59 protein-coding genes (1 of these 59 only partly in view) are annotated in these 53622 nt (G+C 65.6%); 33 read left to right on the top strand and 26 right to left on the bottom strand.

Going from position 1 to position 53622, the window contains the following annotated elements:
- Positions 1-1105 carry the 5' portion of a tRNA epoxyqueuosine(34) reductase QueG gene (gene queG, locus AC1DS6_RS25015; protein ID WP_477103371.1) on the bottom strand. It extends 119 nt beyond the left edge of the window, so 1105 of the gene's 1224 nt are visible here — the first part of the coding sequence; the start codon lies at positions 1103-1105; its stop codon lies beyond the left edge, outside the window.
- 16 nt (positions 1106-1121) lie between these two features.
- On the opposite strand from queG, the gene tsaE reads away from it, so the two are divergent.
- Both tsaE and AC1DS6_RS25005 read left to right on the top strand, forming a co-directional pair.
- A complete protein-coding gene (tsaE, locus tag AC1DS6_RS25010) occupies positions 1122-1634 on the top strand; it encodes a tRNA (adenosine(37)-N6)-threonylcarbamoyltransferase complex ATPase subunit type 1 TsaE (RefSeq protein ID WP_441637405.1) in 513 nt (170 codons plus the stop codon).
- On the top strand, positions 1628-3127 hold the full coding sequence (locus AC1DS6_RS25005) for an N-acetylmuramoyl-L-alanine amidase (RefSeq protein ID WP_441637403.1): 1500 nt from the start codon (positions 1628-1630) through the stop codon (positions 3125-3127). Before tsaE ends, AC1DS6_RS25005 begins: the two co-directional genes overlap by 7 nt.
- 73 nt (positions 3128-3200) lie before the next feature.
- Here the strand turns inward: AC1DS6_RS25005 and AC1DS6_RS25000 are convergent, their stop codons facing one another.
- Positions 3201-4223 (bottom strand): bile acid:sodium symporter family protein, encoded by a 1023-nt coding sequence (locus AC1DS6_RS25000; protein WP_035860807.1) that lies wholly within the window; start codon positions 4221-4223, stop codon positions 3201-3203.
- A 95-nt stretch (positions 4224-4318) separates the two neighbouring features.
- On the opposite strand from AC1DS6_RS25000, the gene AC1DS6_RS24995 reads away from it, so the two are divergent.
- Complete coding sequence (locus AC1DS6_RS24995) at positions 4319-5224, top strand: LysR family transcriptional regulator (protein WP_035860810.1); 906 nt, start codon at positions 4319-4321, stop codon at positions 5222-5224.
- A gap of 19 nt (positions 5225-5243) precedes the next feature.
- Here AC1DS6_RS24995 and AC1DS6_RS24990 read toward each other — a convergent pair whose 3' ends face one another.
- Positions 5244-6002, bottom strand: coding sequence for a class I SAM-dependent methyltransferase (locus AC1DS6_RS24990; protein ID WP_441637400.1), 759 nt, complete (start codon positions 6000-6002; stop codon positions 5244-5246).
- Positions 6003-6205: 203 nt separating this feature from the next.
- Between AC1DS6_RS24990 and AC1DS6_RS24985 the strand changes: the two genes are divergently transcribed.
- Complete coding sequence (locus tag AC1DS6_RS24985) at positions 6206-7069, top strand: MmyB family transcriptional regulator (protein ID WP_477103370.1); 864 nt, start codon at positions 6206-6208, stop codon at positions 7067-7069.
- Positions 7070-7075: 6 nt separating this feature from the next.
- On the opposite strand, the gene AC1DS6_RS24980 is transcribed toward AC1DS6_RS24985, so the two are convergent.
- The 7 genes from AC1DS6_RS24980 to AC1DS6_RS24950 all read right to left on the bottom strand — a co-directional run bounded on the left by AC1DS6_RS24980 (position 7076) and on the right by AC1DS6_RS24950 (position 12381).
- Complete coding sequence (locus tag AC1DS6_RS24980; protein WP_441635092.1) at positions 7076-7834, bottom strand: 3-hydroxyacyl-CoA dehydrogenase; 759 nt, start codon at positions 7832-7834, stop codon at positions 7076-7078.
- A gap of 188 nt (positions 7835-8022) precedes the next feature.
- Positions 8023-8688 carry an adenylate kinase gene (gene adk / locus AC1DS6_RS24975; protein ID WP_035860819.1) on the bottom strand — a complete coding sequence of 222 codons (666 nt, stop codon included), beginning with the start codon at positions 8686-8688 and terminating at the stop codon, positions 8023-8025.
- 358 nt (positions 8689-9046) lie between these two features.
- Positions 9047-9856 (bottom strand): 3-deoxy-manno-octulosonate cytidylyltransferase, encoded by an 810-nt coding sequence (gene kdsB / locus AC1DS6_RS24970; protein ID WP_035860822.1) that lies wholly within the window; start codon positions 9854-9856, stop codon positions 9047-9049.
- 12 nt (positions 9857-9868) lie between these two features.
- Entirely contained in the window at positions 9869-10057 is a 189-nt protein-coding gene (locus AC1DS6_RS24965; protein WP_043344047.1) for a Trm112 family protein, read from the bottom strand.
- The gene (gene lpxK / locus AC1DS6_RS24960; protein ID WP_477103369.1) at positions 10038-11147 is read right to left on the bottom strand and encodes a tetraacyldisaccharide 4'-kinase; all 1110 of its coding nucleotides are present in this window, start codon (positions 11145-11147) and stop codon (positions 10038-10040) included. Before lpxK ends, AC1DS6_RS24965 begins: the two co-directional genes overlap by 20 nt.
- A 178-nt stretch (positions 11148-11325) precedes the next feature.
- Complete coding sequence (locus tag AC1DS6_RS24955; protein ID WP_035860827.1) at positions 11326-11754, bottom strand: ExbD/TolR family protein; 429 nt, start codon at positions 11752-11754, stop codon at positions 11326-11328.
- 6 nt (positions 11755-11760) lie between these two features.
- Positions 11761-12381, bottom strand: a complete 621-nt coding sequence (locus tag AC1DS6_RS24950; RefSeq protein WP_035860831.1) for a MotA/TolQ/ExbB proton channel family protein — start codon at positions 12379-12381, stop codon at positions 11761-11763.
- A 1053-nt stretch (positions 12382-13434) separates the two neighbouring features.
- Here AC1DS6_RS24950 and xseA point away from each other — a divergent pair.
- Both xseA and sodB read left to right on the top strand, forming a co-directional pair.
- Positions 13435-14820, top strand: coding sequence for an exodeoxyribonuclease VII large subunit (gene xseA / locus AC1DS6_RS24945; RefSeq protein ID WP_477103368.1), 1386 nt, complete (start codon positions 13435-13437; stop codon positions 14818-14820).
- Between the two features lie 154 nt (positions 14821-14974).
- The gene (gene sodB / locus AC1DS6_RS24940; protein ID WP_006157940.1) at positions 14975-15556 is read left to right on the top strand and encodes a superoxide dismutase [Fe]; all 582 of its coding nucleotides are present in this window, start codon (positions 14975-14977) and stop codon (positions 15554-15556) included.
- Positions 15557-15710: 154 nt separating this feature from the next.
- Here sodB and AC1DS6_RS24935 read toward each other — a convergent pair whose 3' ends face one another.
- The gene (locus AC1DS6_RS24935; protein WP_441635083.1) at positions 15711-16628 is read right to left on the bottom strand and encodes a LysR family transcriptional regulator; all 918 of its coding nucleotides are present in this window, start codon (positions 16626-16628) and stop codon (positions 15711-15713) included.
- 165 nt (positions 16629-16793) lie between these two features.
- Here AC1DS6_RS24935 and AC1DS6_RS24930 point away from each other — a divergent pair, with 165 nt between their 5' ends.
- The 3 genes from AC1DS6_RS24930 (at position 16794) to AC1DS6_RS24920 (ending at position 19952) form a co-directional block, all read left to right on the top strand.
- A complete protein-coding gene (locus AC1DS6_RS24930; protein WP_477103367.1) occupies positions 16794-17783 on the top strand; it encodes an alpha/beta fold hydrolase in 990 nt (329 codons plus the stop codon).
- A gap of 38 nt (positions 17784-17821) precedes the next feature.
- Positions 17822-18805 (top strand): glutathione S-transferase family protein, encoded by a 984-nt coding sequence (locus tag AC1DS6_RS24925; RefSeq protein ID WP_477103366.1) that lies wholly within the window; start codon positions 17822-17824, stop codon positions 18803-18805.
- 109 nt (positions 18806-18914) lie between these two features.
- Positions 18915-19952, top strand: a complete 1038-nt coding sequence (locus tag AC1DS6_RS24920) for an alpha/beta fold hydrolase (RefSeq protein ID WP_477103365.1) — start codon at positions 18915-18917, stop codon at positions 19950-19952.
- Positions 19953-20089: 137 nt separating this feature from the next.
- Here AC1DS6_RS24920 and ligD read toward each other — a convergent pair whose 3' ends face one another.
- Complete coding sequence (gene ligD, locus AC1DS6_RS24915; RefSeq protein WP_477103364.1) at positions 20090-22690, bottom strand: DNA ligase D; 2601 nt, start codon at positions 22688-22690, stop codon at positions 20090-20092.
- Between the two features lie 317 nt (positions 22691-23007).
- Between ligD and AC1DS6_RS24910 the strand changes: the two genes are divergently transcribed.
- Together AC1DS6_RS24910 and AC1DS6_RS24905 are read left to right on the top strand one after the other, a co-directional pair.
- Entirely contained in the window at positions 23008-23361 is a 354-nt protein-coding gene (locus tag AC1DS6_RS24910) for a hypothetical protein (protein WP_441635073.1), read from the top strand.
- Between the two features lie 168 nt (positions 23362-23529).
- On the top strand, positions 23530-23724 hold the full coding sequence (locus AC1DS6_RS24905; protein ID WP_477103363.1) for a hypothetical protein: 195 nt from the start codon (positions 23530-23532) through the stop codon (positions 23722-23724).
- A 35-nt stretch (positions 23725-23759) separates the two neighbouring features.
- Here AC1DS6_RS24905 and AC1DS6_RS24900 read toward each other — a convergent pair whose 3' ends face one another.
- Entirely contained in the window at positions 23760-24638 is an 879-nt protein-coding gene (locus AC1DS6_RS24900) for a lipid A biosynthesis lauroyl acyltransferase (protein ID WP_441635069.1), read from the bottom strand.
- 158 nt (positions 24639-24796) lie between these two features.
- Positions 24797-25036, bottom strand: coding sequence for a hypothetical protein (locus AC1DS6_RS24895; protein WP_441635067.1), 240 nt, complete (start codon positions 25034-25036; stop codon positions 24797-24799).
- 309 nt (positions 25037-25345) lie between these two features.
- Between AC1DS6_RS24895 and AC1DS6_RS24890 the strand changes: the two genes are divergently transcribed.
- The 6 genes from AC1DS6_RS24890 (at position 25346) to AC1DS6_RS24865 (ending at position 28179) form a co-directional block, all read left to right on the top strand.
- Complete coding sequence (locus tag AC1DS6_RS24890) at positions 25346-25549, top strand: cold-shock protein (RefSeq protein ID WP_006157950.1); 204 nt, start codon at positions 25346-25348, stop codon at positions 25547-25549.
- A 99-nt stretch (positions 25550-25648) separates the two neighbouring features.
- Positions 25649-26500 carry a trypsin-like peptidase domain-containing protein gene (locus AC1DS6_RS24885; protein ID WP_441635096.1) on the top strand — a complete coding sequence of 284 codons (852 nt, stop codon included), beginning with the start codon at positions 25649-25651 and terminating at the stop codon, positions 26498-26500.
- A 60-nt stretch (positions 26501-26560) separates the two neighbouring features.
- The gene (locus AC1DS6_RS24880) at positions 26561-26845 is read left to right on the top strand and encodes a hypothetical protein (RefSeq protein WP_035860860.1); all 285 of its coding nucleotides are present in this window, start codon (positions 26561-26563) and stop codon (positions 26843-26845) included.
- Positions 26846-26944: 99 nt separating this feature from the next.
- Complete coding sequence (locus tag AC1DS6_RS24875; RefSeq protein WP_441635065.1) at positions 26945-27286, top strand: hypothetical protein; 342 nt, start codon at positions 26945-26947, stop codon at positions 27284-27286.
- A gap of 99 nt (positions 27287-27385) precedes the next feature.
- Positions 27386-27670: a hypothetical protein gene (locus AC1DS6_RS24870; RefSeq protein ID WP_035860866.1), complete on the top strand. Its 285-nt coding sequence runs from the start codon at positions 27386-27388 to the stop codon at positions 27668-27670.
- A gap of 134 nt (positions 27671-27804) precedes the next feature.
- Positions 27805-28179: a hypothetical protein gene (locus AC1DS6_RS24865; RefSeq protein WP_441635063.1), complete on the top strand. Its 375-nt coding sequence runs from the start codon at positions 27805-27807 to the stop codon at positions 28177-28179.
- A gap of 63 nt (positions 28180-28242) precedes the next feature.
- Here AC1DS6_RS24865 and AC1DS6_RS24860 read toward each other — a convergent pair whose 3' ends face one another.
- The 3 genes from AC1DS6_RS24860 to AC1DS6_RS24850 form a co-directional block, all read right to left on the bottom strand.
- Entirely contained in the window at positions 28243-28497 is a 255-nt protein-coding gene (locus AC1DS6_RS24860) for a hypothetical protein (protein ID WP_035860870.1), read from the bottom strand.
- Positions 28498-28577: 80 nt separating this feature from the next.
- Entirely contained in the window at positions 28578-28799 is a 222-nt protein-coding gene (gene infA / locus AC1DS6_RS24855) for a translation initiation factor IF-1 (RefSeq protein WP_006157957.1), read from the bottom strand.
- 73 nt (positions 28800-28872) lie between these two features.
- Positions 28873-29160, bottom strand: coding sequence for an isochorismatase (locus tag AC1DS6_RS24850; RefSeq protein WP_441635061.1), 288 nt, complete (start codon positions 29158-29160; stop codon positions 28873-28875).
- 497 nt (positions 29161-29657) lie between these two features.
- On the opposite strand from AC1DS6_RS24850, the gene AC1DS6_RS24845 reads away from it, so the two are divergent.
- The gene (locus AC1DS6_RS24845; protein ID WP_035860872.1) at positions 29658-29858 is read left to right on the top strand and encodes a hypothetical protein; all 201 of its coding nucleotides are present in this window, start codon (positions 29658-29660) and stop codon (positions 29856-29858) included.
- Between the two features lie 58 nt (positions 29859-29916).
- Here the strand turns inward: AC1DS6_RS24845 and AC1DS6_RS24840 are convergent, their stop codons facing one another.
- Both AC1DS6_RS24840 and AC1DS6_RS24835 read right to left on the bottom strand, forming a co-directional pair.
- Positions 29917-30159 carry a hypothetical protein gene (locus tag AC1DS6_RS24840; RefSeq protein ID WP_276288522.1) on the bottom strand — a complete coding sequence of 81 codons (243 nt, stop codon included), beginning with the start codon at positions 30157-30159 and terminating at the stop codon, positions 29917-29919.
- Positions 30160-30366: 207 nt separating this feature from the next.
- A complete protein-coding gene (locus AC1DS6_RS24835) occupies positions 30367-30636 on the bottom strand; it encodes a hypothetical protein (RefSeq protein WP_035860875.1) in 270 nt (89 codons plus the stop codon).
- Between the two features lie 177 nt (positions 30637-30813).
- Between AC1DS6_RS24835 and AC1DS6_RS24830 the strand changes: the two genes are divergently transcribed.
- A complete protein-coding gene (locus AC1DS6_RS24830) occupies positions 30814-31005 on the top strand; it encodes a hypothetical protein (protein ID WP_441635058.1) in 192 nt (63 codons plus the stop codon).
- Positions 31006-31182: 177 nt separating this feature from the next.
- Positions 31183-31404, top strand: coding sequence for a hypothetical protein (locus AC1DS6_RS24825; RefSeq protein ID WP_035860877.1), 222 nt, complete (start codon positions 31183-31185; stop codon positions 31402-31404).
- Between the two features lie 362 nt (positions 31405-31766).
- Here the strand turns inward: AC1DS6_RS24825 and AC1DS6_RS24820 are convergent, their stop codons facing one another.
- The 4 genes from AC1DS6_RS24820 to AC1DS6_RS24805 all read right to left on the bottom strand — a co-directional run bounded on the left by AC1DS6_RS24820 (position 31767) and on the right by AC1DS6_RS24805 (position 35453).
- Entirely contained in the window at positions 31767-33269 is a 1503-nt protein-coding gene (locus tag AC1DS6_RS24820; protein WP_477103362.1) for a tripartite tricarboxylate transporter permease, read from the bottom strand.
- Between the two features lie 395 nt (positions 33270-33664).
- Complete coding sequence (locus tag AC1DS6_RS24815) at positions 33665-33931, bottom strand: pentapeptide MXKDX repeat protein (RefSeq protein ID WP_441626568.1); 267 nt, start codon at positions 33929-33931, stop codon at positions 33665-33667.
- A gap of 64 nt (positions 33932-33995) precedes the next feature.
- On the bottom strand, positions 33996-34769 hold the full coding sequence (locus AC1DS6_RS24810) for a molybdopterin-dependent oxidoreductase (protein ID WP_477103361.1): 774 nt from the start codon (positions 34767-34769) through the stop codon (positions 33996-33998).
- Between the two features lie 45 nt (positions 34770-34814).
- A complete protein-coding gene (locus AC1DS6_RS24805; protein ID WP_477103360.1) occupies positions 34815-35453 on the bottom strand; it encodes a cytochrome b/b6 domain-containing protein in 639 nt (212 codons plus the stop codon).
- Positions 35454-35854: 401 nt separating this feature from the next.
- Here AC1DS6_RS24805 and hisN point away from each other — a divergent pair, with 401 nt between their 5' ends.
- The 4 genes from hisN to ppk2 all read left to right on the top strand — a co-directional run bounded on the left by hisN (position 35855) and on the right by ppk2 (position 40158).
- Entirely contained in the window at positions 35855-36646 is a 792-nt protein-coding gene (gene hisN, locus AC1DS6_RS24800; RefSeq protein ID WP_441626562.1) for a histidinol-phosphatase, read from the top strand.
- Positions 36647-36765: 119 nt separating this feature from the next.
- Positions 36766-38019 (top strand): Hsp70 family protein, encoded by a 1254-nt coding sequence (locus AC1DS6_RS24795; RefSeq protein ID WP_441626560.1) that lies wholly within the window; start codon positions 36766-36768, stop codon positions 38017-38019.
- 118 nt (positions 38020-38137) lie between these two features.
- Complete coding sequence (locus AC1DS6_RS24790) at positions 38138-39157, top strand: transporter (protein WP_441626558.1); 1020 nt, start codon at positions 38138-38140, stop codon at positions 39155-39157.
- 83 nt (positions 39158-39240) lie between these two features.
- Entirely contained in the window at positions 39241-40158 is a 918-nt protein-coding gene (gene ppk2 / locus AC1DS6_RS24785; protein WP_428180675.1) for a polyphosphate kinase 2, read from the top strand.
- A 76-nt stretch (positions 40159-40234) separates the two neighbouring features.
- On the opposite strand, the gene AC1DS6_RS24780 is transcribed toward ppk2, so the two are convergent.
- Positions 40235-40423 carry a DUF1289 domain-containing protein gene (locus tag AC1DS6_RS24780; protein ID WP_441626556.1) on the bottom strand — a complete coding sequence of 63 codons (189 nt, stop codon included), beginning with the start codon at positions 40421-40423 and terminating at the stop codon, positions 40235-40237.
- Positions 40420-41304, bottom strand: coding sequence for an alpha/beta hydrolase (locus tag AC1DS6_RS24775; protein ID WP_441626554.1), 885 nt, complete (start codon positions 41302-41304; stop codon positions 40420-40422). The genes AC1DS6_RS24780 and AC1DS6_RS24775 overlap by 4 nt, the downstream gene beginning before the upstream one ends.
- 193 nt (positions 41305-41497) lie before the next feature.
- Here AC1DS6_RS24775 and AC1DS6_RS24770 point away from each other — a divergent pair, with 193 nt between their 5' ends.
- The 4 genes from AC1DS6_RS24770 to fdxA all read left to right on the top strand — a co-directional run bounded on the left by AC1DS6_RS24770 (position 41498) and on the right by fdxA (position 45573).
- Entirely contained in the window at positions 41498-42796 is a 1299-nt protein-coding gene (locus AC1DS6_RS24770; protein ID WP_441626552.1) for a cation:proton antiporter, read from the top strand.
- Positions 42797-42984: 188 nt separating this feature from the next.
- Positions 42985-44682: a M30 family zinc metallopeptidase gene (locus AC1DS6_RS24765; RefSeq protein WP_441626550.1), complete on the top strand. Its 1698-nt coding sequence runs from the start codon at positions 42985-42987 to the stop codon at positions 44680-44682.
- A gap of 93 nt (positions 44683-44775) precedes the next feature.
- Positions 44776-45096 (top strand): hypothetical protein, encoded by a 321-nt coding sequence (locus tag AC1DS6_RS24760; protein WP_441626548.1) that lies wholly within the window; start codon positions 44776-44778, stop codon positions 45094-45096.
- Positions 45097-45228: 132 nt separating this feature from the next.
- Entirely contained in the window at positions 45229-45573 is a 345-nt protein-coding gene (gene fdxA, locus AC1DS6_RS24755; protein ID WP_477103359.1) for a ferredoxin FdxA, read from the top strand.
- Here the strand turns inward: fdxA and AC1DS6_RS24750 are convergent.
- Complete coding sequence (locus tag AC1DS6_RS24750) at positions 45570-46673, bottom strand: substrate-binding domain-containing protein (RefSeq protein ID WP_477103358.1); 1104 nt, start codon at positions 46671-46673, stop codon at positions 45570-45572. The two genes, fdxA and AC1DS6_RS24750, sit on opposite strands and share 4 nt — an antisense overlap.
- Before the next feature lie 293 nt (positions 46674-46966).
- Between AC1DS6_RS24750 and AC1DS6_RS24745 the strand changes: the two genes are divergently transcribed.
- The 5 genes from AC1DS6_RS24745 to AC1DS6_RS24725 all read left to right on the top strand — a co-directional run bounded on the left by AC1DS6_RS24745 (position 46967) and on the right by AC1DS6_RS24725 (position 53060).
- Positions 46967-47476, top strand: a complete 510-nt coding sequence (locus tag AC1DS6_RS24745) for a formate dehydrogenase subunit gamma (protein WP_045236679.1) — start codon at positions 46967-46969, stop codon at positions 47474-47476.
- The gene (locus AC1DS6_RS24740; protein ID WP_477103357.1) at positions 47473-49026 is read left to right on the top strand and encodes a formate dehydrogenase beta subunit; all 1554 of its coding nucleotides are present in this window, start codon (positions 47473-47475) and stop codon (positions 49024-49026) included. Before AC1DS6_RS24745 ends, AC1DS6_RS24740 begins: the two co-directional genes overlap by 4 nt.
- 88 nt (positions 49027-49114) lie before the next feature.
- On the top strand, positions 49115-51970 hold the full coding sequence (gene fdhF / locus AC1DS6_RS24735; RefSeq protein ID WP_477103356.1) for a formate dehydrogenase subunit alpha: 2856 nt from the start codon (positions 49115-49117) through the stop codon (positions 51968-51970).
- On the top strand, positions 51967-52839 hold the full coding sequence (gene fdhD / locus AC1DS6_RS24730; RefSeq protein ID WP_441626538.1) for a formate dehydrogenase accessory sulfurtransferase FdhD: 873 nt from the start codon (positions 51967-51969) through the stop codon (positions 52837-52839). The genes fdhF and fdhD overlap by 4 nt, the downstream gene beginning before the upstream one ends.
- The gene (locus AC1DS6_RS24725) at positions 52836-53060 is read left to right on the top strand and encodes a formate dehydrogenase subunit delta (RefSeq protein WP_441626536.1); all 225 of its coding nucleotides are present in this window, start codon (positions 52836-52838) and stop codon (positions 53058-53060) included. The genes fdhD and AC1DS6_RS24725 overlap by 4 nt, the downstream gene beginning before the upstream one ends.
- The last annotated feature ends 562 nt before the right edge of the window (positions 53061-53622 follow it).

The raw sequence follows: 53622 nt of genomic DNA, 5'->3' as shown, positions 1-53622 counted from the left end.
GCGCCGCGTCGCCGCTGGCACTTGCCGCGCGCAGGCTGTTGCCCAGCCCCACCGCCAGGTTGCGTAGCCAGCGTTCGTGGCCGATGCGGCGGATCGGGCTGCCTTCCAGCCGCTGGTTGAATTCCGCCTCGGTCCAGCCGAACAGCTCGGCCATGTCGGGCGCGTCGAAGCCATTGCGCACGTCAAAGTCGGGCAGCGTGGCGCGGTGGGCGAACTTGTTCCAGGGGCAGGCCAGCTGGCAGTCGTCGCAGCCATACACGCGGTTGCCCATCGGCGCGCGCAGCGTCTCGGGGATGGCGCCCTTGTGCTCGATGGTCAGGTAGGAGATGCAGCGGCGCGCGTCGATCCGGTAAGGCTCCAGGATGGCCTGGGTCGGGCAGATATCGATGCAGCGGCGGCAATTGCCGCAGTGGCCAGGCTCCGGCGCGTCGGCCGGGAAGGGCACATCGACCAGGATCTCGCCGAGGAAGAACATCGAGCCGCCGTCGCGGTCGAGCAGCAGCGTGTGCTTGCCGCGCCAGCCCAGCCCGCCCTGGGCGGCCAGCGCCACCTCCATGACCGGCGCCGAATCGGTGAACACGCGATAGCCGAACGGTCCGATGGCGGCCTCGATGCGGCTGGCGAGCTGCTGCAGGCGGTTGCGCAGCACCTTGTGATAGTCGCGGCCCCGCGCATAGAGCGAGATCACGGCGGTGGCGGGGTCATCGAGCCGGGCGAGTTCGTGTGCGCGCCAGTCGTCGGGGCCCGCGGCCGGCAGATAAGGCATGCGCGCCACGATGGCACGTACCGTGCCGGGCACCAGTTCGGCGGGCCGGGCGCGCCGCAGGCCATGGTTCGCCATATAATCCATGTCGCCGTGGTAGCCCTGCGCCAGCCACGCCATCAATCCTGCCTCAGCCCGGCTGAGATCCACTTCGGCGATGCTGACCGCGTCGAAGCCAAGCTCCGCGCCCCAGGTCCGGATCGAGCGCGCCAGGTCCGCCAGCCCCGCGGCGTCCGTGCCCGGACGTGCAAGGGACGGCCCGGTGCCAGGCTCGCCCCTAGGGTCGGAGTCGCTGGCAGGAGGGGGCGAGGCGGCTGGCGCCAGGGTTGCTCGGTCGATCATTCCCGAATTGTACGCAATGCCCCTGCTCCAACAACGCACACTCAACCTGCCCGACGAAGCGGCCACCGCCCGGCTGGGCGCGGCGCTGGCCGATGCCGTGCGCAAGCTGCCGCCGCAGACCGTGCACCTGCAGCTCTCGGGCGACCTCGGCGCCGGCAAGACCACGCTGTCGCGCGCCATCCTGCGCGCGCTCGGCCATGCCGGCAAGGTGCGCAGCCCTACCTACACGCTGTGCGAGCCCTACTCGGTCACGCGCGCGGATGGCTCGCCGCTGACCGCCTATCACTTCGACCTGTACCGTTTCGCCGATCCGGAGGAATGGGCCGATGCCGGTTTTCGCGATTGTTTTGCCGAACCGGCCGTTAACCTGGTGGAATGGCCGGAGAAGGCCGGCCGCCTGCTTGGGGAACCGGACCTGCACCTGTTGCTCCAATCGGACACAAGCGACGCCGACGACGCGGCCGAACGCCGTATCGTTACGCTTAGTGCCTATACTCAGACTGGACTTACCCTGCTTTGCGCATGCTGATCAAGCGAATCGCCACCGACCGCCCCGACGATATCCAGCTGGCCCGCCGTAAATGGCTGGCGCAGTGCCTCAAGGCGAGTGCCGGCACCGTGGTGCTGACACTGGCCGGACCGCAGATCGCCTTTGGCGCCGGCATTGTCGCGGTGCGGGTCTGGCCCGCCGAGGAATACACCCGCGTCACCATCGAATCCGATGCGCCGCTGGCCGCCGTCCACCAGATGGTCCACGGCCCCGACCGCCTGGTGGTGGACATCGATGGCCTGGATTTGTCGCCGACCCTGCGCGAGCTGGTGGCCAAGATCACCTCCAACGACCCCTATATCCAGACCGTGCGCGTGGGACAGAACCGCCCGCGCGTGGTGCGGCTGGTATTCGACCTGAAGGAAGACGTCTCGCCGCAGGTGTTTACGCTGGCGCCGATCGGCAGCTACCGCAACCGCCTCGTGTTCGACCTGTATCCGGTCAACCCGCCCGACCCCCTGTGGAAGCTGGTGCGCGATACCGAGGACAAGCAGCGCCGCTTTGCCGCCACGCAGCCGCCGGCCGGCGCGGACGGCGTGTCCGGCGCGCCCGCCACTAGCGAGGAGGACGTTATCGGCGCGCTGGTGCGCAAGTTCGACGACAAGGGCGGCAACCCGGTGCCCGCCTTGCCGCCGATGGCCGCCACCCGGCCCAAGCCGCCGGCACCGTCGGTTGCGCCATCCATCCCGCCGCTGGCGCAGAACAATCCGCCTCCGTCCCTGCCGGCCAACAACCCGCCGGCGGACCGCCCCTTCAAGATGCGCCGCCTGCTGACGGTGGCGATCGATCCCGGCCATGGCGGCGAGGATCCCGGCGCCACCGGCGCGTCCGGCTCGCGCGAGAAAGACGTGGTGCTGCAGATCGCGCACCGCCTGCGCGCCAAGATCGATGCGCAGCCCAATATGCGCGCCATGATGACGCGCGACGCGGACTTCTTCGTGCCGCTCAATGTGCGCGTGCAGAAGGCGCGCCGGGTGCAGGCCGACCTGTTCGTGTCGATCCATGCCGATGCGTTCCTGTCGCCGGAAGCCAAGGGCGCCTCGGTGTTCGCGCTGTCCGAGCGCGGCGCATCGAGCAGCGCCGCGCGCTGGATGGCCAACAAGGAAAACGCCTCCGACCTGATCGGCGGCGCCAACATGGGCAACAAGGATGCCCAGGTGGCGCGCGTGCTGCTGGACCTGTCCACCACCGCGCAGATCAACGACAGCCTGCAGGTGGGCAAGGCCGTGCTGGCGGAGATCGGCGGCATCAACCGGCTGCACAAGGGCAGCGTGGAGCAGGCGGGCTTTGCCGTGCTGAAGGCGCCGGATATTCCCTCGATCCTGGTCGAGACGGCGTTCATCAGCAATCCGGAGGAAGAGCGCAAGCTCAACGACGAGAGTCATCAGGAGCAACTGGCCAATGCCATCCTGCGCGGCATCCGCAATTATTTCGCGCGCAATCCGCCGCTGTCGAAGAATCCGTCGGTGTAATGGGTAAAGGGCGGGGCAAGAAACAAAACGGCCGGCAATCATGCCGGCCGTTTGCCATGCTACGCGGTGAAACTCAGGCGCGGGCGGCAGCGCCTTCGGGCAGCGCGTCGCGGCTGGCGTAGCGCGAGGCGATCACCGAGCATACGATCAGCTGCAACTGGTGATAGACCATCAGCGGCAGCACCAGCAGGCCCAGCGCCGGGTGGCCGGCGAACAGGATCTTGGCCATCGGGATGCCGTTGGCCAGGCTCTTCTTGGAGCCGCAGAACACCGCGGTGATCTCGTCTTCCACCGAGAATCCGAGGCGGCGTGCGGTGAAGGTGGTGGTGGCCAGGATCACCACCAGCAGCACGGCGGCGAGCGCCATCACGGCACCGATGGTTTCCCAGCTGTATTTGTGCCACAGGCCGGCGGCCGTGGCGTCGCAGAACGAGGAATAGACGATCAGCACGATCACGCCGCGGTCGATCTTGCTGGTGATCTGCTTCTTCTTGGCAAGCCAGCTGCCGATCAGCGGGCGGGCCAGCTGGCCCAGCGCGAACGGCAGCAGCAGTTGCAGCGCCACGCCGGTCAGCGCCTTGCCCAGCGGCATCGAGGCACCGCTGGCGCTGATCACCAGGCCCATCAGCAGTGGCGTGACGGCCATGCCGATCAGGCCGGAGATGGTGGCATTGAAGATTGCACCAGGCACGTTGCCGCGCGCCATCGAGGTCATCGCCACCGAGGAGGAAACAGTCGACGGCAGCGCGCACAGGTAGAACACGCCCAGCAGCAGTTCGGCGGGCAGTGCGTTGCGCAGGCCGAACATCAGCGCCAGCCCGACCACCGGGAAGACGATATAGGTGAAGCTCTGCACGAAGGCATGCAGGCGCCAGTGGCGCGCGCCCGCCACCAGCTTGTCGCGCGAGAGGGCGGCGCCGTGCAGGAAGAAGACCAGGGCCACGCCCAGGTTGGTCACCATGCCAAGGTGCAGCGGGCCGTCGCCGGTGCCGAGTTCCGGTGCCAGCAGCGCGATGCCGATGGCGGTGAGCATGATCAATACGAATCCGTCGATCAGGTCGTAGATTTTCTTGAAGGGTGAGAGGATGGCGGACATGACTGCAAGGTTGGATTAGGGTTTCGCCTAGTATTGGACGCTAGCGAAGCCTAGAATGCAAATTCATTTATCGTATCCATTCATCTCATAGACGCATGAATTACACCCTGCGCCAGTTGCGCGTCTTTCTTGCCGTGGTCGGGCATGGCAGTTTCAGCCGTGCCGCGGATGCCGTCGGCCTGACCCAGCCCGCGGTCAGCCGCGGCGTGGCGGAGCTTGAGGAAGCACTTGGGGTACGGTTGCTCGACCGCACCACGCGGGAGGTGGTGGTGACCGATGCGGGGCAGGCGCTGGCGCCCGCGATCGAACGCCTGCTTGGCCAGCTGGACGACACGCTGGAAGAAACGCGGCAACTTGGCGAGCGCTATCGCGGTCGCGTCGTGATTGCCAGTGCGCCCACGATTTCGGCCCGCCTGATGCCGCTCTATGTATCGGCCTGCGCGCGCCAGTATCCGGATATCCGCCTCAGCATTCGCGATAACGTGCAGGCCGACGGCCTGGAGCAGATCCGGGCGGGGGCGGTGGATTTCGGCGTGTTGATCGATCCGCAGGCGCCCGAAGGGCTGACCATCGCGCCGCTGGCCACCGATCCGTTCTGCTTTGTGTGCCGGCGCGATCACCCGTTGGCGGACGCCGATTCCGTGCCGTGGTCGGCGCTCGATGGCATGCCGCTGGTGCTGCTCGATTTCGCCTCGGGCAGCCGGCCCCTGATCGACCGGATCTTCGCCAGTCACGGCATATCGCCCAACGTGGTGCAGGAACTGGGGCATTCGGCCAGCGTGTTCGGCATGGTCGAGGCCGGCATCGGCGCCTCGGTGCTGCCCTCGTTCTCGCTCCCGCTGCCCGCCGCGTCGCCGCTGGTCTGGCGGCCGCTGACGCCGCGCGAGGAACGCCGCATCGTCATGGTGTGCCGGGAAGACCGCTCCCTGTCGCCATCGGCGGCGGCCGTCTGGCAGATGGTGCGGAGCCTGCCGCTGCCGGCCGAGCCAGCCATGCCGTAGCCATCGGCGGCCGGCAGGCTTAGCTGCGCGAGGCCGTCAGCATCACCGCTTCCAGCGCAAAGCTGCCATCCTGCTTGACCAGGTAGTGGTCGCGTACTTCCGCCGGCGCCAGTTGCCACAGATGCTGGATCGCGGCCACCGCCACGGACGGCGTGCGCATGCGCTGCACCCAGGTGGCGAACTCAAGCTCGATGCGCCAGACCGGGGACACGCTGGCGCTGAAGCCTGCGGCCTCCAGCATGGCTTGCCAGGCGGGCCCGGTGTAGTCGCGGATATGGGAAGGATCGCGCAGCAGTTCCACCGATTGCAGCCAGGTGTCGAGCAGCGGGTCTTCCGAGCCGGCAATGTCGATCAGCACGATCTTGCCGCCCGGCTTCAGCACGCGATGCATCTCCGCCAGCGCTGCCGGCACGTTGCGCCAGTGGTGGGCGCTCATGCGCGAGATCACCGCATCGAAGCTGGCATCGCCGAAGGGCAGCGATTCCGCCGTGCCCTGGCGGGTGCGGATATTGGCCAGGCCCTTGTCGCGGGCTGCCCCTTCCACCACCGCCAGCATTTCGGCTGACAGATCGTAAGCCGTCACTTCGGCTGCAACGCCCGCCGCCGTGAAGCTCGCATGGCCGGCCCCGCAACCCAGATCCAGCACCCGCGCCGCCGGCAGGCTTGCCAGCTCCTGCGCAAGCTGTTGCAGGTCGGCGCCCTGGGCGTGGACCGCGCTGGTGAGGTAGGCGCTGGCGGTGGCGCCGAACTGGGCGGCAACGAGTTCTTGTTGTTGCATGAGGCTCTCCTGGCGGCGATGGCCGCTGGTGAATTCTAGTGAAGGGATTTGCAGGGATTCGGTGCTTGCCCGCTTAACGGGTTCGACGTACTGTAGCAGGCTGTTCTCCCGGTACAAGTCAGGCTTTTATCCTGGTATAAAACGCACCAGTTTCCATCCTGGCGGGGTGCTACCTGCCCGTTCCGCCCAGTCCGCTCACGCTCATGATCGATCACGACACAACAGCCGAATCGTCCGGCCAGTCCGCCGCCGCACCCGATGCCGCCAGCGCACGCGAACTCACGCGCGAGGCCGTGCTGGGCAGCTTCCTGCGCGCGCACCGCGAGCGCGTGGCCCCGGAACAAGTCGGGCTGGCACCGGGCCGCCGGCGCCGCACGCCGGGTTTGCGGCGCGAGGAACTGGCGCAGCTGTCGGGCCTCAGCGCTACTTGGGTCACGTGGCTGGAGCAGGGCAGGCCCGTGGCGCTGTCGGCGCGCGCGCTCGCCAGCCTGGCCAGCGCCCTGCGGCTGACGCGCGCGGAGCGGGCCTATCTGTTCGAGCTGGCCGGACGGCGCGATCCGATGCAGGCGCAGGACGAACACGTCCCGGCCACGGTCCTGGCCAGCGTGGAAGCCATCGCCGGACCGGCCTATCTGCTGGACCGGCAGTGGAACGCGCTGGCGTGGAATGCCGCCGCGGCCGACCTGTTCGTCGGCTGGCTCGATCCCGCCAGCGCCGAGCGCAACCTGCTGCGCAGCATGTTCCTGTCACCGGGCTTGCAGGCACTGGTGGACGACTGGCCGCACCGGGCGGCGCGGCTGGTGGCGGAATTCCGCGCGCACAGCATCCGCCATGCCGAAGACCCGCCGACGCGGGCGCTGGTGGAAGGATTGATTGCCGAGAGCCAGGTGTTCCGCACGGACTGGCTGTCGCAGGACGTGGAAGAACGCCAGGGCGGCCGCCGCGGCTTTCGCCATCCGCGGCGCGGGCTGCTGCACTTCGAGCAGCTCACGCTGGTGCCGGCAGCCGCGCCGGGGTTGACGCTGGTGATGCTGATGCCGGCGCGGGCGCTGGCGGAAGAAAGCTGACGCGCCTTACTTCGGCTGCATGCGGATGGCACCGTCGAGCCGGATCACCTCGCCGTTGAGCATGGTGTTGCCGATGATGGCGGCGACCATCTTCGCGTACTCTGCCGGGCGGCCGAGACGCGACGGGAACGGCACCATTTTGCCAAGGGCGTCCTGCACCTCTTGCGGCATGCCCAGCAGCATCGGCGTTTCGAAGATGCCCGGTGCGATCGTCATGCAGCGCACGCCGTCGCGCGACAGATCGCGGGCAATGGCCAGGGTCATGGCGACCACGCCGCCCTTGGAGGCGGCGTAGGCGGCCTGGCCGATCTGGCCGTCGAACGCCGCCACCGAGGCGGTGTTGATGATCACGCCGCGCTCGCCTTCGGCGTCGGGCGTGTTGCGCACCATGGCCGCGGCAGCGAGCCGGATCATGTTGAAGGTGCCGATCAGGTTGACGCGGATGGTCTTGTCGAAGGCGTCCAGCGGATGCGGGCCGTTCTTGCCGACAGTCTTGTTGGCGGTGGCGATGCCGGCGCAATTGACCAGGCCGGCCAGGCGGCCCAGCGCGGTTGCGGCGTCCACGACGGCTTGCCCGTCGGCCTCGCTGCTGACGTCGCAGCGCACGAAGCGTCCGCCCAGTTCGGCCGCCAGCGCGGTGCCGGCGGCCTCGTTGAGGTCGGCGATCACCACCTTGCCGCCGGCGGCCGCCAGCATGCGGGCGCTGCCCTCGCCGAGCCCTGAGGCGCCACCAGTGACGATAAATACGTTGTCGCGGATTTCCATGCTTGTCTTCCTCGCTTGAACTTGAGTGTGTGGTTCTTTGATTTTCTGGTGCTGCGGATACGGGATGGTGACATAACGTTTACGTAAACGTCAATCCGCGCTCAAAGGCCGGCCCTCATTGCCCAGAAACAAAGAAAGCGACCCGTAGGTCGCTTTCTTTGTTTCATGCAGCGCTTGCGGCGCGCAGATTACTTCAGTGCGTCGAACACGCGCGCGGTGATGTCTTCCACGCTGCCAACGCCCGCGATCTTGCGGTACTGTGGCGGCGAAACCTTGGCCGACGCATCGCCATCGGCGGCCCACCTGGAGTAGTAGTCCACCAGCGGACGGGTCTGCTGGGAGTAGACATCGAGGCGCTTCTTGACGGTCTCTTCCTTGTCGTCGTCGCGCTGGATCAGCGGTTCGCCGGTGACATCGTCCAGGCCTTCGGTCTTGGGAGGGTTGTACTTGACGTGATAAGTACGGCCCGACGCCACGTGGGCGCGGCGCCCGCTCATGCGCTCGATGATGGCGTCGAACGGCACGTCGATTTCCAGCACGTAGTCGATCGCCACGCCCGCTTCCTTCATGGCTTCGGCCTGCGGAATGGTGCGCGGGAAGCCGTCGAACAGATAGCCGTCCTTGCAATCGGCCGCCTGCAGGCGGTCCTTGACCAAGCCGATGATGATGTCGTCCGACACCAGTCCACCCGCATCCATCACCTTCTTGGCTTCCACGCCTAGCGGCGTGCCGGCCTTCACCGCGGCGCGCAGCATGTCGCCGGTGGAGATTTGGGGGATGCCGAACTTTTCGCAGATGAACTGGGCTTGCGTGCCTTTGCCGGCGCCAGGTGCGCCCAACAGGATCAAACGCATTACGGGTCCTCAGAGTTTTGAATCTGGTATGGCAGGGGGAATGGAAGGAGGGTAACGCCGAAACTTGACGCGAGGCTTACCGCGCCATCAGGTCGGCGCGCCCCGGATCGGAGTCTGGTCTGTTGACGGTCGGCACGCTTTAGCCGCTGCCTCTGGCGGCGGGCGGGTACCGAACGGGCTCACTCTTCATCTCCCCACCGAGCCTTGGCCGGGCGCCCGGGCGCCCGACGGCTCTGTATCGCCGAGCATTATGCCATGAGGCGGCGCGAAATCGGCTTGCCGCTGCGGTGACATCTGTCATGACTTATGTTGTGGCTTGCGGGATGGCCATGGTGCCCGGCGGCCACCCCAAGTGCACTCAAGGTCCTTCTTGCGCCATGGCCTGCGCCCACAGCGCGCGCACGCGTTCCAGGTCGGCTTGCGTATCGACGCCCGGCGCAGGCGCGGCCGCCGTCTCCAGCACGCCGATCCGCTCGCCATGCCACATCGCGCGCAACTGCTCCAGCGCTTCCGTCTGCTCCACCGGCGACAGCGCCAGCGTTGGGAAGCGCCGCAGGAATCCCGCGCGGTAGGCATAAAGGCCGATGTGGCGCAGCACCGGCATGGCGGGCAATGCCACCTGCGCGGTCGCAGCCGCCGCGGCGGGCACGCCGGCCCAGGCATCGCGGGCCCAGGGGATCGGCGCGCGGGAGAAATACAGCGCGCGGCCGCCGGCATCGCACACCACCTTCACCACGTTGGGGTTGAAGACGTCGGCGATATCGCCGATCGGATGGGCGGCGGTGGCGATGGCGCAATCGGCGTGGTGCGCCAGGTGCAGCGCCACCTCGTCGATCAGGCCCGGTTCGATCAAGGGTTCGTCACCCTGGACATTGACCACGATGGCGTCATCCGCCAGGCCCAGCAGCGTGGCCACTTCGGCCAGGCGGTCGGTGCCCGAGGGATGGTCGGCGCGCGTAAGCACAGCCTCGATGCCGTGCGCCGCGCAGGCCGACGCCACTTCGGGCGCATCGGTGGCGACTACCGTGCGCTGCGCAGAAGAGGCATGAGCCCGCTCGGCCACGCGCACGATCATGGGTTTGCCGCCGATATCGGCCAGCGGCTTGTTGGGCAGCCGGGTCGAGGCCAGGCGGGCGGGGATGACGACAGTGAAAGCTGGCAGCGACATGATGCGACCCGCTTATTCCGGCGAGACCAGCCTGCCGGGCACGGTCTGGCGTGCTTCATCGGCGAGCATGATGGGAATGCCATCGCGGATCGGATAGGCCAGTTTATCGACCTGGCAGATCAGTTCCTGGGCGGCGCGGTCGTGTTCCAGCTTGCTCTTGCACAGCGGGCAGACCAGGATTTCAAGCAGCCGGTTGTCCATCTTGCGTTTCCTTGGTGTGGCCGGCGGCGATCGCGGCACCCTGCGCGGCGGGCGCGGCCTGGGCGTGCGCGGCGACGGCGCGGCGAATTTTGTCGATCAGGCCCGCGTCGATCACGGGCGTGGTGGGGACGACCCAGATCCGCGGGTCGAGCGGGTCACTGAGGCGCTCGCATTTTACGGCATCCTTCTCGGTGATCAGGATGGCGTCGACTGCGCGCGCGACGGGATCGCCGGCGAAGGGGTCTTCGGCGAAGTCGTAGTGGTCCGGCAGCGGCATGGTGTCGGGCGCCAGGCCGGCGGCCCGCAGGCTGGCGAAGAAGCGTTCGGGGTTGCCGATGCCGGCGGCGGCCAGCACACGCTGCCCGGCAAACTCGGACAAGGGCCTGGCCATGGACGGGTCGGCCAATTGCCAGGCGTCGTCGAGCACCAGGCGCATGCCATAGACATCCGGTTTGTCCGGGCTGGCGCGGAAGTCGGGGTCATTGATCAGGGTGGCGTCGCGCCGGCGCGAGAGCGATTCGCGCAGCGGGCCCGCCGGCAGCAGCAGGCCGTTGCCGCCCATGCGCGTATCGAACATCACGATCTCGAAATCGCGTTGCAGCTTGTAGTGCTGCAGGCCATCGTCGAGCAGCAGCACGTTGATGCCGGGATGCGACACCAGCATGGTCTGCGCGCACAGCGCGCGGTCGGGGAAGACCCAGACCGGCACGTCGGTGGCGCGAGCGATCAGCAGCGGCTCATCGCCCACGTCCTTGGCCTGCGAGGTTGGCTTGACCCGGCGCGGGTGCTTGAGCGTGACGCCGTAGCCACGCGAAACCACGCCCGGGCGCAGGCCGGCCTCGGCCAGCGCATGAGCCAGCGCGATGACCGCCGGCGTCTTTCCGGTACCGCCCACCGTCACATTGCCCACAACGATCACCGGCATCGGCAGCCGCGTCGAGCGGTACCAGCCGCGCCGATATGCCAGCCGCCGCCAGGCACTGATCAGGCCGAACAGCCACGACAGCGGCAGCATCAGCCAGGCGAACCAGCCGCGGCGCTGCCATTGGGCGGTCACGAAGTCGGCAAGGGCGTGGCGGGGAGCGGACATGGGCGTGGTTGGCTGGGCTGGGCGGTAGTGTTGCGTTGTGAAGGGCGGGAAGCGAGCGCGCTGCGAACCGGCGCCCCGGGCGGGCAGCACCGGCATGCTACCTAGCCATTATGGGCACCTTGCTGCGCCCCCCGCAAGCCGCGGCTTGCGGGAATCGGATATTGGGTGTCGGGCCGGTTCAGCGCGCCTGCGAGCTTTGCGTGGCGAAGGTCAGGCGGGGCAGTCCGGCCAGGCGGGCGGCTTCCATGACATTGATCACGGACTGGTGCGTGGCCTGCGCATCGGCATTGACGATCAGCACCGGCGGCTGGCCGTCGGCCGGGCCGGCAACCTCGCGCAGGCGCTGGGCCAGGCTGGTCACGTCCTGCTGGTCCATGACCTGCTTGTTGATCGAATAGACACCCTTGGCCGACACGGACACCACGATCTCGCCGGGGCGCTGTTGCGCCTTTTCGGCGTCGGCGGTCGGCAACTGGATCTGCAACTCGGTATAGCGCGAGTATGTGGTCGTGATCATCAGGAAGATCAGGATCACGAGCAGGACGTCGATCAACGGGATGAGGTTGATCTCCGGTTCTTCGCGCCGCTGGCGGGATCGGAATTGCATGGCGGGTCAGGCGCGGCGCTGCGGCAGGATGGCGTCCAGGAAGGCGGTGGCGCGGAACTCCAGTTCCGCCACGTAATCGTCCACGCGCCGGCGGAAGTAGCGCCAGAAGATCAATGCCGGGATCGCGATGATCAGGCCGAATGCGGTGTTATAGAGTGCCACCGAGATGCCGTGGGCCAGTTGCTCGGGGCTGGCGCCAGATCCGCCCTGGCTGCCGAAGATCTCGATCATGCCGATCACGGTGCCCAGCAGGCCCATCAGCGGCGCCACCGAGGCGATGGTGCCGAGGGCGTTCAGGTAGCGCTCCAGTTCGTGCGCCACCGCGCGGCCAGCCTCTTCCACCACTTCCTTGGCGGCATCGCGGGAGGTATGCGGCTGCAGCACCACATGGCGCAGGCCGGCGGCCAGCACGCGGCCCAGCGGGGAATTCTGTTCCAGCGTATTGACCACCTCCGGCGTGGCACGGCGTTGCTGTGCCACCGACAGGGCTTCGTCGTACAGCTTGGGCGGCAGCACCTTGCTGCGCTTGAGGCTAAGGAAACGTTCGACGATCAGCGCGAGGGCGATGACCGAAGCCAGCAACAAGGGCCAGATCGGCCAGCCGGCCGCTTGAATGATAGAAAACACGTGGGACCCCGATTCGACAGCCTGTCTCTCATGCCAGCCGCCGCGACGGTTCGCGTGCCGGCTGTGTTCGAAAAAATCAGGCGCCACTCTAACCCGCAGCACCGGGCGCGGCAAGACGCAGCACCGTGTTGTATCGGAAGCGCATCGCGCGCCGTGGTGCCCGGGGCGTCGACTGGCGGGATGTCCACATGGAACAGGGACAGTGCTGTGGATGAATTGTGGACAGTGGGCTGACAAAGAGGTCAAGCTACTGATTCGAAAGGAAAAATTATATATCGCTTAAAAAATGGGCAGCCAGCGAATGGCGAAGACATCCTCCGAGCGGCTGGGAAACGGCCAACGCTCAGGCGTCGGCTATCCACATTAAAACAGGACAGTGCTGTGGACCGGTTGTGGACAGAAGCCTGAAAGGACACCTAACTCATTGATTTAAAAGAGGGGTAGAGGGAATGCTTAAATAATGTGCAGAGCGCGCCAGATGGGGCCGCCAGAGAGCTGTCCGCCTCCGAAAAGGGAAAAAACCGGCCAAGTCTCCCCCTTTCCACATTCATCCGGGACAGTCTTGTGGACGGGTTGTGGAAAACTATCTGAGAAGCGGTGTAACCCATTGATTGGAAAGTACTTCATTGTTGTTGATTAAAAAATGGGCAGAGCTTGTTTAACGGGGCCATATCGGCAGCCCGGCCGACTTCCGGGGTGCCGGGACGTGGAGCCTCGAAAAAGCGCCGCAAAAGGCGCGCCTAGCTAATCGGCGACACTGTGTCAGTGACTTTCAGTGGGTTATCCACAGGCAGGACTCTTCCAGCAAGGTTGTCCAGAAAAAATGTGGATAACTTTGTGAACAAGCCGGGGGTGCTGCCGGTAAGTCGTTGACGCATAAGGGGTTTGCTTACATTGCCTAAAAAATAAGACGGCGGAAAGGGCATAAGAATCAAAGGCTTGTGTCAAGTCACGCGGTCTGGCGGGGTGGCTGCATCGCGAATGCAGGGAGGCTTGACAGACAGGTTATGCTGTGGACATGTCCATTCCACGCCGCTTGCCCGGCCGTGAGCCATGTCAGAACCGCTGAACTTTTCGCGTGAACCGCAGCCTGTGGCGCCTCCCGGCGCACGCGAAGCGATCCCTGTCGGGGAGCTCAACCACGCTATCGCCCAGGTGCTGGAACGCAACTTTCCACTTACCTGGGTCCGGGGCGAAATCTCCAACTTCACACGCGCCGCGAGCGGCCACTGGTACTTCTCGCTCAAGGATGCGCGCGCCCAGATCCGCTGCGTGATGTTCCGCGGCCGCAACCAGCATGTCGGCTTCATGCCCCGCGAGGGCGAGGCGGTCGAGGTCAGGGCGCTGGTGTCCATGTACGAGGCACGCGGCGAATTGCAGCTCGGCGTGGAGGCCATGCGCCGCGCGGGTCTCGGCAATCTCTATGAAGCATTCCTGCGGTTGAAGGAAAAGCTGTCCCAGGCCGGGCTCTTCGCGCCCGAGCGCAAGCGGCCCGTGCCCGCCCATCCGCGCACCATCGGCGTGATCACCTCGCTGCAGGCTGCCGCGTTGCGCGATGTGCTCAGCACGCTGCGCCGGCGCGCACCGCATGTGCCGGTCGTGGTTTACCCTGTGCCGGTCCAGGGTGCCGGCGCGGCGGCCAGGATCGCCGCGATGATCGATACCGCCAGCGAGCGCGACGAGTGCGACGTGCTGATCCTGTGCCGTGGCGGTGGCAGCATCGAGGACCTCTGGTCGTTCAACGAGGAAAGCGTGGCGCAGGCGATTGCCCGCTGCGCCGTGCCCGTGGTATCCGGGGTTGGCCATGAAACCGACTTCACCATTGCAGATTTCGTCGCCGACGTGCGCGCACCGACGCCTACCGGTGCAGCCGAACTGGTCAGCCCGGACCGCGCCCACATGCTGATGCAGGCCAATCGCGCGCGCGATGCGCTGGCCCAGGGCATGCAGCGCCAGCTCGACCGGCGCGCGCAGAACCTGGACGGGCTGGCCCGCCGGCTGCGCAGCCCGCAGGCCCAGTTGCAGGAGCGCCGCCTGCAGGTCGACAACCTGATGCGCCACCTGCGTTCCGCGCTGCGCGATACGGTGGCGGCCCAGCGGCACCGGCAGCAGGTGCTCGCCATGCGCTGGGCGGCCGGGCGTCCCGACCTTGCGCTGGCCCAGGCCGACCTGCGCCGGGCCGCCCTGCGGCTGCGCGACGCCACGCAGCGCCAGCACGAGCGCGCCGTCCAGCGCTGGGAGCGCGCCGCCGGCTCGCTGGAACTGCTGGCCCCGCAGCGCACCCTGGAGCGGGGCTACGCCGTGCTGCTGGACCAGCGCGGCCGCGCCTTGCGCTCGCCGGCCGAGTTGCATGCGGGCTCCACGATCGAAATCCATCTGGCCGAAGGCGTGGCCGACGCCGGCATCGCCAGCGTGCAGCCCCGGCTGGCCGAGCTGTAGGCGTGGCGGCGCGTCGGCGGGCCACCGACAGCGCTCGCATATCGATCAAACTAATATGATCGAAGGGGCTTTGTTTGCCGCGTTTGCGCGGGTATGGCAAGTCCCCTACAATCGACAATTCCTGATCTTCAACCCCACAGAAAGAGACAGAACAATGGAACATACTCTCCCCCCGCTGCCCTACGCTCATGATGCGCTCGCCCCGCACATCTCCAAGGAGACCCTGGAGTTCCACCACGACAAGCATCACCAGACCTACGTCACCAACCTGAACAACCTGATCAAGGGCACCGAGTTCGAAAACTCGACGCTCGAAGAGATCGTCAAGAAGTCTTCCGGCGGCATCTTCAACAACGCCGCCCAGGTGTGGAACCACACCTTCTACTGGGATTCGCTCAAGCCCAACGGCGGCGGCCAGCCCACCGGCGCTCTGGCCGATGCCATCAACGCCAAGTTCGGCTCCTTCGACAAGTTCAAGGAAGAATTCACCAAGACCGCGGTCGGTACCTTCGGTTCGGGCTGGGCCTGGCTGGTGAAGAAGGCCGACGGTTCGCTGGACCTGGTCTCGACCTCCAACGCCGCCACTCCGCTGACCACCGATGCCAAGCCGCTGCTGACCTGCGACGTGTGGGAACACGCTTACTACATCGACTACCGCAATGCCCGTCCGAAGTACGTCGAGGCATTCTGGAATGTGGTGAACTGGGACTTCGCCAGCAAGAATTTCGCCGGTTGATTTCGCGCTGCCGCCGAGCGGCGGCGGCTTGCGCACCGGACAACTCCGCTGCGTGAACCGCGCCACGGAACGGCAAACGGCAAACGGAAAAGGGCCCATCGGGGCCCTTTTCCGTTGTTGCGCCGCGATGTTCGCGTTCAGCCGTCCCGCCGGCTCAGGCGAACAGGTCCATGCCTTGCACAAGGCGCTTCGCCAGGCGCGGCTGCTTCAACTGATCCAGCCACCATTGCAGCGCGCGGCCCTCATGGTCGCCCCGCCAGGCGACGTAGAGCGTATTGGGCTCGCGCGGATCGGCCGTGCGTTTTTCCACCAGTTCGCCACGCTTGAGCAGCGACGCCACCCGGTACCGCGGCAGCCAGCCGACACCGAGCCCTTCGCGCTGCGCCAGAATTTTGGCGCGCATGCTCGGCACCGCCAGCGAGGCTTGCCCGCCGACCAGGCCGTAGGCGCGTCCCGCCGTGCCGCGCGATGAATCGGCTACCACCACCGCGCGGTGTGCCGAGATGCGTTCCCGCGTGAGCGGTCCTTCCACGCTGGCGAGCGGATGGCGCGGCGCCACGGCGAATACCCACTCCACCACGCCCAGTTCGAACCAGCGCAGTCCCGGAATGGCGGGCGGCTCGTTGGTCGCTCCCACGATCACATCCGCGCGGCCATCGCGCAGCGCTTCCCAGGTGCCGCTAAGGACTTCGTGGGTCAGGCGAATCGCCACGCCGGACTGCAACGTGTCGAAGCTGTGGATCACCGGCATCAGCAATTCGAACTCCAGCACCTCGTCGGTGACGATCCACAAGCGGTCTTCCCAGCCGCTGGCGACCTGCCGCACGCGCTGCGTCATGCGGGCTACGTCCTGCATCAGCCTTGCGGCCTCGTCGGCCAGCAGGTGTCCGGCCGGCGTCAGCTGCAGCCGGTAGCGGCGGCGGTCGAACAACAGGGCGTCAAAGCGGCCTTCGAGTTGCCGCGCGGCATGTGAGATGGTCGATGGCGCTTTGCCAAGGCGGGCTGCCGCGCGGGACAGGCTGCCACTCTCCCTGATGGCTTCCAGTAACGCCAGTTCGTCTTCCGACAACATGTTCAATTCCGTCGAACGAGTTCATCGGGAAAATCGTACGGCAAAACGGCGCCGCCGGGGCAGTATTCATGCACAGCAATTCATCGCATTCCCGAAACCCCTTTTGTTTGCGGTGCCATCGGCCAGGCAACCAGTCCTGCGGCGGCGCTGTCACCGGAGAACGTCATGACCCTCATCCACTGCATGGCACGCCGTATCAGCGTCGCGGTACTCATGTCCGGCGTAGCCGCGCTCACATTCGCTGCGTTCGCCTTTGTGGCGCCCGCCAGCGCGGCGGAGCGCGCCGGCAGCAGCGCGGTCCGGCCACATACGATCCACGCAAATGGCGTCACGTTGCACTATCTTGAAACCGGGCAAGGCAGCGGCACGCCCGTCGTGCTGCTGCACGGCTACGCGGAAACCAGCCATATGTGGCTGCCGCTGATGACTCGGCTCGGTGACAAGCGTGTCGTGATCGCACCGGACCTGCGCGGCGCCGGCGCGTCGGAAGTCACGCCGTCGGGCTATGAGAAGAAGAACCTCGCGCAGGATATTCACGCAAGGGTCCAGGCGCTTGGCTACCGCAAGGTCAACATCGTCGGCCACGATATCGGCCTGATGGTGGCCTACGCCTACGCGGCGCAATACTCGGACGAAGTGGAGAGCGTGACGCTGATGGATGCGTTCCTGCCCGGCGTGGGCGACTGGCAGAAGGTCTGGCTGCTGCGCGACAAGTGGCACTTCAATTTCTACGGCGATACGCCGGAGAAGCTGGTGAAGGGACGCGAGCGCACGTACTTCGAGCATTTCTGGAACGACTTTGCCGCCGACCCGGCGCACTCGGTGCCGGAAGCCAGCCGGCAGCGCTACGCCGCGGCCTACGCCCGGCCTGGCCGGATGCGCGCGGGCTTCGAATTCTTCCATGCGTTCCCGCGGGATGCCGAGGACTTCGCAGCCCTGGCGAAGCAGCCGCTGCCGATGCCCATGCTGGTGCTGGCCGGCGAGAAGGCGTCGGGTAATTTCCTGATCGACCAGGCACGCCTTGTCGCCACCCATGTGCAAGGCGTGATCGTCAAGGGCTCGGGACACTGGCTGATGGAAGAAGCGCCGGGGCAGACCATCCCGGCCATCGTGAGCTTTATCAATGCACCGTCGCAAGCAGTTGGCGCCGACTGAAAAATCTGGCGCATCATCGCGCCACCTGGAGTATCGAAATGGGACTGCTCGTCAACGGAAAATGGCAAGACCGCTGGTATGACACCGCATCCACCGGGGGCCGCTTCGTCCGCAAGGACGCGGCCTTCCGCAACTGGGTAACGCCCGACGGCGCGGCCGGCCCGAGCGGCGTTGGCGGCTTCAGGGCCGAAGCCGGCCGCTATCATCTCTACGTGAGCCTGGCATGCCCGTGGGCACACCGCACGCTGATCATGCGTGCCCTGAAAGGGCTCGAAGACATGATCAGCATCTCCACCGTCCACTGGCTGATGCGGGGCGAGGGCTGGACCTTTGCCGAGGGCCCGGGCGTGGTCCCCGACACCGTCAACGACGCGCGCCTGCTGCACCAGGTCTATACCGCGGCCGCCCCGGACTACACCGGACGCGTTACCGTGCCCGTGCTGTGGGACAAGAGGCAATCGACCATCGTCAGCAACGAGTCGTCGGAGATCATCCGGATGTTCAACACGGCCTTCGATCAGCTGGGCGCAAGGGCCGGCGACTACTATCCGGAGGCATTGCGCACCGAGATCGACGAGATCAATGCGAGGGTGTACGACACCGTGAACAACGGTGTCTATAAATCCGGATTCGCCACCATGCAAGGCGCCTACGAAGAGGCGGTCGCGCCGCTGTTCGAGACGCTCGACTGGCTTGAGCAACGCCTGGGGACGCGACGCTTCCTGACCGGCGATGCTCTCACGGAGGCCGATATCCGCCTGTTTACAACGCTGGTCCGCTTTGATGCGGTCTATGTCGGCCACTTCAAATGCAACCTGCGCCGCATCGCCGACTACACGAACCTCGCGGCTTACACGCGGGACATCTACCAGCTTCCCGGCATCGCGGAGACGGTCAGTATCGAGCACATCAAGCGGCACTATTACGAGAGCCATCTCTCGATCAATCCGTCAGGCGTAGTGCCGGCGGGTCCTGTGCTTGATTTCGCCTCGCCGCCGGACCGCGCACGGCTGGCGTCATGAGTCATCGGCGCGCGCGGCATCTGTTGCACAGCGCTCTCGTTCATACTTCGCGAGCTCGCCCGCGTGCTTGCGCTTTCCGACCTTCTCTTCGCCAGCGAGTCCAGCCGCCATGATGTTCCGTCGCCAATCCTTGTTCGCCATCCTCATCGCGGCCATCGCCGCCACGTCTCCGGCCGTGCTGGCCGCCGCGGCCGACGATGGCCCGGCATACGGGCCGGAACTGCAAGGCTTCGACTACCCGGCGCCGGTCCGGCAGTTCGCGTTCACCTCGCAGGGCGAGGTGATGCATATGGCCTACATGGACATCAAGCCGGAGCACGCCAACGGCCGCACCGCGGTTTTGCTGCACGGAAAGAACTTCTGCGCGGCGACCTGGGACGGCACCATCAAGGTACTCAGCGCGGTCGGCTATCGTGTTATCGCGCCTGACCAGATCGGTTTTTGCAAGTCCAGCAAGCCGGCGCGCTATCAGTACTCCTTCCAGCAGCTCGCGCGCAATACCCACGCCTTGCTCGAATCGGCCGGCGTGGGCCAGGCCACGGTGATCGGCCATTCGACTGGCGGCATGCTGGCCATGCGCTATGCGCTGATGTACCCGCAGCAAACGGAGCAGCTTGCGCTGGTCAACCCGATAGGCCTCGAAGACTGGAAGGCGAAGGGCGTGCCATCGCTGTCGGTCGACCAATGGTACGCACGCGAGCTGGCCACCAGCGCCGACAAGATTCGCGGCTACGAGCAGGCAACCTACTATGTGGGCACGTGGCGTCCCGAGTACGAGCCGTGGGTGCAGATGCTGGCGGGCATGAACCGCGGTCCGGGCAAGCAGCAGGTGGCCTGGAATTCCGCGCTGATCTACGACATGATCTTTACGCAGCCCGTCGTGTACGAGCTGGGCGCGCTCAAGACGCAGACCCTTCTGCTGATCGGCGACAAGGACACCACGGCGATCGCCAAGGACGCCGCACCGCCCGAAGTCCGCGCGAAAGTCGGCAACTATCCGGCGCTGGCGCAGCTCACCCTGAAGGCGCTGCCGAATGCGAAACTGGTCGAGTTTCCGGACTTGGGCCACGCGCCGCAGATGCAGGATCCCCAGGCCTTCCACAAGGCGCTGCTCGATGGGCTTGCGGCATTGCCCGCGAGCCGGTAGCGCGAACCGCGGGAGAGCGCCGGCAAGTCGCCGGCAGGTAAAGTGCCTCGGCCTGCTTGCGGCACGCGGGCTATGCCTGCTCAATCCATGGAGCGTGCTCCGGCTGCTGGCCATCAGGCAGGGACCGGCAGGGCCGCTCAGAGCATCATCAGCTTGATCGGCTTGGTCAGTGTCTGCCTGGTGGTGGCATAGCCGGCCCAGGGATCCTCCTGCCGCGCGCGGAGGCGTTCGTGCAGATTGGTGACGGTCCACCGCGCGCTGGATTCGATGCTGTCCAGCTCGTCCCAGTCAAGTGGCACGGAAACGCCAAGCCCGGGACGCGCCCGCGCGGAAAAGGCGGCCGCCGTGGTGGCGCCGAAACCGTTGCGCAGGTAGTCGATAAAGGTCTTGCCGACGCGGTTGCGGGGCCCGCTCCTGGCTACGAAGCGTTCCGGCACGATGCTGGTCATGTGCAACACGACTTGCCTGGCGAATTCCTTGACGGTCTCCCAGTCGTGGCGCGCGGAGATCGGTACTACTACGTGGAGGCCCTTGCCACCGCTGGTCTTCAGGAAGCTGCGCAGGCCCAGCTCATCCAGCACGGTTTTCATCATCGCGGCGCCTTCGCGTACGTGGTTCCACGGCACCCCTTCGCCGGGATCCAGGTCGAAGACCACCCGGTCCGGCCTGCCAAGCGCGCGCTTGTTGGCATTCCATGTATGGAACTCGATCACGTTGAACCGGGCTGCCGCGACGATGCCCGCTTCCGTGGCAATTTCAAGCAACGGCGGATGGTCCGGCCATAGCGCGGGATCGAGTGTGTTGATGCCGGGCATGCGCAATGCATCCCCATGCTTCTGGAAGAACAGCTCGCCGTCGATGCCGCTGGGGCCGCGCACCAGCGCCACGGGCCGTCCGCGCAGATGCGGCAGCAGCAGCGGGGCGATGGCCTCGTAGTACCCCACGAGGTCGCCTTTGGTCAGTCCGGTCGAAGCATCGATGACGCGCCCGGCATGGCTGATGCGCGCGCGCGGTGCGGCAGATGCTTCGGGCGTTGCCTTGGCTGTCCCGGTGGAGCGTGTCGCAGGCTTGTTCTTGTGCTTCCGCTTGCCATCCGGCCCGATCTGCGCAGCGCGTTCCACCGCGACCGCGGTGGCCGGCTTGTCGGTGCGCAGGCCGTGGAATACGGCATGGCGCACACGGCCTTCCTGCGTCCAGCTGCCGAAGGAAATCTCGGCCACGAGCTTTGGTTTCACCCAGTGCGATGGCATCCTGCCTGCCGGCTGGCCCGCGTAAGCGGAATCCAGCGGCGAGGCATCCTGCCGCAGGGCAACGAGCCTGCGCGAAAGGCTGGACAACGTATCCGCATCGAAGCCAGTCCCGACCTTGCCGGCATAGCGCAGCCGCCCGCGCTCGTCATGCACGCCGAGCAGCAGCGCGCCGATCCCCTGGCGGGAGCCGGCGGGATCGGTATAGCCGACCACCACGAACTCCTGGCGCTGCGTGCACTTCAGTTTGATCCAGGCGCGTGAGCGTGTCGACACGTAGGGCGCATCGGCACGCTTGCCGATCACGCCTTCGAGCCGGAGTTTGCAGGCAACCGGCAGCAACTCGGCGGCGCTGGCCTCGAAGCTCTCGCTAAAGCGCAGGTGATCGCAAGGCCTGGCTGTCAGCGCGCGGCGCAACATGTCCCTGCGCACGGATAGCGGCACCTTGCGCAGGTCGAAGCCGTTGCAATACGGCAGGTCGAACAGGAAGTACCGGATTTCGTCGAGTTGCGCGTTTTCAAATGCATTCTGCAGGGCCTGGAAATCGGTCCTGCCGTGCTTGTCGGCGATCACGATCTCGCCGTCGAGCCAGCCGGACTGCAGGCCAAGGCCTGCGACAGCCTGCGCCAGTCCGCGCAGCTTGCTGGTCCAGTCGTTGCCGTTGCGCGTGAACAGGCGCACCTTCTTGCCTTCGACGCGGGCGAGCAGGCGGTAGCCGTCGAACTTGATCTCGTATAGCCATTCGTCATCGGCCGCCGGTGGTTTGTCGACCAGGGTCGCCAGTTGCGGTGCCAGCATGAGAGGCAGGGCGGCCGACCTGGCGGCGGACGGCATATCGTCGGGACCCAGGGAGGCCGTGGCCTGGCTGACGGCACGCGCGGACTTGCGTTCCGCGTTTTGCGCCAATCTGCCCGCTGGCTTCGCGCTGGCTTTGCGCTTGCCGGGCAGCACGCTGTCGGGCAGTGCTTGCACGATGTCGAATGAAGCCGCCGCGCGCGCTTCTTCGTCGCGCTCCTTGATCAGCAGCCAGGCGGGCTTGTCCGCATCCTGGTCGCGCCTTGCGTCCATGCGTACCAGCGTCCAGTGCCCGTGCAGTTTTTCTCCATGCAGGGAGAACTTCAGCTTGCCTTCGCGGTATCCCGCATGCGGGTCGCCGGTGGGCACCCAGGTGCCGCGATCCCACACGATGACCTTACCCGCGCCGTATTGCCCCGCAGGAATCACGCCCTCGAAGGAGCCGTAGTCGAGTGGATGGTCCTCGACCTGCACAGCCATGCGCTTGTCGGCGGGGTCCAGGCTTGGCCCCCTGGGCACCGCCCAGCTTTTCAGCGTACCGTCGAGTTCCAGGCGAAAATCGTAGTGCAGGCGCCGGGCCGCGTGTTTTTGCACAACGAAGGACAGCCTGGCGGCAGGCTTGACCTTTGTCCCCCTGGGCTCGCTGGTGACGCTGAAGTTGCGTTTCTGGCGGTATTTTTCCAATGGTCCTGGCATCTCGTACACCTTGGAAGGCAGGTCAGCGATAGTCCGCGCAAGGCGGCCGGGGGAGCGGGGGAATCAGCCCGGCCGCCAGGGTTGTGCGCAATGCGACGCAGCAATCGTGCCCGGCACATCTGAAGATGTTAGCCAAGGGAATGAATCCTGCATGGAGACGGGGCACTTACGCTTGTGCCGCGCCCAAGGCGCGCGAGCGGCCCCGCCTGCCAGGCCGCGGGCAGGCACTTACCGGACAAGGATCCCCCAGTTTGTATTTTCTACAACCCCCGCGGGCCACGGTTTGCAATATATGCCACGCTGCCGCCGCTTTGATAATGTCCACGATAGCCAGGAAGCCATCGGCCCGCCAGGCATGGCAGGTGGCGCTCGGCATTGCCGCCGTCGCACTCGGCCTGCGGGCAGGCGTCGCCTGCGCCGAGGTGGCCGAGCCGGCGTCTTCCGTGGAGGCGGCGCAGTGCGGGGATCTGATCGCGATCGTGCGGGATAGCCTGGATAGGGAGGTGGCGGTGTCTTGTGCCCGTTCCGGCGCTTCGTCGTGCAGCGAGCGCAAGCGTCCCCTGCTTGCCATCACGACGTATATCCAGCAGCGCACTGCCGCCGGCAGCGACGATTGCGAGACATTGCTCGAGGTGAATCGCCGGCTGCGCGCGTTGCCCGCAAGGCACTGACAAATCCTGTCCACGACAAGCTGTCGCGCTGCGGCCCGGGCGGTGCCGCATTGCCATGGCGGCTAGCCAGATGCCGGCAGAGGGCGTGGCGGTGCTACCATTCGCGCTGCTTGCCAGCGTGGGCATCATGCCCAGGCGGCGGACTTCGACCTTTGCAGGGGAATCTGGATGGATCCGACAGTAGTGATCAGCACCTTCGAACGCATTGCCAATGACGAGACGGTCGAGCTATCGGTGGACGACGCCGTGGCGGGGCTGGCAGCGCTGCTAGCCAGCGAGGCGTTTTCCGACGCGGCGCGGGCGCTGCTGGAAAAGGTGGGCGCCACGCTCTATCGCGTGAGCGTGGACGGCCACCAGGACTAAACGGCGGCTGCTCGCACGGGTGGAGCGGTGCCGTCTCAATAGACGGGCGCCTCGCCATCCGGGCGGTGCTTGAAGCGGCGGTGCACCCAGTAGTATTGCTCCGGCATGGCGCGCACCTGGGTTTCCAGGAATGCGTTCATGCGCAGCGCGTCGGCCTTCTCGTCGCCCGAGGGATAGCCCGCCATCGCATCGAATATCTTCAGCTTGTAGCCGCGGTAGCCGGGCAGGACCGAGGTTGTGAACGGTATGACACGCGCACCGCTAAGCGCGGCGAGGCGGGATACCGAGGTAAGCGTGCAGGCCTGGACGTTGAAGAACGGCACGAATACCGAGTCGCGCAAGCCAAAGTCCATGTCCGCGGCGAGCATCAGCGGCGTGCCGGATTTAAGCGCCCGCAGTGCCTGCCGCACGCTGCCGTTGCGCGGGATCATCTCGGTGCCGAACCTGCCGCGCTGCTGCCTAGCCAACTGTTCCAGCAAGGGGTTGGACATCTTGGAGTAGAGCGAGGCCACCGGGTGCCTGGTCGAATAGAACATGCAGCCGGCCTCGATCGCCACGAAATGGAACCCCAGGAAAATGGTCGGGCCGGCGTCGGCATTGCCGAGTTCGATGGCGGAGTCCAGTTCGACGAGGTCGTTCAGCCTGCCGGCGTCGCCATACCATTGCACGCCGCGTTCCAGGTAGCTCCGAATCACATGGCTGAAATGTGCCTCGCCCAAAGCATGCCGGTGCGACTCGCTAGCATCCGGAAAGCACAGCCGCAGGTTGGTCTGCACGACGCTGCGGCGCCGGCTCGGAATGCGATAGAGCAGGGCGCCAAGGCCCATGCCGATACGTGCGCACACGCTGTAGGGTAGTGCGGCGAGCAAACGCAGCAGGCTGATGGTGAAAAAGAGTCCGATGCGCTGGATCATCCAGGTCCTGAAAGATTACCGCGCCGCGTGCTTCGCGCCGCCGCAGCGCGGTTTGCGCGGGCGTGCGGCACGGTCTCAGTGAGATCGCGGCAGTGAGTGGTGAGGGCCAGCGGGAGCAGCGTGCCGACGACGATGGGAAATGGCCCTGCCGGCCTATGTCACCGCAGGTCCTGAGCCAGCGTTTGTTGCAGGGCAAGTTGCCAGCCCTGCGTATCGACGTTCTTTTCGTCGCGGTAGATCCAGCTGGTGGCGCAAGCCTGGCACACGAAAGTGCTGATAGTGCTCGCGGGGCGGCGTGGCACCTTGATGCGCTGCGTGTCGGTGATCCTGAGCATGGCATGCCCCGGCGAACCACCGCGGTTGGCTTCGATGGCGAGGCAGGCTGGGCAAGGCGACATGCGGAATCCGGCAGCGGTAGGTGGGTGACTGTAGCACGTTCATGTGGCCACAAACCGTCGCGGGCGAGGGGTGCCCGGACGCTAAATCGGGCCCACCCGCCATCCTTGGCGCACTTTCTTTGCGGGCACGTTGACATGCCCCTTCCATGCCTGTATTGTTGTTGATGCAGGATCTTTCAAGCGGTTACTCAGATGTTATGGATCGTCCCTCCAAGCGGCGGTTCGTTTGCTCCATGTTCCTTCCTTGATCGTCATGCCTGGTGAGCAACAGGCTCATCCAGAACTTTTAAGGTTTAAAGGATATCCAGCATGGAAACCGGTACCGTCAAGTGGTTCAACGACTCCAAGGGCTTCGGCTTCATCACCCCTGACGCAGGCGGCAACGACCTGTTCGCGCATTTCTCGGAAATTCAAGGCGGCGGTTTCAAGTCGCTGCAAGAAGGCCAGAAGGTGCGTTACGTCGCAGGCGTTGGCCAAAAGGGCCCCGCAGCGACCAAGATCGAGCCGATCTGATCGAGCCGAATCGAATCGCCTAGAAAAAGCCCCGCCTAGCGGGGCTTTTTTTTTACCGACCGGGAATCAGCGAGGCGCCTGCGCCAAATCATCATGCCTGTGGTCGAATCCATCCTTCTTGCCGCCGTCCGGGTCTCGTCTTTCGACGGCCAGCAACCGCTCACCAATGCGAGTGGCTTTTTTTTCGAGCGCGACGGGCGGCTCTTCGTGGTGACCAGCCGCCATGTGCTGCTCGACGAGCCGAGCAAACATCACCCCGACCGCATCGAGATCGAACTGCATAGCCAGCCGGAGAACATGGCCGACTCGATCGGCTTTTCGATTCCGCTGTACCGCGATGGCCTTGCGGTCTGGCGGGAAGGCGAGGATGGCGGCGGTCCGGTCGACGTCGGGGTGGTGGAGCTGGAGCGCAAGGCGCTGCCGCCGAAGCTTGTCTACAGGGCTTTCACGCCGGAGCACCTGGCGCGGCCGTCGGACCACGTCGAGGTGGGCGATTCGCTGTTGATCGTGGGATTCCCGCTGGGTTTTCATGATGCGCTTCATCATCTGCCGGTGGCGCGCCAGGCGGTGGTCGCATCCGCTTACGGATTGCGTTTCCAGGGCCAGGGTTTTTTCCTCACGGATGCAAGGACCCATCGCGGCACGAGCGGTGCGCTGGTGGTCTCGCGCATGCGCGATGGCCGGGGCGAGAAACTGGACCTGCCGTGGATGCTGCTGGGTATTCACTCTGCCCGCTTCGACGTGGGTTCGCGCGACCTGGCGGAGGACGAGGTGCTCGGACTGAATTCGGCCTGGTATGCGGACATGCTGCTGACCCTGACCGAGCCGGCGAAGGCGGCGCCAGCAAGGACGGCTCCGGGCGCGGCCGCACCTGTTGCCGCCACGCCAGCCACGCCGTCCGCCGGGTCGCCTTCCCCGGCGCCTTCCATATCTCCAGAGCCGCCAAAATAAAGGTGATGATGCTGCGCCTATAGGAGTAGAGTGGGGATCAATGTAACTGCGGAGCGCATCATGGACGCCAATCCGATTGCCAGCTACAAAGGGTTCGATTTGTACCCCCTCGTATTCAAGCATGCGGTGGTGCGCACGTGGCCGGAGCGCAGGCCCGACAGGACCTTCGATGCCGCCGTTGTGATCTGCCGGGAAGGTGGTGAACCCGAGGGCGAGAAAGCCCGTACTTTCCGCCTGGATACAGTGCCTTGGGACAATATCGGTGCCGCGCGCCGTGGTGTCGTCCGATACGCCGAGGACATCATCAACGGCGCGATCCCCGGGCAATCCGTCGTATCGCTCTGACGCCTGTCGCGATATGCGGCAGGGTCCGCTGTGGTGCGAGGGTGGAGCGGGTTCGCCCGCCGCGGCTGTATCGCCCATCGGCCAGGCGACGGGCCGCTTATGCGCCTGGCCGGTGCCATGATAGATCTCGTTGCCTTCGTGAAGCCCGTGCTTGATGAGATCACCGGGCAAGATGTCAGGACCTGGATGACAGGACAGCGCGTAGTCACCGCGAACTGGCAGATCCCTGATGCCGGAAGCCTTGCCTGGTCCGCCAGGACGCTTGAAATCGAGATGGCGCAGGAAGTCGCGGAACAGCTGAGCAGTGCCGACCAGCGCGCCTTATATCAACTGCAACGCAGCCTTGACCGGTTTTTGCGCGCACGCCTTGGTGTCCATTGCAAGCAGGACAGGCCAGGGAAAGCGATCGCGATTGTCGTCGATCGCCTGATGGCTCCCTAGCTTGCCCCGCGTGGCCGCGCAATGGGTCCCGGCATTGTCCAGTGTGTGCGAATTTTTACGAGGCCCGCATCGGCGGCATCCAGCCGCCTGGAGCACTACATGAACAATACGCCTTCCGCCAGCTACAAGGGATTCGACCTCTATCCCCTGGTGTACAAGATTCAACCCGCGCAATCGTGGCCCCGGACCAAGCCTGACCGCAGCTTTACTGCGTCGGTGGTCATTTGCATCGAGGGTCATCGGCCCGGCAGCGAACGCACTCGCGTGTTTCGCCTGGAAAGCACGCCGTGGGAGAATATCGGTACGGCGCGCAGGGGGGCCGTGAAGTTCGGCGAAGATATTATCAACGGGCTGATACCCGGTGAGTCGGTGACCACGCTGTAAGGGTTGTGCCGGAGATGATTCCGGCGCAGCGGCGCGGCGTTGCCCAGTGCGACGTCCGGTGCGATGCCCGTGGCGTCGGGTCTACCTGTCAAATATTGCCGTGCGCATCGCGCCGGCCCGAGGGCGCATACGTCATGAACAAGGTTGCCACACCATCCAATTTCCTCTGCACGCTACCGGGGCAAGGCAAAGGCATCGCCTACCACGTGGCTGTCAGCTTTCTGGACTCCAGCCATCCGACAGGCGTGCGTTTCACCAGCTTCGTCGGCGACGGCAGGCGCTCGTTCGGGGTTCAGGCCAGGGAGGCAGCCCTGGCCGGCACGGCCGTCGACAGCTTCGAGGCGTTGTGCCGGCTGGCGATCGGGCAGGCGATTCGTGACAATTTGTATGACAAGGCCGGCGAGGGAGACTTCGTGCTGGACCTGGACGCGGAACCCTGGGAGGGCGAATTGCGCCCGGTCGGCTCTCGCGTTGGTGCCAGCGTCCCACGCATGCGTTTTCCCGGCTGAGCTTCCGCCGCTCACGGCGAAGGCACGGGCGCGTTGCGCGCCGTGGCCAGGCGTAATCGGAGCTTAGACCCCGAACGCCGGGCTGCCGAAGCGTGCCAGCAGCGTTTCGATCAGTGCCATGTCTTCCGTGCGCGGCGTCCTGTCTTCGGTTGCGCGCGACGGGCCGCAGTAGGTGGCGGCGACATGCCTGCGTACGGTAAGCACTTCATCGGCCGGGCGTTCCACCGTGACCTCGGGCCCAGGCACGTGGCGGTAGCTTCCGCCTACCCAGCCGCCCGGCGTCAGGTGCATCTCTTCCCATTCTTCGCTGATCGACATGTTTCTTCCTTTCATAAGAGAGTTGGGAGGGGGCCGCGGGTCTACAGCCTGACGGCGCGGCAGCGTGTCTGGCCTTGGTCTCAATACTTGTGACGGTAATTGATGCGGCCCTTGGTCAGGTCGTAGGGCGACATTTCCAGCGTCACGCGATCGCCGGCCAGGATACGAATGCGATTCTTCTTCAGGCGGCCGGACGAATATGCCCACACCTGGAAACCATTTTCCAGAATGACGCGGAAGCGGTTGTCCGGCAATACTTCCGATACTTGTCCACCAAATTCCACCAGTTCTTCTTTAGCCAAGGATGATCCTTTTGCAGCAAGTGCTGCTGCACATTAGGTTTAGACGCATGCGGGTTGCTTTTATGTGGCCGGCTTATTGCAGGCGCATGCCGGCAGCGACGCTCTCGGCCGCGCGTCGGGCGGCCTGTTTTGCCTGGGCTTCGGTGCCATGCGTGGCATGGCGCATCGAAACGTTGGCAACGATGCATTCGGAGCCGTTCTTGTATTCGGCGATCAGGTAGGTCGCAAACCACACGCCTGGCTCTTGTTGGATTGGGTACACCGATACGGTGTACGGATTGCCGCTGTTGCTGCGGTTGATGCCTTGATTGAAGCTTTGATTCAAAGTGCTGCCCTTGTGCGGGCGGACGATCTGAGGCAACGTTGAGCGCATCTCATGATGCGCCGCGTGCTCTCTTGGGGCGATCGGTCGCCGTGATTGAGTTGCCAGCCGCGTCAGGCCCGGCGCTGTTGCGCTAGGAAGGTGGCTGGTGATGAGTGGACCGTGCTTGCGCAGGCTGATGCGCCAGGTACATGCGCACAGGTTGCGGAGCGGACATGCCGCCGGGTCGGAAGGGTGATGGGCGGTTGCCGCCCTGAACGAATCGGGTGTACGCCCGACAGGCCGCCGTTAATGTTCTGATGATGTACGGCGACCGGCACGTTGGCGCCGATGACTAGATGCGGTCGGCAAACGGCCAAGACTGGCAATGATACCATTTTCCGTCTATCGGCGCTTGCGTCCGGATTTGGGCGTACGATAGGCAAGGCGTTGCGCGTGGCGCCGCTTGCGGCACTTTCGTGGCGAAGCGCCGCCAATCGTATCCCAGGGATGCCGGGGCCGGGCGCCGGGCAGGCCGCAACAGCGCGAGGTGGACGATGCCGGAGAGTTTTTTCTATAAGGGGCACTACGTCAACTTCGAGCTGACGCAGCGCACCTTCGGTCAATGGCACTGGATCTACACCCTGGACACGCACGGCCGCTTCGAAAACCAGGGCAGCGCATTCGGCACCCGCGAACTGGCCAAGGCCGACGCGCTGGAAAACGCCAAGGCACGGATCGAGCGCCTGGTCGAATAAAGTCCTGAATCCCGTCTGCAACGCATTCCGGATTCAGCACGCCAGGCGCTCGCCCGCCTTATTTCCCTTCGTTGGGAATGTTGTACTGCTCGCGCAGCGCGGTCGTGAAAGGCCGGATCTTCTCCAGGCAGGCGGCGCTGTCGCCGCCTTCCATGGTCGAGAGGTCCCAGTTGCATCCGCCTGCATCCGGCGCCTGCCAGCATACGTCGCCAAAGCAGGCACCGTTGCACTCCGTCCATTTTTGCTGCTCTGCGCGGATCATCGCGCGCAACTCCGCCTTGTTCTTGATTTGTCTTTCCATGGTCGTCTCCTGTGTTTTCGTGGGGAAGTGTTGCCGGGCGTGGCTGCGGCTGTGCCGGTCAGGGCGGCCGCGCGATGGACTGCAATTCCGGGCGAATCGAGGGGCCGGGGCGAAGTCCGTGCGTGGATGCCGCGTCGTGGAAAGACGCCGGTGGGGCATCGCTGGAGCGCGCGGGCATCGGACGGGAGAAACAAGCGCGGGGCGGGATTACTTTCGTTTGACGAAGGTGGACATATCGTCGATGACGGTCCTGGCATAAGACACGGCCAGGTCGATGGCATCGTGCGGCGTCTGCGCGATATGCTGGAGCAGCGGGGGCACCAGCCTGAGCGAACCGCTGTCGCCGCTGACCTGGGTGATGGTCACTGTCGCGAGAAATTTCGCCCGCGCGAGTTCGGCATCGGGACTGTCGTCGAACGAGCGACGCACATTGGCCGAAACCTTGAACCCCTTGTAGATCGCATGATTTTGAGACATGTTGATCTCCTTTCTTCAACGAGCATACGCTGTTTGCCCGGTGGTGTCCGATTTACTTTTCCGCATAATGGAAGGCGATGCTGTTATCGCGCGATAGCGATAACGAATGGCGATTTTCATGGTGCGAAACGCTTCCCGGTGCGCGTGATAATTCCCTGAATGCGGGAGTAAGCGGGTATGCTGGATCTGCCGCCTGGCAAGCAATGCAGTAACCACTCGTGGAGCATCACCATGGCCAAAGGTCAATTACGCGGCAATCGCGAAACCAAGAAGCCCAAGCAACCCAAGAAGCCGGTCGCCCCTGCCGCCCCGTTCGGTGCAGTCCAGTCGCGCGTCGGCAATGATGGCGCAACGGGCAAGAAGAAGTAATCTGGACGGGACTGAAGCGGTGCGTCGGCCGGACCTTGCCATTCCTGCCCCTTGGCGGGAGGCCCGGGTGCTGCCGCTATGCGCGCGCCCAGCGCCTGGCATTGCTTGATGAAGCGACGTTCGCTAGTCAGCTGTCAGGGCGTTCAAAAATAGCGGGAGTGCAAGATGAGGCGTGACATGTCCTTCGCGGACCGGGTGCTGTCAGCACTGCGGTCCGACAGCCAGGCGATGATGACGGATCTTCAACTCGCCAAGGCGCTGGGCAATGCCGAGGCATCCAAGCTAAGTCACCATTTGCTGCTGCTTCAGGATTCGGGCCTGGTGGCCAAGACGGCCACCTCCGGATGGCGCCTGACCTGGGCGGGACATGACCGCGCGGAAGCGCACAGTGCGTCGTAGCGGGAACATGACCGGCCGTGCCGCCGGAGAGCATATTGCGCGCGATAAAACGACAAGGCCCGCAGCCATGGCGGCACGGGCCTGAAAACGCTATCGCATCGCTGATGCTATTTCTTGTCGGCGGGTTGCTCGGTTCGCGGATCGAACTGGCCGGGCTGGGAGGTCCGGCCTTTCTCGCCGGGTTGCTGGAAGTGCGTCTTCCAGGGCGTGGCCGGCGTTTTCCGCTGACCAGGCGGCCTGGGACAATAATTCATGAAGTACCCCCTCGGTGACCGACAGTGCCGGACCGGCACCTCCTCAGTGTAGGCGCGTGCCTGTGCTTTCCCTAGCGCTGTTACCAGTCAGGCACCCGCCGGCCCGTGTCATTCCTCCTGGAATGCTTCCTCGCGCTTGGCCTTGATCGACGGCAGCGCCACAATGCAGACCAGCAGCGCCGCGGCAATCAGCAATCCCAGCGACAGCGGACGGGTCACGAACACCGTGAATTCGCCACGTGAAAGCAATAGCGCCCTGCGGAAATTCTCCTCCATCATCGGCCCCAGCACGAACCCCAGCAGCAGCGGCGCGGGCTCGCACTTGAGCTTGATGAACAGGTAGCCGATCACACCGAAGCCAGCCGCCGTGAATACGTCGAAGGTCTGGTTGTTGACCGAGTACACGCCGATGCAGCAGAAGGTCAGGATGGCCGGGTACAGGAAGCGGTAGGGCACCTGCAACAGCTTGACCCAGATCCCGATCAGCGGCAGGTTCAGGATGATCAGCATGAAGTTTCCGATCCACATAGAGGCGATCAGGCCCCAGAACAGCGCGGGGTTGCTGGTCATGACCTGCGGGCCCGGCTGGATGTTGTGGATGGTCATCGCACCCACCATCAGCGCCATCACCGCGTTGGGCGGAATGCCCAGCGTCAGCAGCGGGATGAAGGAGGTCTGGGCTGCGGCGTTATTGGCCGATTCCGGACCTGCCACGCCCTCGATGGCGCCCTTGCCGAACTCATGCGAGTACTTCGAGGTTTTCTTTTCCAGCGAGTAGGCCGCGAACGAAGCCAGCGCAGCACCACCGCCCGGCAGGATGCCCAGCGCGGAGCCAAGGAACGTGCCGCGCAACACGGCAGGCGCCATGCGCCTGAAGTCGGCCTTGGTCGGCCACAGGTTGGTGACGTGATCGGTGAAGGTCTCGCGGTGCTCCTTCTGTTCCAGGTTGGCGATGATCTCCGCGAAGCCAAACATGCCCATGGCCAGCGCGACGAAGTCGACGCCATCGGTCAGTTCCGGAATGTCGAAGGAGAAGCGCGCCGCGCCCGAATTCACGTCGGTTCCGACCAGGCCCATCAGCAGCCCCAGCACGATCATGGCTACCGCCTTGGGCAGCGAGCCCGAGGCCAGCACCACGGCACCGATCAGGCCCAGCACCATCAGCGAGAAGTACTCCGCGGGCCCGAACTTGAACGCCAGTTCCGACAGCGGCGTAGCAAATGCGGCAAGGATCAGGGTAGCCACGCAGCCGGCAAAGAACGAGCCCAGGCCGGCGGTGGCCAGCGCCACGCCCGCTCGCCCTCGCCGTGCCATCTGGTAGCCGTCGATGGTGGTCACCACGGACGACGATTCGCCCGGCAGGTTGACCAGGATGGCGGTGGTGGAGCCGCCGTACTGCGCGCCGTAATAAATACCGGCCAGCATGATGAGCGCGGCCACCGGCGGTAGTGTGTAGGTCACCGGCAGCAGCATGGCGATGGTGGCCAGCGGCCCGATGCCGGGCAGCACGCCGATCAGCGTTCCCAGCAGGCAGCCGAGGAAGCAGTAGCCAAGATTTTGCAGTGTCAGCGCCGTGGAGAACCCAAGGGCCAGGTGTTCGAATAGTTCCATGAGGCTGTCTCCCTCGCCTGCAGTGAAACCCGGGCGGAGCATCCGCCGTAAGGCGGAGTCCGCATGCCAGGCCGCGCGCTGTGTTTTGAATTGGCGCGCGAATCGGAGGACGCCGGCGCAGCGGGTCGCTGTGCAGGTTTCCCCCGCAGATCGTCATCGACAGCAGGTGCGCGCACGTCGGGCGCGCCTCAATGGCTTACCAAGCACGGTAGGCTTGCGTGCTTTCATCCGGCTTTCAGCGGACGCCGCTGCGGGTATGTCCCGATGCATTCCGATGCGCCGCGAGTGGCGCTTGCGGTTCCCGCATGACCGAAACACCGACGCCCCGCGCAAAAGACGGGGCGTCGTCACATTGCCGCCGGCCAGCCAGCCCGGCAGGCGGGCTGCCCTTCCGCTTACTGCTTCATTGCATCCTTGCCCATGGCGTCCTTGCTCATGCTGTCCTTACTCATGCTGTCCTTGCCCGCCTTGTCCTTGCTCATCTTGTCGCTGCTCTTCTTCGTCTTGTCCTTGCTCATCGCGTCCTTGTTCATGGTGTCCTTTGCCATGCTGCTGTCGTTGGCCATGGGAGCGGCATCCTTCTTCATGGCGTCCTGGGCGAAGGCGTGGCCCGCAAACAGCATGGTGGTTGAGAGCAGGGCGGTTGCGAACAGTTTGTTCATGGTGTTCTCCTTGGGCTGATAGCCGGTGTGCAAGCCGGCACCATGCCGGCCAATTTCAAGCGGATCAGGATCCGCCGAACCAGTTGTATCCCTGGTCTTCCCAGTAACCGCCGGGATACGTGTTGGTGACGTACAGCGCCATGATGTGCTTGGGGTTCTTGTAGCCAAGCTTGGTCGGCATGCGCAGCTTCATCGGAAAGCCGTACTTGGGCGGCAGTGTCTGCCCGTCGTAGGTAAAGGTCAGCAGCGTCTGCGGGTGCAGCGCGGTGGGCATGTCGATGCTGGTGAAGTAATCGTCGGCGCAGCGAAAGCCCACATACTTCGCGCTGGTGTCGGCGCCCACGCGATGCAGGAACTCGGAGAAGGGCGTGCCGCCCCACTTGCCGATGGCGCTCCAGCCTTCCACGCAGATATGCCGGGTGACCTGCGAGGTTTGCGGCAGCGCGTAGAGCTGCTCGAGCGTCCAGGACGCCTTGCGTGCCACCAGGCCACCCACTTCCAGGCGGAAGTCGCCGGCGTCGACCTCGGGCACTTCGTCTTCGCCGTAGAAAGCATTGAACGGGAAGGGCCGCGTGATGCGGGATTCGTCGTAGGTAGGCGCGAGCCGGCCGGGATCGAACAGCCAGCCTTGCACGCGATCGTTGAAGCGCGATACCGCGGTAAGGAAGCGTTCCACCGAGGCATCGTCGGTCAGGCTGCAGCCGGTCAGCATCGACAGGCCGCCCAGCGTGACGGCGCGCTTGGCGAACAGGCGGCGCGAGGGCATATCGAGTTCGCGCACGGCATCGTGCAGGATCAGGTTCCGGTCGAGCGTGACGATGGGTTTGGGTTTGTTCATGGTGATTCTCCGCGAGGCGGCTCTCTGGATTCGGCGGGATGGCGTTCAGTGGCCGCGCAGCATGATCAGCAAGGTCCGCGGCACCAGCGCAACCATGGCCACATGCACGGCGGTGAACAGCACAATGGCGCTCATGCACACGAAATGGACCCAGCGCGCGGCGTCGTAGCCGCCCATCAGCTCGCGCAGCAGCGGGAATTGCACCGATTTCCAGATCGCCAGGCCGGACAGCACCGTCAGCACGATGACCAGCACCACGCCGAGATACATGGCCTTCTGGGCCGCGTTGTATTGGGCCAGGTCCGGGTGCGCCAGCCTGCCACGCAGCGCCGCGGCCACATCGCGCAATGCCTCGCGCACCGACAGCGGCAGGAAGCGGCGGCGGAATCGTCCGGTAATGACGTTCATCAGCAGGTAGAACAACCCGTTGGCGACCAGCAGCCACATGGCCGCGAAGTGCCATTGCAGCGCGCCGCCCAGCCATCCGCCGAGCGTGATGCCCTTGGGGAAGTGCAGGCCGAACAGCGGCGATGCGTTATAGATGCGCCAGCCGCTCATCACCATGATGATGATGGCGATGGCGTTGAGCCAGTGGGTCAGGCGTACCCATGCCGGCTGGCTGGGGGCGGACGCATGTCCGTGGCGGCCGGGCGCGGGCCGCGATAGCTGGGAGGCAGTATCCACCGTCGTTCTCCAATGTTCCCGTGGCGGCAGCGCGTGCTGATGCAAACGGTTTGTGTGCCTTTGTCGACGGTGGCGGCACGAACTTACACGCGAAACGGGAAATTTTTCTGGCACGCGGGCGCGTCGGCAATGGGTATCCCAAAAGTCACTCGGCTGGCTCGGCAGAAGGAAGAACGGACTGTCGGGCGACGCATGGGCGGCTACCCACGCTTCACAGTAGCACCGTGCCGGCGGGACACCAAAGGTAATCCCTGCCTGGCCGCTCCGGCCTGGGAAGTCCGGCCGCGGGTGCCGCTACAATGCTGGCGGGCAGCGCGCCCAACGCAACGCTGCGCGTGCTGGCTTCGGCCGCGCCGCGCCATCCGTCTCCCAGCCACCATCCACGGACCCAGGATCTCCGCATGCCTCTGACCGCCGAGCAGCTTATCGAATACATGGACTTCGCCACTGGCCTTGCGCAGGCGGCGGGAAACGCCAGCCTGCCGTACTTCCGTAGCGCGCCTGCGGTGGAGGACAAGGGCGGCCGCCGCTTCGATCCGGTCACCGAGGCCGACAAGGCGGCCGAGCGCGCCATGCGCGACCTGATCCGGGCACGGTATCCGGAGCACGGCATCCTGGGCGAGGAAGAAGACCGCGTGGCCGGCAGCTCGCCACTGACCTGGGTGCTCGACCCCATTGACGGCACCCGTGCCTTTATCACCGGGCTGCCGCTGTGGGGCACGCTGATCGCGCTCAACGATGGCCAGCGTCCGGTGCTCGGCATCATGGACCAGCCGTTCACGCGCGAGCGCTTCAGCGGCGACGGCCGGCAGGCCTGGCTTAACGGCGAGCTTCTGCGTACGCGGCCTTGCGCCGACCTGTCGCAGGCCAAGGTGATGTGCACCACGCCGGAAATGTTCGACGATGCGGCGCAGTTCGCCGCGTTCCGCCGCGTGGCCGATGCCGCCAGGATGCAGCGCTATGGCGGTGATTGCTACGCCTATTGCATGGTCGCCGCGGGCCATGTGGATGCGGTGGTGGAAGCCGGCCTGAAGGCCTACGATGTGCAGGCGCTGATTCCCATCGTGGAAGGCGCCGGGGGCGTCGTGACGAGCTGGACCGGCGGCGACGCACAGCAGGGCGGCACCGTGGTGGCCTGCGGCGACCGGCAATTGCACCAGCAGATACTGGCGCTGCTGAATGCGCCTGTCTGATCACGTCGAAGGCCGCGTGTGAGGATGCAGGGCTTGCTATCATGCTGGCCGCGACATCCGGCGCGGGAAAAGCCATCCCGACCCGGACTTAACTATGCAGTAGGGAAGAAACCAGAAACATGATGTCAAACGCTTGCGGCCTCGATTTCGGCACGTCCAATTCCACGGTGGGCTGGTGCCGGCCGGGACAACCCACGCTGTTGCCGCTGGAAGATGGCAGGTTCACGCTGCCTTCGGTGATCTTTTTTCATTCGGAGGATCCGCTGGTCAGCTACGGCCGGGCCGCGCTCGGCGACTACCTGGCAGGCTATGAAGGCCGGCTGATGCGCTCGCTGAAGAGCCTGCTGGGCACTTCGATGATGGAAGACAGCACCGAAGTCATGGGCCAGGCCATGCCTTTCCGCAAACTGCTGTCGCATTTCATCGGCGAACTCAAGCAGCGCGCGGAGACCTCGGCCGGCGCGGGTTTCGACAAGGTCGTGCTGGGGCGCCCCGTGTTCTTCATCGACGAAGACCCGAAGGCCGACCAGCTTGCCGAGCAGACGCTGCGCGAGATTGCCGCGGACGCCGGCTTCAAGGACATCGAGTTCCAGTACGAGCCGATTGCCGCGGCCTTCGACTACGAAGCCACGATCTCCCGCGAGGAACTGGTGCTGGTGGCCGACATCGGTGGCGGCACCTCGGACTTCTCGCTGGTCCGCCTGTCGCCAGAGCGCGCCGGCAAGACCGACCGCCGTGGCGATATCCTGGCCAATGGCGGCGTGCACATCGGCGGCACGGATTTCGACAAGAGCCTCAGCCTGGCGAGCGTGATGCCGTTCCTGGGGCTGGGCAGCGAACTGCGCAACGGCAAGGCGATGCCTTCGGGGCAGTATTTCGACCTGGCCAGCTGGCACACCATCAACCTGGTGTACACGCGCAAGGCGTGGTCGCACGTGATGGACAACTATCGCGATGCGGCCGACAAGGTAAAGCTCGACCGCCTGATCAGCCTGATCAAGCAGCGCGCCGGCCACTGGCTGGCGATCCAGGTGGAAGCGGCCAAGATTGCCTTGTCGGGCGAAGCGCAGACGCAACTCGACCTGGGACGTATCGCGCCGGGAGAAACCATGGCGATCACCCGGGTGGACTTTGACCAGTCCATCGGCAAGCTGGTCGGCAAGACCGAGGTAACGGTGCAAGCGATGCTGCGCGATGCGGGCGTGCAGGCTGACGCGATCGACACGGTGTTGTTTACCGGCGGCTCGAGCAGCGTGCCCCTGCTGCGCGAGCGGCTGTCCGAACTGATCCCGGGGGCGCAGCGGATCGAGGGCGATTTGTTCGGCGGCATTGGCTCCGGCCTCGCGCTGGATGCGCGCCGCAAGTTCGGCTAAGCGCTTCGCGTCCGGCAGTGACCCAATGAAGGCCGGCGCCGCGCGCCGGCCTTCATGCGTTCATCCCCTCATGCTAATGTCCCATCTTCGCGAATACGCGCTTTCGAAGAGGCACCACATGCATGCGGGTATCGTCGAAGCCAGCTACGGCTCCGATCCGGTCGGTCTGGTCAGCGGCTTCCGCTTCCTGCCCGGCGAGCCGGGCCAGCCCATGGATTCCGCCGCCGCGGCCATGTGGCTCAAGCAGCCCCCGCCGGGCGACGAGTTTCTCTGGCTGCACTTCAACCTGTCGCACAGCGCCTGCGAGCGCTGGCTGAAGAACCAGCTCGACCTGCCAGAAGGTTTTTTCGAAGCACTGCGCGAAGGCTCGCGTTCCACCCGCATCGAGCGGCTCGACGTGGCGCTCCTTGCGGTGGTCAACGACGTGATCTACAACTTCGGCGTGAGTTCCACCGACATCTCCACGCTATGGGCCTGCGCCGACCGCCGCATCCTGGTGACGGCGCGCATGAAGCCCTTGCGCTCGGTCGACCAGTTGCGCGCCTCGGTGCGGCAGGGCGAGCTGTTCCACACGCCGCTGGCGCTGCTGGTGCATTTGCTGCGCGACCAGGCCGATGTGCTGGTGCGCATCGTGCGCGAAACCAGCGGCACCGTGGACCAGGTCGAGGATCGCCTGCTCTCGCAGCGCCTGCATGGCAACCGCGCCGAACTCGGCTCCATGCGGCGCGGACTGGTGCGCCTGCAGCGGCTGCTCGCGCCCGAGCCCGGCGCGCTGTTCCGCCTGCTCAACCGACCGCCGGCGTGGCTGCAGGAGCAGGATATCCAGGACCTGCGCGACTCGACGGAAGAGTTCTCGCTGGTGCTCAACGACCTGGCGGCGCTGGTCGAGCGCATCAAGCTGTTGCAGGAAGAAATCGCGGCCAAGCTCAACGAGCAGACGAACCGCACGCTGTTCACGCTGACGCTGGTCACCGTGCTGGCGTTGCCGATCAATATCGTGGCGGGTTTCTTCGGCATGAATGTGGGCGGCATTCCGCTGGCCGATCATCCGCACGGCTTCTGGGTGCTGGTGGTGCTGGTGGCCAGTTTCACCGTGCTGGCCGGCCGCTGGGCTTTCCGCAAGCAGGGGGATTACTAGCGTCCCGGGGACGGATTTCATGCGGGCGTCATAACCTGCTGCTAGCCTGCCAGGCACCGCGTTGTTGCGAACAGGAGTGAGCGATGAGACCAGACGAGAACGAGCTGATTCGGCGCATCCACCGCGAGGTGGCCGATCACTATGATGAAGAACTCGAACTGGAGCTGGAAGACCACCATGTCGATACGCTGTTCGGCGAGGGCGGCGGCGGGCTGGACGATGAAGAGCGTGCCGCGCGCCGACAGTATTTCCGCGAACTGTTCCGCCTGCAGGGCGAACTAGTCAAGCTGCAGAGCTGGGTGGTGGAGACCGGCCACAAGGTCGTGATCCTGTTCGAGGGGCGCGACGCGGCGGGCAAGGGGGGCGTGATCAAGCGCATCACCCAGCGGCTCAACCCGCGCGTGGCCCGTGTGGCCGCGCTGCCCGCGCCCAACGATCGCGAACGCACGCAATGGTATTTCCAGCGCTATGTCTCGCACTTGCCCGCGGCGGGGGAGATCGTGCTGTTCGACCGCAGCTGGTACAACCGCGCCGGCGTCGAGCGCGTGATGGGCTTCTGCACCGACGACCAGTACGAAGAGTTCTTCCGGTCGGTGCCGGAGTTCGAGCGCATGCTGGTGCGCTCGGGCATCCAGGTCATCAAGTACTGGTTCTCGATCTCGGACGAGGAGCAGCACCTGCGCTTCCTGAGCCGCATCCACGATCCGCTCAAGCAGTGGAAGCTCAGCCCGATGGATCTCGAATCCCGCCGGCGCTGGGAGGACTACACCCGTGCCAAGGAAATCATGCTGGAGCGCACGCATATCGACGAGGCACCGTGGTGGGTGGTGCAGGCGGTCGACAAGAAAAAGGCGCGCCTTAACTGCATCCATCACCTGCTGCGGCAGATGCCTTACGAGGAGCGCGCGCAGCCGCCCGTGGTGCTGCCGCAGCGCGAGCGGCACGAGGACTACATGCGCCAGCCGGTGCCGGACACCATGATCGTGCCGGAAGTCTATTGATCATCCGGGCAGGGCCGCGCCAGCATTGCCCTGCCCGATCTCCGGGCGAGGCGGAAGCCTGCGCTTCCGCCTCGCCTCAGTCCGTCTTCTTCGCTTGCCGCAACTCGGCCTCGCGCCGCGGCCTGGCTTCGATGATCTTCCGCCGGCGCTTCTTCTTGAGTGCCTTCCACGCCTTGCATTCCGGGCGCGTGCGCAGGCAGCCCCTGCAGTAGCCGGTCGCGTCGTCGAACTTGCAGATCTTGATGCAGGGCGATTTCACATTCATGTGGCGCTCCCGCAATCGGCGCGCCGGAGGATGAAGTCGGCGACATCGTCGCGCACCGGGGCCAGCCAGTGCAGCGGGTCGGAGAAGGCACCGATCAGTAAGGTGTGGGAGAGCCGCGCATAGCTGCGGTACTGCACAGGCACGCCGTTGCGCTCCAGGCGCTGGGCCATTTGCGCTGAGTTGCGCTGCGGGTTGACCAGGCGGTCGCCTTCGTCCACGCCGATAAAGGCGGCCGGCGAACGCGCGTCGGCATGGTCGATAGGCTGGGAGCCGGGCGGGTAGTCGGGGTGATGGAACACCGGTTTCGCCTGCGGGTTGACGATCGGCAGGAAATCGTAGGGCCCGGCCAGCCCGATCCAGCCGCGCAACTGGCCGGGGCTCAGGTCGACGCGGGCAAGCCAGCGCGCATCGAGCGCGAGCATGGCGGCGTTGTAGCCGCCCGCGCTGTGTCCCATCACGAACAGCCGTTGCGGATCGCCGCCGTATTTGGCGATCTCGCGCCGTGTCCAGGCGACGGCACGGGCGTTGTCCACCAGGAAATCCGGATAGCTGACCTCGGGGTAGAGTCGATAGTCCGGAATCACGGTCAGGATGCCGCGCGCGGCCAGGGCTGCCGCGACGAAGGCGTAGTCGGCCCGCTCGCCGCTGTTCCAGGTGCCGCCGTAGAAGAACACCACCACCGGCGCCTTGCCGGAGCAGGCCGGCTCGCGGGGCGCATAGATGTCGAGCTTGCCGCGCGCGCCGTCGGCATAGGGCACGCTGGCGGTGAGGGCATAGGCATTGCTTTGGGTCAGGCCATTCAGCACGTCCGACGTGGAGCACGCGCCCAGCCCCATCAGCGGCAGCACCGGCAGCAGTGAAAGAAAGCGCGGTCTGGGCATGGGCTAGGCTTCCTGGCAGGTGATTTTTTCAAGCGCCGCCGGTCATTCTTGCATATACCTTGCATAGACGTACGGTGTCCCCTTGTTGTAGCGCGCCGCGGGGCCTGGCGCCACGGGTTTGCCGTGCCAGCCTGCCCGCGCGGACCTGCGGCCGGCGTCCTTTCGTGAACGCGCTCGCCATGGGAGATATCGCTTGTTCGGCACCTGGGCATGGATCATCGGCGCGCTGCTTGTCGCCATCGGGCTGATCGGCTCGGTGGTGAAGCGCCTGCCCATTTCGTTCTCCGCGCTTTACCTGCTGTTCGGCATGTTGCTGGGCCCGTTCGGCTTCGGTCTGATCCATTTCGATATCACCCGTCGCGAGCATGTGGCGGTGCTGGAGATCGTTACGGAAATCGCCCTGCTGGTCTCGCTGTTCGCGGTGGGTTTGCGCTTGCGCGCGCATCCGCGCGATCGCATCTGGCGCCTTCCGCTGCGGCTGGCCACGCTGGGCATGTTGCTCACCATTGCCATGCTGGCTGTCATCGGGATCTGGGCAATGGGGCTGCCGCCCGGCGTGGCATTGCTGCTGGCGGCTATCCTGGCGCCCACCGATCCGGTGCTGGCTTCCGATGTGCAGGTCGACGACACGCAGGACCGTGACCGGACGCGGTTCAGCCTGAGCGGGGAGGGCGGGCTGAACGATGGCGCCGCCTTTCCCTTCGTCATGCTGGCGCTTAGCCTGCCGGGCGCTGCCTGGCTGCGCTGGCTATGGCTCGACCTGCTGTGGGCCACGCTGGCGGGGCTGGCGGTGGGCTGGGGGCTGGGCTGGCTGTGCAGCCGCGTGGTGCTGGCGCTGCGCAAGCGCCTGGGCGGCGCCCTGGGGATGGAGAGCTTCTTCACCATCGGCCTGATCGGGCTGGCTTACGGCACCGCGCTGGCGGTGCATGGCTATGGCTTCCTGGCGGTGTTCGCCGCCGGCATCGCCATGCGTCACGTCGAACACGAGGAGAACCAGGACGTCGCGCCCGACGAAGTGCTGGGCGCAATGACGCCTGCCGAACATGAGCGCGTGGCCGTGCACCAGGACAAGGCCGCCGCTTACCTGGCGCATACCGTCAGCGAGTTCTCGCTGGACCTGGAGCGGCTCGCCGAGCTTAGCGTGATGGTGGTGGTGGGCGCCTTGCTTTCCACGCGGCTGCTGCGCGGGGAATACCTGGCCCTGGGGCTCGCGCTGATCCTGGCCGTGCGTCCGCTTGCCGTCGCGATATCCACCATCGGGGTCGCGCTGCAGCCAGCGCAGCGGCGGCTCATTGCCTGGTTCGGCGTGCGCGGCATCGGCTCGGTCTATTACCTCGCCTTTGCCCTGGCGCACGGCGCCGATCCCCGCTACGTGGCCCTGCTGGCCGACGCCACGCTGTGCGTGGTGGTGCTGTCGGTGGCCCTGCATGGTTCATCGGCGACGCCGCTGATGGCCATGTACCGGCGCTGGCGCGGTGCCGCCAAGGCCTGAAGCCGCCGGCTTCGCGGCCACCTCCTGCACGATTGCGCGGTCCGCGCCGTACCCATGCCAGGACGGTTTGCACGCTCTGCGATGACGCCGGTTCCTAAAGCTCTTGTCCCCGGATGCCGATATTTGTGCTGGCCCCGGCATCTTCCGCCGGTGCCGGCGCCCAAAAAACAGAAATCGGAGCTTTCAGTATGACGGGAACCACTTTCCGCCTCCGCGCAGGCTTGCTCGCAGCATGGCTTGCCGCCGCCTCGGTCGCCGCCTGCGGCGGCGGTGGCGATGCACCCGCTACCAGCCAGACGGCCGCGCCGGTCAGCAGCGTACCCGCTGCGCCCGTTGTGCCCTCTGTGCCCGCGGTGCCGGTCATGCCGGCCCTCGCTCCGGCCTGCAACGGCTGCAGCGCCGCGGACGGCAGCAATTACTCGGGCTCGGGTGTCGGCGTCTGGTCGGCCTCCAATACCACCGGCGCCGCAGCCGATCTGCCGATTTCCATCGGTGGCGTGAGCGGAAAATCGGTGACGCTGCTCTACACCAATGGCGCGGCCGAGCAAGCCATGCCGGCGCTGTCGCTGTCGGTCATCCAGTCCGAACTGGCCAATCTCTCGATCCAGTCGGCCGAGTCGTTGTCGTCCACGCAGGACGAGCGCACGCGGCGCGATATCGCCGAGTTCAATCGCGCCGGCTGGGCGGCACTGGCCGGCGGCAAGCGCGTTGCCAGCTTTTCCGAGATGGCGCCGCCGCCGCCGCACGCTTCCGCGCTCAATTCCACGAAGACCTGGTATCACACTGACGGCACGCGCCGCCTGGCTACGCTGACCCAGCAACTGCCTGCAAGCGATGGGACGGTCGTCAACATCTGGGTGGAAAACGCCGAAGCGTCCAACATCGGCAGCCCAATCGTCAACGATCTGCTCACCAGTTTCGTCGGCGCCGGCGGCATCTACGACATGCTGACCCAGGTCGGCGGCCCGCTGTGGGGCGCGCACAGCTACAACAACCTGATTGCCGCCAGCGGCCAGCCGATCGATATCGTCATCCTCAACTTCGACAAGAATGGAAAGGCGGGCGGTACCGTGGGTTATTTCTGGGGACTGCATAACCTGACGGCTGCCTCGGATGCGCGCAGCAACGAATCGCTGTCGCTCTATCTCGACTCCGAGACGCTCCAGCTGGCCGGCGCAGCAGGCATGAAGGCAATGAAGATGACCATGGCGCATGAGGGAATGCATATGCAGAACTTCTATCGCCGCGGCGTCAAGGCCGGTCAGAAGTATGCATTCGATACCTGGCTGGAAGAAATGTCCGCGATGATGATGGAGGACTTCGCCAGCTACAGCATCGATTCCAGCTATAACGCGATCCGTGACGTGCGCTTCCTCGACTACCTGTCGCAAGGCAATGGCAACTTCAACTGCAATCTGCTGCAGTTCACCGGTTTCGGCGCGACCTGCGAGAGCTATTCGGTGTCGGGCAGTTTTGGCGGCTTCCTCGACCGGCAGCTTGGCCTGGCCTTCTACAAGGATCTGCTGAACCGCACCAGCAGCATGGATTCGAAGACCGTGCTCGACCAGGCCATCAAGGCGGCGCGTCCGGACTCCGGCTTCGACCAGGAACTGTTGCGCTGGACCGTCACCAGCAACTCGCTGATGCCCGCGGCCTCGTCGCCGGCGCGATACGGCTACCCGGCCCGCGTCGACGGCGGCTTTACGCTGCCGCTGATCGATCCGGACCTGGCCAAGTACCGCTCGGTGCGCAAGCTGCCCAGCGCGGTTGCCGCCACGCTGCAGCCGTACGGCAGCTTCCCGGTAGTCCGCGGCAATGTGGGCACGACGTACAGCGAAACGGTGCGCGTGCCGGCTGGCACCACGCTGTCCGTAGTGGTGTACTGATACTGAGCGCGCAACGCGCGGACACGCCGGATCGCCTCCGGCGGCCCCCGGGCGGCGGCATCCGCCGCCCGGCCCGCCAACCCATCGAACCTCATGCACCGAATCCTGATCCTGATTGCCGCACTGTCCGTCGTGCTTGCCGCGTGTGTGCATGCGGTGCCCGCCGGCAGGTCCATTGCGTTGACGGGCACGGTCATGGTCAAGGGCAGCGCGCTGTTCCAGCAGCCTATGCTGGTTACCGCCGACGGCGAGGCATGGGTTCTCGAAAAATTCCCCGTGGAACAGGCCCAGGCCCTGGGCAGCCAGCGGGTGACAGTAACCGGCGTGGTGCTGCGCGCAAACCAGCCAGGCACCTGGGCGCCGGCCATTCGCGTCGAACATGTGGACGCCGCGCCGGGCGCACCTTGGCGGTAGGCGGACGCCGGCAGGCTGCAAGATCCTGATGGCGCACATGAAGTCTTTTGACTGACTCGCACAAAGCACGTCTCCCCCGTGCCGGCGCGGCAACGCTATCCTTGCCGCTGTCTTTCCGCGCCTCCCAGCCTTATGACCTTCGTCGTTACGGATGCCTGCATCCAGTGCCGCTACACCGACTGCGTCGATGTCTGCCCTATGTCGTGCTTGCACGAAGGGCCGAATTTCCTTGTGATCAACCCCGACGAATGCATCGATTGCTCGATGTGCGTGCCCGAGTGTCCCGTGGGCGCGATTTACTCGGACGAGGATCTGCCAGCCGGCCAGCACCATTTCCTGGCCCTCAACGCTGAACTCTCGCGCCAGGCTGGCTGGAAGCCGCTGCTCAAGGCCAAGGGCCCGCTGCCCGGGCACGAACAATGGGCCGGGCGGGACAACAAGCTGCCCATGCTGCTCAAGGATGCCGCGCAGTCCTAGCCCTGGCCGCGTCTCCCGGCGTCCTCGGGAAAGGCTTCGTCCAGCGTCAGTATCGTGCCGGTCAGGCTGCCGTCGTAGCCGGGCAGGGCATCCACCACCTGCCGGAAGCTGCCGCTCCTGAGCGCCGCCACGGCGCCGGCAAGCGCCGGGCTCTGCAGGCGCTCCCGCTCGATCGCAAAGAAATACCGCTCCTTGAGCACTGGCACGAAATCCAGCCCGAAGCGCCGCGCCGCCGTTTCCACGCCGAACCCCGCATCGGCCATGCCACTGCCGATATAGGCAGCCACCGCCGCATGGGTGAACTCGCCATTGCTATAGCCCTCGATCCGGCTGCTGTCGATGCCGCGTGCTTCCAGGATCAGGTCCAGCAACAGCCGCGTGCCGGAACCGGTCTGCCGGTTGACGAAGCGCACATCGGCGCGGCACAGGTCCTGCAGCGTGTTGACCTCCAGCGGATTGCCGGGGCGCACGAAGATGCCTTGCGAGCGCACCGCCAGGTGGATCAGCAGATGCGTCTCCGGGCGGATCCACGTGGCGAAGCGATCCAGCGTCTTTTGCTCGAATTCGCCGATCGGGACATGAAAGCCTGCTATATCGCAAGCGCCCTGCGCAAGTGCCGCAACCGCCTCAAGGCTGCCGCAATACTTCAGGTCGTGGCGAACCTGGTGCGCATCCAGGAAATCGTGCAACGCGGCCACCGCGAAACCATGACTGGCGTGCAGCCGCAGCGTGGGGCCTGACTGGTCGACCAGCTTCTTCAGCTCTATCTCCAGTTCCGACGCCAGGCTTTCCAGCGTGGGGGACAGCCGCGCGGCAATGCGTTTGCTGGCCCACACCAGTTGCTGGGCCAGTGGCGAGAGCGCCGTGCCGCGACCCCGTGTCTTGGCAATCAGCGCGCCGCCGAACAGCGCCTCCGCATCGCGCAGGATGCCCCAGGCGTAACGGTAGGACAGCCCGGTTGCCTGCGCCGACTGGCTGATGCTGCCGGTGCTTTCAATCAGACCCAGCAAGGCCACGAGGCGGGACACGTCAAGTGCCGGGCCGGCGCCTTGCTGGTCGTCGCGAATTTGCAGATGGGGCAGGATCGAGATGCGAATCATATGAGAAAAATAGCATATTGCTCGAACGCGGCCAACTGCCTATAGTCCGCTCAAAGAGGCAGATAAACCGAAAAAGGCCAGCTAAAACAGCAAGGCGACATGGCTTATGCCCGTTCAGTGCCCCCAAGATATGAAAAAAATAGCATATATAGTGGCAGCCGGAAACCGGTTTGCCGCGCCCCGCAGCAGTTCCTGGCCAGACGCGCAAGCCAATGCGCCACACCGTCTGCCCCCGGCCCCGGACTTTGGGTCCATTTTTAGCGCCGGGCCGTGCTGCGTCACCAGGAGACCCGATGTCCTCACCAGCTGCTGAAGCCCGGCGCGACCGGATCGCGCACATCGTAGCCACGCGCCGCGACATGCCGGGCGCCTTGTTGCCGATCCTCCACGAGATCCAGGACGCGGTAGGCTACGTGCCCGCCGACGCCCTGCCCGAGATCGCCCGCGCGCTCAACCTGTCGCGCGCCGAGGTACACGGCGTGGTCACCTTCTACCATCACTTCCGCGACAGCAAGCCGGGCCGGCATGTGATCCAGGTCTGCCGTGCCGAAGCGTGCCAGTCGGTCGGCAGCGAGGCGCTTGCCGCCCACGCCGAGCGCGTGCTGGGCTGCGGGTTTCATGAAACCACCGCCGATGGCGAGTTCACGCTGGAGCCGGTCTATTGCCTGGGCCAGTGCGCCTGCGGCCCGGCCGTGATGGTCGGCGAGCAACTGGTAGGCCGCGTGACGCCGCAGCGTTTCGATGCTTTGGTCAAGGCTTGCGCGGATGCGTCGCAGGATCGGGCAGCGGAGGTGCAGGCATGAGCGTGACCGTCTTCGTTCCCCGCGATTCCAGCGCGCTCGCCATGGGCGCCGACGACGTGGCGCGCGCCATCGCGCGCGAAGCCGCGGCGCGCGGCGCCACCGTGGAGCTGGTGCGCAACGGCTCGCGCGGCATGTTCTGGCTGGAACCGCTGGTCGAGGTGCAGACCGCCGCCGGACGCGTGGCCTATGGTCCGGTCACGCCGGCCGATGTCGCCGCCTTGTTCGACGCCGGCTTCCTGGCGGGCGGGGCGCACGCGCTGGCGCTCGGCCCCACCGGGGAGATCCCTTTCCTCAAGGGGCAGGAGCGCCTGACCTTCGCCCGCATGGGCATTACCGATCCGCTCTCGCTGGATGACTACATCGCGCATGAGGGCTACGCCGGCCTGACCCGCGCGCTGGCGCTGGACGGTGCGCAGATCGTGCGCGAAGTGACCGATTCCGGACTGCGCGGCCGCGGCGGCGCAGCCTTTCCCACCGGCATCAAGTGGCAGACCGTGCTGAACGCGCAGTCGCCCACCAAATACGTGGTCTGCAACGCCGACGAGGGCGACTCGGGCACCTTCTCAGACCGCATGGTGATGGAAGGCGATCCTTTCATGCTGATCGAGGGCATGACCATCGCCGGCCTCGCGGTGGGTGCGCAGCACGGCTATATCTACGTGCGCTCGGAATATCCGCACGCCATTGCCATGCTGGAAGCGGCCATCGGCATCGCCCATGCCGCCGGGTGGCTGGGCGACGATATCCGCGGCAGCGGCCGGCGCTTCCACCTGGAGGTGCGCAAGGGCGCGGGCGCCTATGTGTGCGGCGAGGAAACGGCGCTGCTGGAGAGCATCGAAGGCAAGCGCGGCGTGGTGCGCGCCAAGCCGCCGCTGCCGGCGATCGAAGGCCTGTTCGGCAAGCCCACCATCATCAACAACGTGATCTCGCTGGCCACCGTGCCGCTGATCCTCGCGCGCGGCGCGCAGTTCTACCGCGATTACGGCATGGGCCGCTCGCGCGGCACGCTGCCGTTCCAGATCGCTGGCAATGTGCGGCAGGGCGGGCTGGTGGAGAAAGCCTTCGGCGTGACCCTGCGCGAGCTGCTGGAGGACTATGGCCAGGGCACGCGCAGCGGGCGGGCGATCCGCGCGGTGCAGGTGGGCGGTCCCCTGGGCGCCTACTTGCCGGTTTCGCGGCTGGATACGCCGATGGACTACGAAGCGTTCGCGGCCTTCGGCGCGGTGCTGGGTCACGGCGGCATCGTGGTGTTCGACGACACCGTCGACATGGCGAAGCAGGCGCGCTACGCGATGGAGTTCTGCGCCATCGAATCCTGCGGCAAGTGCACGCCGTGCCGGATCGGCTCGACGCGCGGCGTCGAAGTGATCGACAAGATCATCGCGGGCGACCAGCCGGTCAGGCACGTGAAGCTGGTGCGCGACCTGTGCGACACCATGCTGGGCGGATCGCTGTGCGCCATGGGCGGCATGACGCCGTACCCGGTGCTGTCGGCGCTCGACGGATTCCCGGAAGACTTTGGCGTGGCCGTGCCAGCCAAGGCTGCCTGAACGCAGCGCTACGGCATACCGAACCGGCGCTGCCTCTGCGCCCTCTGAATCACCAGTACGCGGCCCGCGGCCGCAGCGGGAGTCCGCCTTGAATACACGAAACGAAATCGATTTCGGCACGCCGGCCAGCGATTCGCAACAGCAGGTCACCCTTGAGATCGACGGCTTCGACGTCACCGTGCCCGCCGGCACCTCGCTGATGCGGGCCGCCGTGCAGGCGGGCGTGAACGTGCCCAAGCTGTGCGCCACCGACAGCCTCAAGTCCTTCGGCTCGTGCCGCCTGTGCCTGGTCGAAATCGAAGGCCGTCGCGGCTTCCCGGCCTCGTGCACGACCCCGGCCGAAGCCGGAATGAAAGTGAAGACGCAGACCGACAAGCTGGCCGACCTGCGCCGTGGCGTGATGGAGCTGTATATCTCCGATCACCCGCTCGACTGCCTGACCTGCCCCACCAACGGCAACTGCGAACTGCAGGACATGGCCGGCGTGGTGGGCCTGCGGGAAGTGCGCTACGGCTACGACGGCGCCAACCACCGTGCCGAGGCCAAGGACGAATCCAACCCGTACTTCACCTACGATCCCTCCAAGTGCATCGTGTGCAACCGCTGTGTGCGCGCCTGCGAGGAAACCCAGGGCACCTTCGCGCTCACCATCAGCGGCCGCGGCTTCGACTCGCGCGTGACGGCGGGGCAGGGCGACAGCTTCATGGATTCCGACTGCGTGTCGTGCGGTGCCTGCGTGCAGGCCTGCCCCACCGCCACGCTGGCCGAAACCTCCATCATCCGCATGGGGCAGCCCGAGCACAGCAAGGTCACCACCTGCGCCTACTGCGGCGTGGGCTGTGCCTTCAAGGCGGAGATGAAGGGCAATGAAGTGGTGCGCATGGTGCCGTACAAGAACGGCCAGGCCAACGAGGGCCACTCGTGCGTGAAGGGCCGTTTCGCCTTTGGCTACGCGACCCACAAGGACCGCATCCTGAACCCGATGATCCGCGCCAGGATCACCGACCCGTGGCGCGAAGTGTCGTGGGAAGAGGCGATCAGCCACGCGGCCTCCGAGTTCAAGCGCATCCAGGCCAGGCATGGCCGCGACTCCATCGGCGGCATCGTGTCCTCGCGCTGTACCAACGAGGAAGGCTACCTGGTGCAAAAGCTGGTGCGCGCCGCCTTCGGCAACAACAACGTCGATACCTGCGCGCGGGTTTGCCACTCGCCCACCGGCTACGGCCTCAAGCAGACGCTGGGCGAATCTGCCGGCACGCAGACCTTCCGCTCGGTGGAGAAGGCCGACGTCATCATGGTGATGGGCGCCAACCCCACCGATGGCCATCCGGTGTTTGCCTCGCGCATGAAAAAGCGCCTGCGCGCCGGCGCCAGGCTGATCGTGATCGATCCGCGCCGCATCGACCTGGTCGACTCGCCCCACGTGCGCGCCGACTTCCACCTGCAACTGCGCCCCGGCACCAATGTCGCCGTCGTGACCTCGATGGCGCACGTGATCGTGAGCGAAGGCCTGATGGCCGAATCGTTCATCGCCGAGCGCTGCGAGGACCGTGCGTTCCAGCAATGGCGCGATTTCGTCATGCTGCCGGAGAACTCGCCGGAAGCGATGGCCGAGATTACCGGCATCCCCGCCGAACAACTGCGCGGCGCGGCGCGCTTGTATGCCACCGGCGGCAACGCCGCGATCTATTACGGCCTGGGCGTGACCGAACACGCGCAGGGCTCCACCACCGTGATGGGCATCGCCAACCTGGCCATGTGCACCGGCAATATCGGCCGCGAAGGCGTGGGCGTGAATCCGCTGCGCGGCCAGAACAACGTGCAGGGCTCCTGCGATATCGGCTCCTTCCCGCACGAGCTGCCGGGCTATCGCCATGTATCGGACTCCACCACGCGCGGCCTGTTCGAGTCCGCCTGGAACGTGGAGATCAGCCCGGAGCCGGGCCTGCGCATTCCCAACATGTTCGAGGCCGCGCTGTCGGGCAGCTTCATGGGCCTGTACTGCCAGGGCGAGGACATCGTGCAGTCCGACCCGAATACGCAGCACGTGGCAGCCGCGCTGTCGTCGATGGAATGCATCGTGGTGCAGGACATCTTCCTCAACGAGACCGCCAAGTACGCGCACGTGTTCCTGCCGGGCTCGTCCTTCCTGGAAAAGGACGGCACCTTCACCAACGCCGAACGCCGCATCTCGCGCGTGCGCAAAGTGATGCCGCCCAAGGCGCGCTATGCCGACTGGGAAGCCACCGTGCTGCTGTCCAACGCGCTGGGCTATCCGATGGACTACAAGCATCCGTCCGAGATCATGGACGAGATCGCGCGGCTGACCCCCACCTTCAGTGGCGTCAGCTACCAGCGCCTGGAGGAACTCGGCAGCATCCAGTGGCCGTGCAACGACGCTGCGCCCGAGGGCACGCCCACCATGCATATCGACGCATTCGTGCGCGGCAAGGGCAAGTTCATCATCACGCGCTACGTGCCCACCGCCGAGCGGGTGAATCGCAAGTTCCCGCTGATCCTCACCACGGGCCGCATTCTGTCGCAGTACAACGTGGGCGCGCAGACGCGGCGCACCGACAACGTGATGTGGCACGACGAAGACCGGCTGGAGATCCATCCGCACGACGCCGAGGAACGCGGCATCAAGGGCGGGGACTGGGTTGGCGTGCAAAGCCGCGCGGGCGAAACGGTGCTGCGCGCCATCGTCAGCGAGCGCATGCAGCCGGGCGTGGTCTATACCACCTTCCACTTCCCCGAGTCCGGCGCCAACGTGATCACCACCGACAACTCGGACTGGGCCACAAACTGCCCCGAGTACAAGGTCACCGCGGTGCAGGTGATGCCGGTGGCGCAGCCGTCCGAATGGCAGCGGCAGTACCGCGACTTCCACGAGCAGCAGATGCAGTTGCTGCAGGCGGCCAGCGCCGAGGCGGGTTCGGCATGACGCTCTGCGAACTCGCCATGGCCAGGCCCGATGCGGTGGCGTCTTTCAGCGATGCCGAGCCGCCTACGCACAGCACCTTCGCCGTCAATCGCTGCCGCCTGGGCGAGCTGGCGCTGGAGGACGACGAGATCGCCGAGGAGGTGCCGGTCGCGCTCGAGTACAACGGCATCTCGCATGCGGTCATGCTGGCCTCGCCGGCCGATCTCGAAGACTTCGCGTTGGGCTTCAGCCTGAGCGAAGGGCTGGTGGCCAGCCCGCGCGACGTTTATGAGATTGAGACCGAGGTCCGTCCCGAGGGTATCGCGGTGCAGTTGCGCATTGCGGCGGAAGCCTTCGCCGCGCTCAAGGATCGGCGCCGCGCCATGGCGGGCCGCACCGGCTGCGGGCTGTGCGGCACGGAATCGCTGCAGGAAGTCATGCGCGCGCCGGCGCCGGTCAGCAGCAAGGCGAGCTTCAGCGATGCGGTGCTGTACGCCGCGTTCGGGCAGTTGCAGACGCGCCAGGAACTGCTGCGCCATACCGGCTCCACGCACGCCGCCGCCTGGCTGCGCGCTGACGGCCAGGTAGCATTGGTCCGCGAAGACGTGGGCCGCCACAACGCGCTTGATAAACTGATCGGCGCGCTGGCACGCACTGGCGAGGACCGCTCGCGCGGCGCCGTGCTGGTCACCAGCCGCGCCAGCTACGAAATGGTGCTGAAGACCGCCAGTGCCGGCGTTGGCGTGCTGGCCGCCGTCTCAGGCCCGACCGCGCTGGCGGTGCGTCTGGCGCTCGATGCCGGCGTTACGCTGGCCGGTTTTGTGCGCGCCGGGCGCCACGTGGTCTACTCTCATCCCCAACGTTTGCACAGCAGGACGGAACAGGCATGAACTCCGATAACCTTGTCAAGATGGCGAACCAGATTGGCACCTTCTTCGAGGCCATGCCGGACCGCGAGGAAGCGGTGGCGGATATCGCCAGCCATATCAAGCGTTTCTGGGAGCCGCGTATGCGGCGCGCGTTGCTGGCGCGGATGGACAGTGGTGAGGATGCCGGGCTGGACGAGATTGTCCTGTTGGCGGTGACTCGGCATCGGGGGGTGTTGGAGTGATGGGGGGAGGTTGTTGGGGGTGGTCGTTGTTTTTTTGAGCGGTGGTGGTTATTGCACCCAACAGCCATACGACGTCCGCCTGCTGGGGTGGTCGTTGTTTCTTTGAGCGGTGGTGGCATGTTGCACTCAAAGGAATACGACATCCCCCTGCGGGGGGCGCCGGTCACTCTTCTTTGCCTCGGCAAAGAAGACTAACGAGAAGAAAGCCGACCCTGCCGGGGGCAGAGCAATCAGGCTCTCGAATATCGATGATTTCGTCGTACGGCCCAGAGTGCCGGCGGGCTTCTGCCGGTACCGGCTTGAGCGGCCACGGATCTGCCAGCCTCCGGGATTCGTGGTGGGGCCCCCGGTAGCAGACATCATTGACTTCGAGCCGTCTGTCGCTCGCGAAATGGGCGGCCACGAAGTTGCAAGCGGTCCGGTTCCGTCGTGGGCGCGGTGGCACCGGGTGATATGCCCGAGGCCTTCACCACCGCGCCCGCCCCACCACGAAACCATGGGCATGTGATGTGTCGTGGTAGCCCGCGCCGGTAACGGCAGATGTGGGCATGGTCACCGCGCA

This window comes from Cupriavidus sp. 05L310 (genome assembly GCF_056398185.1).
The sequence above is the reverse complement of the archived record's forward strand: the minus strand, read 5'-3'. Positions and strand labels throughout refer to the sequence as shown.

What these genes read in the sequence shown, in the direction of transcription:
- AC1DS6_RS24865 (WP_441635063.1), top strand. Translation starts at nt 27,805, where the DNA reads ATGAACAAGGTTGCCACACCATCCAATTTCCTCTGCACGCTACCGGGG.
- sodB (WP_006157940.1), top strand. Translation starts at nt 14,975, where the DNA reads ATGGAACATACTCTCCCCCCGCTGCCCTACGCTCATGATGCGCTCGCC.
- tsaE (WP_441637405.1), top strand. Translation starts at nt 1,122, where the DNA reads ATGCCCCTGCTCCAACAACGCACACTCAACCTGCCCGACGAAGCGGCC.
- AC1DS6_RS24775 (WP_441626554.1), bottom strand. Translation starts at nt 41,304, where the DNA reads ATGCCCAGACCGCGCTTTCTTTCACTGCTGCCGGTGCTGCCGCTGATG.
- AC1DS6_RS24870 (WP_035860866.1), top strand. Translation starts at nt 27,386, where the DNA reads ATGAACAATACGCCTTCCGCCAGCTACAAGGGATTCGACCTCTATCCC.
- AC1DS6_RS24750 (WP_477103358.1), bottom strand. Translation starts at nt 46,673, where the DNA reads ATGATTCGCATCTCGATCCTGCCCCATCTGCAAATTCGCGACGACCAG.
- hisN (WP_441626562.1), top strand. Translation starts at nt 35,855, where the DNA reads ATGCCTCTGACCGCCGAGCAGCTTATCGAATACATGGACTTCGCCACT.
- AC1DS6_RS24875 (WP_441635065.1), top strand. Translation starts at nt 26,945, where the DNA reads ATGCGCCTGGCCGGTGCCATGATAGATCTCGTTGCCTTCGTGAAGCCC.
- AC1DS6_RS24930 (WP_477103367.1), top strand. Translation starts at nt 16,794, where the DNA reads ATGACCCTCATCCACTGCATGGCACGCCGTATCAGCGTCGCGGTACTC.
- AC1DS6_RS24995 (WP_035860810.1), top strand. Translation starts at nt 4,319, where the DNA reads ATGAATTACACCCTGCGCCAGTTGCGCGTCTTTCTTGCCGTGGTCGGG.
- AC1DS6_RS24815 (WP_441626568.1), bottom strand. Translation starts at nt 33,931, where the DNA reads ATGAACAAACTGTTCGCAACCGCCCTGCTCTCAACCACCATGCTGTTT.
- adk (WP_035860819.1), bottom strand. Translation starts at nt 8,688, where the DNA reads ATGCGTTTGATCCTGTTGGGCGCACCTGGCGCCGGCAAAGGCACGCAA.
- AC1DS6_RS24905 (WP_477103363.1), top strand. Translation starts at nt 23,530, where the DNA reads ATGGATCCGACAGTAGTGATCAGCACCTTCGAACGCATTGCCAATGAC.
- AC1DS6_RS24845 (WP_035860872.1), top strand. Translation starts at nt 29,658, where the DNA reads ATGCCGGAGAGTTTTTTCTATAAGGGGCACTACGTCAACTTCGAGCTG.
- AC1DS6_RS24985 (WP_477103370.1), top strand. Translation starts at nt 6,206, where the DNA reads ATGATCGATCACGACACAACAGCCGAATCGTCCGGCCAGTCCGCCGCC.
- AC1DS6_RS24745 (WP_045236679.1), top strand. Translation starts at nt 46,967, where the DNA reads ATGTCCTCACCAGCTGCTGAAGCCCGGCGCGACCGGATCGCGCACATC.
- AC1DS6_RS24795 (WP_441626560.1), top strand. Translation starts at nt 36,766, where the DNA reads ATGATGTCAAACGCTTGCGGCCTCGATTTCGGCACGTCCAATTCCACG.
- AC1DS6_RS24920 (WP_477103365.1), top strand. Translation starts at nt 18,915, where the DNA reads ATGATGTTCCGTCGCCAATCCTTGTTCGCCATCCTCATCGCGGCCATC.
- AC1DS6_RS24860 (WP_035860870.1), bottom strand. Translation starts at nt 28,497, where the DNA reads ATGTCGATCAGCGAAGAATGGGAAGAGATGCACCTGACGCCGGGCGGC.
- AC1DS6_RS24780 (WP_441626556.1), bottom strand. Translation starts at nt 40,423, where the DNA reads ATGAATGTGAAATCGCCCTGCATCAAGATCTGCAAGTTCGACGACGCG.
- fdhD (WP_441626538.1), top strand. Translation starts at nt 51,967, where the DNA reads ATGACGCTCTGCGAACTCGCCATGGCCAGGCCCGATGCGGTGGCGTCT.
- AC1DS6_RS24810 (WP_477103361.1), bottom strand. Translation starts at nt 34,769, where the DNA reads ATGAACAAACCCAAACCCATCGTCACGCTCGACCGGAACCTGATCCTG.
- AC1DS6_RS24830 (WP_441635058.1), top strand. Translation starts at nt 30,814, where the DNA reads ATGCTGGATCTGCCGCCTGGCAAGCAATGCAGTAACCACTCGTGGAGC.
- AC1DS6_RS24740 (WP_477103357.1), top strand. Translation starts at nt 47,473, where the DNA reads ATGAGCGTGACCGTCTTCGTTCCCCGCGATTCCAGCGCGCTCGCCATG.
- AC1DS6_RS24725 (WP_441626536.1), top strand. Translation starts at nt 52,836, where the DNA reads ATGAACTCCGATAACCTTGTCAAGATGGCGAACCAGATTGGCACCTTC.
- AC1DS6_RS24760 (WP_441626548.1), top strand. Translation starts at nt 44,776, where the DNA reads ATGCACCGAATCCTGATCCTGATTGCCGCACTGTCCGTCGTGCTTGCC.
- ligD (WP_477103364.1), bottom strand. Translation starts at nt 22,690, where the DNA reads ATGCCAGGACCATTGGAAAAATACCGCCAGAAACGCAACTTCAGCGTC.
- kdsB (WP_035860822.1), bottom strand. Translation starts at nt 9,856, where the DNA reads ATGTCGCTGCCAGCTTTCACTGTCGTCATCCCCGCCCGCCTGGCCTCG.
- AC1DS6_RS24890 (WP_006157950.1), top strand. Translation starts at nt 25,346, where the DNA reads ATGGAAACCGGTACCGTCAAGTGGTTCAACGACTCCAAGGGCTTCGGC.
- AC1DS6_RS24980 (WP_441635092.1), bottom strand. Translation starts at nt 7,834, where the DNA reads ATGGAAATCCGCGACAACGTATTTATCGTCACTGGTGGCGCCTCAGGG.
- AC1DS6_RS24840 (WP_276288522.1), bottom strand. Translation starts at nt 30,159, where the DNA reads ATGGAAAGACAAATCAAGAACAAGGCGGAGTTGCGCGCGATGATCCGC.
- AC1DS6_RS24910 (WP_441635073.1), top strand. Translation starts at nt 23,008, where the DNA reads ATGTCCACGATAGCCAGGAAGCCATCGGCCCGCCAGGCATGGCAGGTG.
- AC1DS6_RS24895 (WP_441635067.1), bottom strand. Translation starts at nt 25,036, where the DNA reads ATGTCGCCTTGCCCAGCCTGCCTCGCCATCGAAGCCAACCGCGGTGGT.
- AC1DS6_RS24880 (WP_035860860.1), top strand. Translation starts at nt 26,561, where the DNA reads ATGGACGCCAATCCGATTGCCAGCTACAAAGGGTTCGATTTGTACCCC.
- AC1DS6_RS24790 (WP_441626558.1), top strand. Translation starts at nt 38,138, where the DNA reads ATGCATGCGGGTATCGTCGAAGCCAGCTACGGCTCCGATCCGGTCGGT.
- AC1DS6_RS24965 (WP_043344047.1), bottom strand. Translation starts at nt 10,057, where the DNA reads ATGGACAACCGGCTGCTTGAAATCCTGGTCTGCCCGCTGTGCAAGAGC.
- AC1DS6_RS24765 (WP_441626550.1), top strand. Translation starts at nt 42,985, where the DNA reads ATGACGGGAACCACTTTCCGCCTCCGCGCAGGCTTGCTCGCAGCATGG.
- AC1DS6_RS25000 (WP_035860807.1), bottom strand. Translation starts at nt 4,223, where the DNA reads ATGTCCGCCATCCTCTCACCCTTCAAGAAAATCTACGACCTGATCGAC.
- AC1DS6_RS24900 (WP_441635069.1), bottom strand. Translation starts at nt 24,638, where the DNA reads ATGATCCAGCGCATCGGACTCTTTTTCACCATCAGCCTGCTGCGTTTG.
- AC1DS6_RS25005 (WP_441637403.1), top strand. Translation starts at nt 1,628, where the DNA reads ATGCTGATCAAGCGAATCGCCACCGACCGCCCCGACGATATCCAGCTG.
- AC1DS6_RS24925 (WP_477103366.1), top strand. Translation starts at nt 17,822, where the DNA reads ATGGGACTGCTCGTCAACGGAAAATGGCAAGACCGCTGGTATGACACC.
- fdxA (WP_477103359.1), top strand. Translation starts at nt 45,229, where the DNA reads ATGACCTTCGTCGTTACGGATGCCTGCATCCAGTGCCGCTACACCGAC.
- AC1DS6_RS24990 (WP_441637400.1), bottom strand. Translation starts at nt 6,002, where the DNA reads ATGCAACAACAAGAACTCGTTGCCGCCCAGTTCGGCGCCACCGCCAGC.
- lpxK (WP_477103369.1), bottom strand. Translation starts at nt 11,147, where the DNA reads ATGTCCGCTCCCCGCCACGCCCTTGCCGACTTCGTGACCGCCCAATGG.
- ppk2 (WP_428180675.1), top strand. Translation starts at nt 39,241, where the DNA reads ATGAGACCAGACGAGAACGAGCTGATTCGGCGCATCCACCGCGAGGTG.
- AC1DS6_RS24935 (WP_441635083.1), bottom strand. Translation starts at nt 16,628, where the DNA reads ATGTTGTCGGAAGACGAACTGGCGTTACTGGAAGCCATCAGGGAGAGT.
- AC1DS6_RS24820 (WP_477103362.1), bottom strand. Translation starts at nt 33,269, where the DNA reads ATGGAACTATTCGAACACCTGGCCCTTGGGTTCTCCACGGCGCTGACA.
- AC1DS6_RS24835 (WP_035860875.1), bottom strand. Translation starts at nt 30,636, where the DNA reads ATGTCTCAAAATCATGCGATCTACAAGGGGTTCAAGGTTTCGGCCAAT.
- AC1DS6_RS24955 (WP_035860827.1), bottom strand. Translation starts at nt 11,754, where the DNA reads ATGCAATTCCGATCCCGCCAGCGGCGCGAAGAACCGGAGATCAACCTC.
- xseA (WP_477103368.1), top strand. Translation starts at nt 13,435, where the DNA reads ATGTCAGAACCGCTGAACTTTTCGCGTGAACCGCAGCCTGTGGCGCCT.
- AC1DS6_RS24825 (WP_035860877.1), top strand. Translation starts at nt 31,183, where the DNA reads ATGTCCTTCGCGGACCGGGTGCTGTCAGCACTGCGGTCCGACAGCCAG.